This is a genomic window from Balneolaceae bacterium (assembly GCA_034521495.1).
Classification (GTDB): domain Bacteria; phylum Bacteroidota; class Rhodothermia; order Balneolales; family Balneolaceae; genus Rhodohalobacter.
In genome coordinates this window covers 1-57,671 of sequence record JAXHMK010000019.1, presented here as the reverse complement: position 1 = coordinate 57,671, position 57,671 = coordinate 1, and the positions used below count along the sequence as shown (strand labels likewise).

Here is a 57,671-nt window from a genome sequence, read left to right as displayed (position 1 = left end):
CCGAAGGCCTGTTTACCAGTTCTGTAGTGGTTGGCGATTCAAAAGAGGTACTGAAGTTTGCAAAGACAGAGGAGGTATTCAGATCATACATCAGCCCAAAACTCGGGTTAACTGAGAAAAAAGAACGTGAGCCTTCAGCTTCATTATTCAAAGAGTTCGGAGTTTCATAATTCAACCAGTCTGCCCTGGCTCCGGCACTGACTGAAAATCGTTCGGTAACCGGCACAGAAATTCTTGAAAAAATTGCCTGGTTGGTTACCCGCTCTTCTTGCTCCAGGCTAATGTCATTACCAGGTTCGCCATTAACATTATTGGTTTCGAGTCGGTCATCATCCTGGATTTTTAACTCTCCGCCAACTTGCAGATCAAAGGAAAGCTCATTGAACTGGTAGGTTGAGCGAACTCCGCCTGCATATCGTTCAAGGTTTATCACTCCAAATGTCAAAGGATTTTGGACATCTCTGTATGTACCATGTGCAGAAATATCCAGTATTCCCGAACTAAATTGATGAATGTAAGATGAACCGATCATCGCCTGATCTATAGTTTTTCCCGCCTGGTTTTCTACAAAACTTGGAGTTGCGTTCTGGGGTGTATCTTGCGAATCTTCTTTGGTTAATGAACCCGGATGTTGCGCTTTAGGCATTCCTGTGTACGCCACTCTGACGCTAAAATTTCCATTGTCGGAAACAGGCCGTTCCAAACCAAGGCTTCCGCGGTATAATCTTGCAGCACTGTGGTTTCGATATCCATTTGTCTCAAAATAGGTTCCATATCCGTAGAGGCGGGTTTTACCAATGGTTGAGTTTAATTCCAGTTCTTGTTTAACAGTACTGAATGATCCGCCATATCCTCGATATTTTAGTGCAGGTGCATCAGGTTGAGGTTCAGTTGAAAGAAACAGTACACCTCCACTGGAGTTTCCCCAAAAGGTACCTGCCGGGCCTCGTAAAAGTTCAATTCGTTTCACAGCAGCAGGATCTATCATGTTCATAATGGTTTGACCATCAGCAACAGTAAGGGGCATGTTATCAAGAATAACCTGTGTGCCTCTCACTCCAAACTGTGTTCTCCACCCTAATCCCCGGATGGTAAGGCGTTCGCCCAATGCATAATTTTCCCGATTACTTATAAAAATACCCGGCATGGTATAGGTCAGTTCATCCATTGTAGCTGATGGTTTTGATGCCAAATCAGCGGAGTTTCGCAACATATAGGTTAAAGACATCGGTGCTTCTCCTACGGTAATAGAAGAGTGCGTTGCTTTAACTTGAATTTCATCGAGTTCTACGGAAAGTGTATCATCAGAAATAACCTGGGCATGAGTATAGGGAACTGTAACCAAAACCAGCAGGAACAAAATTAAATAAACTTTTTGAAGCTCTTTTCGTATTGTTGAGTGCATTAAATCTGTGTTATTTTATTAAATATGGATTACTATAAGATATAATTATGTCTGACAGAGAACCATTCAGATATTACTTTTTTTTGCATTTTGAGTGGATAGCCCTGCTTTCAGGTCTTCTACTGATGGCACTTTTGGATCCGTTCAGCCAGGCACCATCTTTTTGCCTGATTGATCGCCTGGGATTCGAATTCTGTCCCGGTTGTGGATTAGGCAAATCTGTAGCATTTGCAGCGCGCGGAAATCTGACAGCATCCGTGCAGACCCATCCTTTGGGTATCATTTCAATCTTAGTAATCATTGCGAGAATAGGTTCTATATTTCAGCGTAATAATAACCTTAAAAAAGAAAAGAACTATGAAAAAGATATTTGAATACTTGCCTGAACTTGAAGGAGATGAGTCTGAATATATCGGCCATATTATTGAGGACATGCCGGATGAGAAGGCAAAAATGTTCTCAAATATTTATCGATCCCGGCGGAAAGATCCGATATTATTTATGGCATTAGCCGTATTGGGCCTGGTTCCGGGTGTTGCCGGAATCCATCGGTTTTTTGTAGGACATATAGGAATGGGAATTCTCTACTTACTAACTGTAGGGCTTTGTTTTATCGGTACAATTGTTGATATGATTAATTACAAGAATTTTGCATTTGAGTATAACCGGAAAGTTGCAAAAGATCTGTTGAGAGAGTTTGACTGATGAATACAATAGATAGAACACGAGAGCAATCTGAAGAATTGCTGGAAACGTATATAGAATCCGATAGTTTAATTCTCCATTCCCATATGGTAGCGGATGCTATGGAAGGTTATGCAGATAAACTGGGATTACCGGATCAGGAAAAAGAAAATTGGTGGACAGCAGGTTTATTACACGATCTGGATTGGGAAAAATATCCGGATGAACATCCTCAAAAAGCTTTAAATGAAATTTTACCTCCCTTTAAATATCCGTCAGAAATATTATCAGCTATCGAAGCACATGCGCCCGGGCGAACCGGAAAACAGCCGGAAACGGAGATAGAACGATACCTTTTTGCCTGTGATGAACTTTCGGGATTTATGAATGCTGTTGCATTGATGAGGCCAAATGGATTCTCAGATATGAAAGTAAAATCCGTTACAAAAAAGCTGAAGGATAAACGATTTGCGGCAAATGTATCGCGGGATGATATCCGAAAAGGAGCGGAACTCATTGAAAAACAGTTAAATGATCATATCCTTTTTTTGATTGGAGTTTTTAAAACAAAATCTTATTAGAGTCTGCAACACACTATGGAAAGATGGCGTAATGAAGATAGATGGCGGAACTGTTCCGTTATGCTGATGTCGATATTTTTTGGATGATACATCACTACCATTTGCTGCATATGACGTTTTTGAAATCAATCTTTCTCCATATTGCTCTGATCTTGTTCTCAGTTATTCCTGATAGCTCATCTGCTCAACAGGTTGCTTACCATAACTATAGCGAGAACTTTACAGAAACCACTTCTTTCGGTGATTTACAGGAAAAGCCCTATAAATCCGAATTTTTCAGGGTACGCGGAATCCCAAAAGTAACGGTTCATACAACCACCGGGAATATTGAAGTTTTTCAAAACCCGGATATTAACGGCGTTAAAGTTGATCTGTTTCTGGAGAGAAGTTTTTCGCTGTGGTCGGGGCGAAGAAGTCTCGATAATTTCCGGATAATTCTACAGCAGCAGGGTGATCGTATAATTGCATCTGTGGAGGATAAAAAATCGGGTCAAGTTCCAAGAGACAGCGATATTAAATTTCATTTTTTAGTACAAACCCCGAAAAACGTAACTACAAATCTGCGTGCTTTTAATGGAAATATTTTTCTTGATGATGTGGAAGGAGATCACTTTATACAGAATCAGACAGGAGATATTAGTATAAGTCATACAAAGGGAGAGATTCGGGTTGTTTCCACCACGGGAAATATTGATTTGGCAAACGTAAAAGGCAATGTGTACGCTAAGACCGTGAACGGGAGTGTGAACATTGTTTCGAACTCCGGTGAGGCACGAGTCCGTTCGGTTTCGGGAGATATTCATGCATCAAAGATGAGAGGTACGCTGGTTTCCGCAACAACAAGCGGGAATATTTATGCTGATTTTACGGATGTATCAAAAGGAATTTATTTAGAAACAATTAGCGGAGATATTGAACTGTTTCTGCCGGAAACGAGTGGTTTTGACATTGAAGGTAGTGCAATGAGTTATGATTTAAGAGGATTGAGAGAATCAAGTATCACCGAAAGTGATCAAAACCAACGAGACCTCAATGTCGTCATTAGAGAGGGTGGTTTACCGGTTCGCGTGTCAACAATGTCGGGAAGAATTCAAGTATCTGAATCTCAAAAGTGAATTCAAAGGTGTATAAACTGGGTATATTTAATATTGTTTTTTGGGGCATCATTCTCCTCTGGGGTGATTCTTTATCTGCCCAGGATGAAGATATTTTCCAATTTCCCGAAGCGGAAATCGAAGAGATTTCTGCGGATATGATGCAGAATGAGAACAAAATTATCTACATTCAGGATCTGTGGAAATTCAGAGTGGGAGACAGCCTGGCATGGGCCGATCCCAATTATGATGACTCGGGGTGGGATTATTTAAGTACGAACTTGTCTCAGGCCGATCTGTCATTTATGGATTGGTCGGGAATCGGATGGTTCCGAAAACAGTTTCGGGTTGATGAAAGTTTAAGGGGAAAACCGGTTGCACTGATTGTTGAACGCCATCTTGGTGCATCAGAAATCTATCTGAATGGTGAGAAAGTAAAAGAACTGGGAGAATTTTCGACCGATCCGGAATCAGTTGCTTCGTACAACAGCAACAATCCTCTTGCCATAGTATTTTCTGACCAGGAATTTCAAACCTTAGCTGTCCGCTTTATCAATCCAAATTATTCTGAAACGGAGTTGATGATGGGCTATAACGGGTTTCGGTTTCTGTTGGGAGATTGGGAACATCACCAGGAGGAGACATTTTCATTCATATCTCAATGGACGGGCAGAAATCTATTTTACATTGGCGCCTTGCTGGCTTTTGGGGTTATCCACTTTCTGCTTTTTGTGTTTTATCCGTCGGAAAAGAGGAATCTCTATTTTTCGATTTTTGTCGGTTTTTTAGCCATTCTATCCTACCTGATCTACAAAGTAGAACTACTTGAAAACACAACAGGCACACTTCAATTCATTAAATTTATATTTGTTATAGAAGTGCTGGTACTCACCTTTGCAACCCGTTTTACACACAGTATCGACAAGAAGATTACACCATTCTATTCCAATTTCCTGGTGGCGGCGGGTATAATAGTGAGTTTGTTGATATGGTATTATCCCATGCAAACGGTTTGGCTCAGAGAGTTAGCCATTTTAGTTTTTGTAGCAGAGATACTCCGAACCGTTATCGTAATGTTCTATAGAAATCGGGGTGGTGTATGGTTGTTGGGAGTTGGCGTTTTAGTTTATGTTTTTTCTCTTATCTACAATGTGATGGTAAATTTTGAGATTCTATCAGGAAGCGTACAACTTGGAAATATGGTTGGTTCGGGAGTCCTGGTTATGTCGATGTCGGTATTTTTGTCTCGCGATTTTGCAATTACGCAAAGAAGGCTCGAACAGAAACTAATTGAAGTGAGACATCTGTCGAAGCGTTCATTAGAACAGGAGCGCATTAATAAGGAGCGGGAAATTGAGAAACGACTGCTGGAGGCAGAAAACAAACGCAAAACGACTGAACTTGAAGAAGCACGGGCTCTGCAACTTTCCATGTTACCGAAAAAAATGCCATCTCTGCCCGGATATGATTTGGCCGTGTTTATGGAGACAGCAACAGAAGTAGGAGGCGATTACTACGATTATAGCGTAGCCCCGGACGGTACATTAGTGCTTGCATTAGGCGATGCAACGGGACACGGAATGAAAGCCGGAATTATGGTGGCGGCTGCAAAGAGCTATTTTCATACACTCGTCCATGAGATGAATAATCTAACCATGTTAGGGAGAATATCTTCAGGCTTGCGTAATATGAATATGAAAATGATGTATATGGGGCTGATGTTGGCCCGGTGCAAAGGAAATGAGATTGAGATTGCAACAGCGGGTATGCCGCCTGCATTACATTTTAAGAGAAATACAAACTGTGTGGATAGAATTACACTCAAAGGATTACCTCTGGGAGGAACTGTAAAGTACCCATACGAAAATGAGAAGTTTACTATGGATACCGGGGATATCCTGTTGATGATGAGTGACGGCCTGACGGAGTTGTTTGACCCCAAACGGGAAATGCTTGGTTTGAATAAGATAGAAAATCTTCTTTGTAATTCTGATGGAATGAGCGCAAACGATATCGTAAATCAACTCACACAATTGATAAACACCTGGTCTGGCGGCAGAGAACCTCATGATGATATCACGATCATGGTTTTAAAGATGCAGAATTAATTTTTAATGGATCTGAATGTAACACAATCATTTTCTTATCGTAGGGAATAAAAATTGAATGGAATGAGTAGATATCTGGTAATACTTATCGTTTTTTTGGTTGCTCAAACGGGCTTGTTTGCTCAAAGCCAAAATCAGGATAATCCTTTTGAGAGGGATCCTATCTTTAATAAATCTCTCGATGAACTTTTTGGGCGGAAGGATACCACCAGTGAACAGAAGGGGCAACAGAAAGATAGAGATGAGGTTGACTCAGCAGTACAGCAATTATCAAGAACCGGTGTAGATCTTGGAGGCAGTATTGAAGCGGGGCCCTATTACAGCAGTGATCTTTACAGCTTGTATCCCAATCTTCCTACAATTCATTTCAATCGGGTAAATGGTTTGTTTATTGGCTATCGAAAAGAACGAATGCAATGGCACCGTTACGGCTCATTTCTTGATATTCCGCAAATTCAACCTCATGGACTTATTGGGTGGGGAACGGCTTCCAAAGAATGGGAATATGCTATTGGCCTTGAGAAAGTGATTGGCGAAAACAGGAGAGTGTTGATTGGGGGCGAATTCCATGATGCTACATACACAGAAGACTATAAACGAGTTGGACTTGTTGAATCATCCCTGACATCTTTTTTTGCAGGGTATGATTATCCTGATTACTACAACATGGAGGGTTTTGGGTTTTATGGAATTTTCCGAACACAACGTTGGCTGGAAGCGGGTTTTTCTTATAACCGCGATACATTTTCAAGCCTTGAGCGAAACACCAAATTTTCGTTATTCGGCAAATCCAGTACATACCGAATAAATCGCCCTGTTGATGCAAATGCCGATCAGTTAGATCTGGATATCTATGGTTTATCCCTCTCTATAAATCCGCGAAATATTTTAATTGCCAACAAATTTACGATGGCAGCATCTGTTAAAGCGGAACTGGCTGATAATCATGCAAGTGACGAAAATTACCGATTCAATAAATATTTATCGGAATTCAGATTGTATTACAATTTTGAGCCCGGTTCAATTTTCCGGTGGAGAGTTCAGGCCGGTGGGATCACAGGAAATGCTCCCGATTTTAAGGATTTTTACCTGGGGGGTATTGGTACACTCAGGGGATCGCCCTATAAGATTTTCCAGGGGAACCAGATGATTTTGAGTAATCTGGAAGTTCAGTTTGGAAGACCATCAGGGTATTCCGGAGAATGGATAGAAGATTATAACCTGCACCTCCTGTTATTTCTCGATTCAGGCTGGACGCAGCAATCACCCGAACTACTGAACTCAAATACACCTTTTACCGGATTTGATTCATTCTCTGTTTCTGATATGCAACATGATGCCGGATTTGGAATTGGTTCAGGGGCATTCCGTCTTGAGATGGCCTGGCCGCTCAAAACATTCGACAAATCGCCTACATTGTGGATTCGGTTTAATCCTACCTTTTAGTCTGTATTGCCTGCAATCCAATGACCGGGTAAAAAATTCACGTTAGGAGAGATCAACACAATTGCGAGCAAAAAAAAGAGCCTCAGACCGGTCAAAGCCTGAGACTGTTTTTTAGGGCATTTGGCACCTTTCGGTTGCCAAAAATTGTGTCTTGAAAATATACGTCGGTTTCTCAGAATTGTTTCGATAACCCATTTTTTTAACTGGGATTATGCACCAGGAAATTTGGTTGTGCACAAGGCCCAACTTCGCTAAAGCTACGTAGGGCATGCGAAGAGTAAAGCATTTTTCCCTTGATTCACCGCTCTGCTGTGAAACAGAATGCAGGCGTTGCTCTGCTCCGCCGTATATTGGCTAAATACATGTAACAGAGCAGTCCTGACTACCATCCCGGAGCAGAACACTGAGATGAGAATATATCGCAGATCGTTTTGCAATAGAAAATGGGGTAACTCCTCTTACTGTATGCTTACAATTTTCTTACTTGATGGGGTGCTAAAGATTTATAGTAAATGTTATATTGTGCACGTTTCATTTGTGTAAAAAGTTTTATTCCATGAACCATTTTTCAAAGAAAGAGATAACCACACTATTACTGCTGTTTGTGGGTATTCTTTTTAGCACACTGCTTTCCAGGAATACAAGATTATTTACTAAAAGCATCACAACAACGCCGGGTACCTTCGAGATATATTTGGAGGAGTCATCTCGTGTAGATGGACTTGTTGAAAGCCTTAAAACACTTGAAATTGATTTTAATCAAGATGAGTTGGTCTGGGCTGCAAATACATTGGGCTGGAGAAATTACCAAGCCGGGCGGTATCTGTTATCAAATGAAGATTCATACTCAGAGTTTCTGTCGAAACTTGGAAGAGGTATCCAGGATCCGGGACCGGTTACAATAGTGCCCGGTATTGATGCAGACCGATTGTCTAAAAATCTGTCAACCCAATTAAGAGCAGACAGTCTCTCTTTTCGTCAAATTTTTCAAGACAGTTCAGAGATTGCCCTCGAGTTCGGTTTAACAGGCGAACAGCTAATGGCCAGAATGCTTCCTGAAACGTATGAAATGTATTGGACTTCACCCCCAAAAAGTGTTGTTCGCCGAATTTATTCTGAATTTAAAAGATTAGTGATTGATCAGTATGAGAATGAGATCGAACAAAACCCATTAAGCCTCAATGAAATAATTACCCTGGCATCAATTGTGGAATGGGAAGCTCGTTTGAATGAAGAAAAGCCAACGATCAGTGGTTTGTATTTAAACCGGCTGGAGAGAAATATGCGGCTTCAGGCTGATCCCACAGTGTTATATGCACTTGGAGAGCGGCGGAGGTTATTATACAGGGATTACGAATATGATCATCCCTACAATACATATCGTATTAGAGGATTACCGCCCGGACCGATCACAAATCCCGATTTGAACTCTATTCGTGCAGTTCTTTTTCCCGAAGAGCATGACTATTTATACATGGTTGCCACACCGGAGGGAACGCACCGCTTTTCGGAAACATATAGCGAGCATCAACAAGCCAGTGAGGAGTGGAGACAGTGGCTTCGGGAGCAGTACAGAATTCAAAGAGAAAGGGAACAAGAATCTTCCTCAGATTCCTAATGTTCATAATCTTGAATTTTCCTCAGACAGAGACCGGATAAATATATGCTGATTTATCCTTCGGCCATCAAAGAAAATTTGAAATGCCAATCCGTTGAAAATCGACCCATTTCGAATGGCTCGTCCGAGATAATCAGGATTTCCGGCTGTTTCGAGACTTCGGAAAAGGTAATTGGCTGTATCGTAGCCTATACGAGAGAAGCGATCTGGTTCAGTTCCAAATCTCGTTTCGTAATCGTCTGTAAAGAAACGCATGGATGAAGTATCAGGATTCTGAACAAATGACTGTGTGTAATAGATATCAAAGAATTGTCTTTGGTAATCAGTCAACGGAGCAAACTCCCATTGTTCTGTTCCCAGAACAATCAGATCACTGTCCATTGCCTCCAGGTTATTCATCAACAAGTTCATCATGGTGGTGGATGCCTCACCGGTAAAAGGAGCGAAGATAGCATCAGATGGGCGGATATTCAGCGAATCGATCAATGCTGCATCCGACGTAAACACATCCGTGATCTCTCCAAAATCGTAACCGGTGGATGCAAAATCTTCCTCAATGTAGTAAGAGATGTTTGCCCCCAGTCGTTCTGCTTCGTGTCGAAAAGCGAGTGCAGAATTTCGGCCTAACGAGTTCTCTTCTGTAATAATAGCCAGTGTATCCAGCCGTAATTCCTGTACGGCAAACTGAGCCATTCTCTTGCCATGCATCTCAAATGTGGGATTCATCTGGTATGTGTAATTGTAATCCAGGTTCAGGCTGTCGGAGTTGGCAAGTGGTGCCAGCATCGGTATTTGATACTCTTCAGACAGGCGAGCCATTCTCGAGGCCGGTTCCGAAAACAGCGGGCCAATAACAGCATCTATCTTTTTTGTCAATGCCAATTCTGAAAAAACGGCTGCGGTTGTATCCGCATTCTCTGCAGAGTTTTTGAAAATGAGATTTACCTTCTGATTCCTGTTTCGTTCGTTGAAATCATCGGCAGCCAGCACCATGCCATAGTATAGATTTCTTGGAATGGTGAAATCAGGATCCTCTTCACCAAACAGAGGAAGAATTACCCCGATATTATATACCATCCCTTCAGGAGCGGCAGGGTATTCAATTTGCCCGGTTTGAGATCTCAAATCAGCCAGAAGTTCTCGTTCAATTTCTTGCCGGCTGAAGGCATCTCCCGTTGTTTTAACCAGTTCGCTGACCATTATTCTAAAAGCATCTGCATTCAGAAAGGGTTTTGAACTTCGTACAAGATCGAACTGTATACCCGGCGATTGTAACTTGTACAATATTTCATAGCGATCCTGGACGCTCAGGTAGTTTAAAATCTGATTATAGAAGCGTTGAGCATCCGATCTCAAGCCTGTTTGGTTATTGCTGGAAGCTAATTCATAAAGATGCTCAAGGCTTACATCGTAATTTTTAAGGATGAATTGAGCCATAGCAAGTGAGTAGAGTGCTTCCTGACGAATATTCTGCTGAGAACTTTGAGATGCTGTCTGCAAATGGTTTATGGCGGTTGAATACTCAGTAAGGGCAAGGAAACTTTTGCCGGCAAAAAGTAGAGAACGATCATCATCAGAGTTCAGAAAAAGTTCAGCTGCCTGCTGATAATTTTCATCCCTGTACATCTCCATTGCTTCTGAAAATGATTGCGCAGATACCTGAGAATGAAGACAAGTTACTAAAAGAATTAATGTCAGAAATGCTTTCATAAATAGATGGTGTCCATTATGCATGTTCATATATCTATTTTAAACAGCTTTGTTCCTCTTATTCCCACTCAATAGTGGCCGGTGGTTTAGAGCTTACATCATAGACCACACGATTGACTCCCCGTACTTCGTTTATAATTCGATTGCTTACTTCAGACAGGAATTCGTATGGTAACCGGGCCCAGTCGGCCGTCATGCCATCTACGCTGGTAACGGCTCGCAGTGCAATAGTATATTCGTAGGTGCGTTCATCGCCCATCACACCAACGGATTGAACAGGTAAGAGTACTGCTAACGCCTGCCAGACATTATCATACAATCCATATTCTCTGAGTGAGTGGATAAAGATTGAATCGGCTTCTCTGAGAAGATCGAGTTTCTGTTTTGATAGTTCTCCCAAAACCCGAATTCCAAGTCCAGGCCCCGGAAATGGATGCCGGCCGATAAAAGATTCCGGAATTCCGAGCTCACGTCCAACGCCCCGAACTTCATCTTTAAAAAGTTCCCGAACCGGTTCTATGAGATCGAGATTCATCTTTTCAGGCAAACCACCCACATTATGGTGTGATTTGATTGTAGCCGAAGGACCTTTGAAAGAGACGCTTTCAATTACATCCGGGTAAAGTGTGCCCTGGGCCAGAAATTTATATTCTTCTTCGTGAGCTATAGCTTCATCAAATACTTCAATAAATGTATTCCCGATTATAACTCTTTTCTGTTCGGGATCTGCAACACCTTCAAGATTTTTCAAAAATTTATCGGATGCATCAATTCCTTTTACAGGTAAATGAAGGTGTTCCTTATAGGTATCCAATACCTCATTAAATTCATTCTTTCTGAGAAGGCCGTTATCCACAAAAATACAGAGTAGCTGATCGCCAATTGCTTTATGAACAAGTGTGGCAACTACGGTTGAATCCACACCACCGGAAAGGCCGCAAATAACTTTACTGTTACCCACCTGTTCCCGGATGCTTTTAATCTCCGTTTCGATAAAAGAGGATGCAGTCCAATCGCCTTCACACTCAGAAATGTTAATTACAAAGTTTTGAAGAATCTCTTTTCCTTTTTCCGTGTGTGCAACTTCGGGATGAAACTGGACGCCGTAGATCTGTTTTTCCTTATGCCGAACTGCAGCAACGGGTGCATTAGAGGTATGAGCGATCACTTTATACTGTTCCGGTAATTGATGAATGTGATCACCATGGCTCATCCAAACAACAGAGTTATTTTGCACATTTTTAAGAAGTCCGGAGTCATCATCTACAATTAGTTTTGCTCGCCCAAACTCACGCTTCTCGGCTTTTTCGACACTTCCCGGAACCAACCTGTGGGCGAGGGACTGCAAACCATAGCAAATGCCTAAAACAGGTATGTTAAAATTAAAATAATCAAGGTTAAGTATAGGTGCCTCTTCATCGTAAACGCTTTTTGGTCCTCCGGAGAGAATAATTCCTTTTGGTGGATTCTGACTAAAGTCTTCAGGCGGGGTGTTAAAAGGATGGATTTCGCAGTATACATTCAGTTCGCGAATCCGCCGGGCAATTAACTGAGTGTATTGAGATCCAAAATCAAGTATGAGTATCCACTCATCATGATATGTATGCATGTTGGTTTCGTTATGAAAAAGCTCTTGGGAATTTAATGAAGGGAGAATATAAAAAGATTTGGACTTCCAATCTTATGTAAATCGGGCAGCTTGCCCGAAATCTCAAAACCCTGTTTCAGTATAATCTCCTATACTTTGGCTGAGAAAACCTTCTGCAATATTCAGGCAGTTTTACGGATTGGTGAGCCGGACAGGCTGTCCGGCGTACTACTTACTATTCAACAATTTCTTTGTACTCATCCACAGACAGGAGGGAGTCCAATTCAGAAGAATCACTTACCTTCATTTTTACCATCCAGCCTTTTCCGTATGGATCTGCATTCACCAATTCCGGTTCATCTTCCAGTGCCTCATTGATCTCTGTGATTTCTCCTGAAACAGGGCTAAAGAGTTCTGAAACAGTTTTAACAGCTTCCACAGTACCAAGAACTTCATCCTGATCAAACTCAGATCCCTCCGGTTCCAGCTCCACAAAAACAATATCACCCAATTCGCCCTGGGCAAAATCTGTAATTCCGATGGTTGCTGTACCGTCACCGTTATCTCGCACCCATTCGTGCTCTTTGGTGTATTTCAGATCTTCAGGAAATTTCATAGTTATTAGTTTGATTTTTCTGGATTAAATGTAAAAGATTTTTCGAGATATTGTGTGTTAAAATCACCGCTGATAAAGTTTGGATCATCCATCAGCTGCAAATGATAAGGAATAGTCGTTTTTATTCCTTCAATAACAAACTCTTCCAGGGCACGTTTCATTCTGCTTATTGCTTCTTTACGGTTTGCAGCACTCACAATCAATTTGGCAATCATAGAGTCGTAATGAGGCGGCACTTTGTAACCTGCATAAGCATGTGTATCAACCCTGACGCTGCGTCCCCCGGGGATGTTAAAGGAGGTAATAGTACCGGCAGTGGGGCGAAAATTATGCTCCGGATCTTCCGCATTGATTCTGCACTCAATGGCATGTCCGCGAAATTTAAATGGTTTTGAACTCAATTTCTCACCGGCTGCTGCAAGAATCTGTTGCTGCACCAAATCCGTAAATGTAATCTCTTCTGTAATGGGATGCTCCACCTGTATTCGGGTGTTCATCTCCATGAAATAGAAATTGAGATCTTTGTCGGCTATAAACTCAACCGTTCCGGCGCCTTCATAATTGATGGCTTTGCCTGCATTTACAGCTGCATTGCCCATCTTCTCGCGTACTTCCGGGGTCATAACAGGGGAGGGGGCTTCCTCCATTATTTTTTGATGTCGCCTTTGGAGCGAACATTCACGTTCACCGAGATGAACAACATTTCCATGCTGATCTCCCAAAATCTGAATCTCAATGTGGCGTGGATCCTGAATAAATTTCTCTATGTAAACTTCCGGATTTCCAAAAGCAGCTTCAGCCTCATTTCGGCAGGTATTAAAAGCATTTTTGAAATTGTCGGGGTTATTCACAACCCGCATTCCGCGTCCGCCGCCGCCTGCTGTTGCCTTCACAATTAGGGGGAATCCGATCTCTTCGGCATATTTTTCTGCTTTCTCCAGGGTTTCCACAATACCTTCGGAACCGGGAACAACCGGTACATTATTTTTTATCATTGTGGCTTTAGCAGTGGCTTTATCGCCCATCGTGCTTATCATCTCTGGAGAGGGGCCGATAAACTTAATATCATGTTCGCTGCAAATCCGGCTGAATTCAGCATTTTCCGAGAGAAAACCATAACCCGGATGGATCGCTTCGGCATTGGTAATTTCGGCTGCAGCAAGAATGGAGGGTATTTTCAGATAACTTTCTTTACTGGCAGGAGGACCTATGCATACAGCTTCATCAGCAAACTTTACATGCAAGCTGTGTTCATCAGCTGTGGAGTAAACCGCAACCGATTTAATTCCCATCTCCTTACAAGTACGAATGACTCTGAGAGCAATCTCACCCCGGTTCGCAATCAGTATCTTGTTAAACATACAGAGGTTTAATCTTTTTTAATGATAAATAATGGCTGATCAAATTCTACAGGAGAGCCATTTTCAACCAGAATTTTCTGTACAGTACCTGAAAATTCTGCTTCAATTTCATTCATAATTTTCATCGCTTCCACAATGCAGAGAGTTTCTCCGGCTGCAATATGATCTCCAACTTTTGCAAACGGATCAGAGTCAGGCGATGCAGCTTCATAAAATGTACCAACAATTGGAGATTTTACTACTTCTCCATCCGGTTGCTCCGGTTTAGATTCTTCAGTGTTTTTTTCTGCTGATTCAGCCGGTGCCGGTTGTTGTGTCTGAGCCGGTTGCTGGGGTGCTTGCGGCTGTTGTGGTATTTGATAGTGCATGGCTGGCTGAGAAGCTTCGGAGGTTTTCTTGACCTTTATTTTAAATTCTCCTTCTTCAATGGAGACTTCATCGACTTCACTTTCAGAGATCAGATCCAGTAGTTTTTTAACAAGTTTTAAATCCATTACTCTATGTTAAATTTTCATTTATTTTTGTTGATGTAGGCGCAACCGGCTTTTTAATTTACAAGTTGATTAAAGCGAATACGTAAATCGAAATTAATCAGATTTTACTCGTTCAACATACTCGCTTGTACGGGTATCTACACGAATAACATCTCCTTCATTTATAAAGAGTGGAACCTGAACAACGGCTCCTCCCGCTATGGTCGCGGGTTTATTTCCTCCCTGAGCAGTATCGCCCTTTAGGCCGGGGTCGGTTTCAACCACTTCCGAGTCGATATGATCCGGGGGTTGTGCATACAGAATATTCTCATTGTCTACATCGACCACCAGTGTGCATATCATACCATCGGAAACAAATTCAGATTTTTCAACCCGAGAGCGTTCGAGAGGAATTTGTTCGTATGTTTCCTGGTGCATAAAGAAATAGAGGTCACCATCAGCATACAAAAACTGGTAAGGTTGTCGTTCTACGCGAATTTCTTCTACACTTTCACCAGAACGGAATGTTTTTTCAATATTTTTTTCATTGACAACTCCTTTTAGCTTCGTGCGGACAAAAGCTCCGCCTTTTCCCGGTTTTACATGCTGGAAATCAACAATCGAATAGATTTCGCTATCTATAAGAATATTCATTCCTGTGCGAAAATCTGAAGTAGATACTTTAGACATAAATTTTTATTCGTTCTTTTTAACGGTAGAAAAATACTACCTGCTTACTTTGATAACAAAAAGATTACACGAAATTGGAAATAAGATTGTACAGAATAGCTGCAGGGCAAATAAATTTAATAAATATGGGCCATGCTTTTGAAAACAGGCTTTCGTGAACTCCCGCATAACCACTTTCCATCTCGGTAAGGGCTTTGTCGGTTGTCCAAAAGTAGCCAACAAAAATACAAATTAAGAAACCACCCAATGGTAACCCAATGCTGCTGAACAGATAATCAAACCATCCAATAAGTACAGGAAAGTAGGCTACCGTTATTGAAACGGCCAATATACCTAATCCAACTGACCAGGCTGCTTTTTTTCGTTTAACCTCAAATTCGTCTATCACATAGGAAACGGGAACCTCTAAAAGAGATATGGTAGATGTGAGGGCTGCTATACTAAGTAACAGAAAGAATGTAACCCCGAGAAGCATCCCAACGCCGCCGCCAATGGTATGAAACAGTGCGGGTAAGATCTGAAATACAAGATCTGTACTTGATGCGAGAGAGCCACCCGCATCAATGCTTATTCCCTGACTTTGTGCAAGAAACATGGCCGGTACAATTAAGAGCCCGGCAAGAAAGGCGATGCCCACATCGGCTAAAGTTACAAATGCAGCGGCCTGAGGTATATTTTCGCGCTTGCTAAGGTATGAACCATACGTAATTAAGGCTCCCATACCCAATGAAAGTGAGAAAAAAGCCTGCCCCATGGCAGAAAAGATTAACTCTGCATCAATTCTGCTGAAATCCGGCAGAAGATACGCTTCGATTCCCGCGTTGCTTCCGGGCTGCCACAGAACATAAATTATCATAACAACCATTATACCAATCAGCAGGGGCATCATTGCTTTGGTAGCACGTTCAATTCCGTCGCTTACTCCACCGGTTATAATTTTAATAGTACCAAACATAAATACAGAGGCAATCAATGCATTCTTGAATCCATTTCCGGTGTCAGTGAGCCAATCTGCTGCCCCGGCCCATCCAAAGAAGTAGAATATTTCTTCAAAGGCGAAACCAAATGCCCAGCCGGCAATAACTGTATAGAAGGAGAGAATCATTACACCGCAAATAACACCCCAGATGCCAACAAGAGGAAAGAATTTATTTGTACTTATAGCTTTAAATGCTCCCACAGGGTTTTTCCCTGCTCTTCGGCCGATGGTAATCTCAGCAGCCATTACGGGAAACCCAATTGCAAATGTACATAACAGGTAGATGAGCAGGTAAGCTGCACCACCCTCGGTGGCTACTTTGGTGGGAAATGCCCATATATTACCAAGCCCAACAGCGGACCCGGCGGCGGCAAGAATAAAGCCAAGTTTTGAGTTCCAGGTGCCTCGGGTTGTAGTGGAAGATGTTGCCAAGTCGAAAAAAGTTTTAAGTTAGTTATTGTCCCTTAAAATATTTTGGAACCTCTAAAAATCCAATTTTGGTATTCAATGTACAACGGGCAGCCTGCCCGTTACTTCCGTTTTGGTTCAACTACACTCATTAAGATTCGATTCAAAATAAAATTCAGCAAATAAACATCTTATTTCCATACTGATTTTAAAATTGTGAGTGCCGGACAAGCTGTCCGGCGTACATAGGTATAACGGGCAGTTTGCCCGTTTCCTCAAACCATCTATCTACTGCTGATTTGGAAATTTGGTTTCGAGATTTCAAGCCGAGTATTCATTTTAAAATTTATTTAAAGTATGGTGGTGCCGGACAAGCCCCGCACGGGATGCCTTCGGCGCTGTCCGTACAAATCTAATGACGCAACTTTCGAAGCAATATACCGCTTTGAGAAGGTATCTTCACACTTTCACTCACAACGTTCAAAATATGGGAGGATGCAATTTCATGATCTGCCAGAATTTCCCACACTCCCGGGGGTAATTCTTGATTTTCGATTGGGTATGAATTGCCATTTAATAAAACATAATAATCATACATATCACCGGTGGAATTTCCACTGATATAAAAACTCAACAGAAGTGGATTTCCATAATAATCGAAATCAATTTCTTCCGCCTGGCACTTTCGCAGTGCCGGTGATTTTTTCCTGATGTCAATCAATCCACGATAATAATCAAAGAGCTCACGATTGAGTTTTAGATGATTAAAATTCAGCCAGTTTGTCTCATTATCTTTTTGGTAGCTGTTGTGATCTATTTTCCCTTCATCAGGATCTTTCACCGGAGTTCTTGCAATCACTTTTGAACGTGCAAACTCCTGCCCGGCATGAATCATGGTGATGCCTTGAGTTACAAAAAGGCTTAAAGCCGCCAGCTTTGAAATCGTCAGTTGCTGTTCGTTGAGCTTTGTATGGTCTTCAAGATTTTCAATAGTTTGATCGTGAATTTCGGGGTTCAGCCCAATCCTGATGAAATCACCAAGCGTATATCCGTCGTGGCTTTCCAGGTAATTTACACTGTGAGCAGAGGTTTGATAAAGGCCACCCTCATCGTGGTTCAAAGTTCCCTGAAGGATGTTTTCCAATCGTTCACGTTTGGTTTCGTGCTGCCAGTCAGAAAAAATAAATCCACGGTCGTGCTGCGGATCTGAGCCTTTAAAACTGTTTCTGATTCTATCATTCCACGATGCCCAGCCGTAATCCGAAAATTTATGTGGCGAGTAATGTCCTCCCCAGGGTTCAGCAATCAATACTGCGTTCGGGTATTTTTCGTGAACGGCTTTTTTGATAACATCCCAGGTTTTATTGTCAAGGAGTGCAGCCAGGTCAAACCGGAAACCGTCAATTTTATACTCTTCCATCCAGTACAAAAGTGAGTCGATGATCAGTTGTCGTGCAGCCGGTTCTTCTGATTTAAATTCATTTCCCGTTCCGCTTCGGTTCATCAAATTTCCATTATGGTCTTTGCGCAGGTAAACATCTGGTACCAAATGTGTATGCGGATTTTTATCAAAAAGGGAGGTATGATTGTATACCACATCCATCAACACGGTAATTCCTTCGGAGTGGAGTGATTTTATTGCTTCTTTAAATTCAGTGACTGCTGCTGTTGTACGCCCGGAATGCCGGTTACTCCAGTCCGATGCAAAAGTTGATTCCGGTGCAAAAAAGAAGGAGGTCATATATCCCCAGTAGTTGGCCTCATAGGGATTCCAGCTATTGTGAAATCCCTCTTTGGTCTTTGTGCCATAAGGGGGTTCTACAGGGGCAAATTTTTGGAGAGGCAGAAACTCCACACAGTTCACACCTAACTTTTTCAGGTGTTGAATTCCCCCGGTTTGGTTTGGATCGATCAATTTTTTGAATGATCCCATACCTTTAGCCCCACTGCTTGGGTGGGCTGTAAGATCTTTTATATGAGTTTCGTAAATAATCAGGTCTCTGATATCATCCGGGAAACAGTGCCCGGTATCTTCCCAGTTAAAATCCCCATCAAAAATATAAGTTTTTGCATCCTGCTGATAGGTATTCCGAACCGTCACATGCTTGCTGTAAGGATCGGCAAAGAGTTCATTCGTGTAGGGTGTTTTAGGTTGATCAGATTTCTTAAAGTCAGCTTTGTAGCCATACCACTTACCTTCGAGATTTTGTTCGATGGTAAGCATCCAAATGCCGGTTTTACTTTTTTGCATTTGATATTCTTTACCCTTTTCATCATCAGAATGGTCAAAAATAATGCATCTGACCGATTGAGCACGCGGACAATAAAAGGCAAAACTTGTTGAGTCGTCTGAAAGGGTACATCCAATCGACGTTCGGGTACCAGGTAATTTTGTTGAGATCATTAGGTGACAGGACTTCCGGGTTCGGCTTCAGTTTCAACGAAGTGTAGCGTCCCTTCGCTGTCTTCACCCATTAATATCATACCGTTACTTTCAATTCCCATCATTTTCTTTGGGGCAAGGTTGGCAACTACACAAACAGATTGGCCAACAATCTCCTCTGCATCAAAAAATTCTGCGATACCAGAGAGTATTGTTCGCTCTTCAAATCCCATATCTACTGTAATTCGAATCAGTTTATTCGATTTTTCTACCTTTTGAGCTTCGATAATTTTACCGGCCCGTAAATCAAGTGAGGCAAAATTACCGAAATCAATTTCATCTTTTAAAGGAGGATAATCTTTTTCTGGTGGTTCATTTTTGGAAGCTCGTTCTTTGAGTTTGTTGATCTGTTCTTCAACTTCTTCATCCTCAATTTTTTCAAAAAGAATATCACCCTCTTGAATAAGCTGTCCTGATGGAAGAATATGATCATCCACCCGGTCCCACTCAATTGTTTCTGGAACTCCCAGTTGTTCCTTAAGAAGATGCATCTTGTTTGGCAGAATCGGCTCAAACAGAACAGAAAGGGCCGCACTGATCTGCAGGCATACATACAGAGTATTTCCACATGCCTCCGGATTTTCTTTGCGGGTTTTCCAGGGTTCTGTTTCCGTGAAATAACGATTTCCAATTCGCGCTAACTGCATGGTTTCATAAATCGCCTCGCGGAAGCGGAATGATTCATAAGATTCTTCGATCTTATTCTTTTGGTTTGAAATTTCTTTCAACGTCTCAATATCCAGGTCTGTTGGATTGGACAGCTCGGGAATCGCTCCATCAAAAAACCGGTGAGTGAAACTGTGCGTGCGAAAAACAAAATTCCCGAGAATATCCGCCAGTTCACTGTTTACACGATTTTGAAAATCTTTCCAGGAAAAATCGGAATCTTTGGTTTCCGGCAGGGTGGTTCCGAGAACATACCGTAACAGATCACCCTCAAAATCTTCCAGGTATTCATGCAGCCATACTGCCCATCCTTTGGAGGTCGAGAGTTTTTGTCCCTCAAGATTTAAAAATTCATTGGCCGGTACATTTTCCGGGAGTACAAAATCTCCGTGTTGTTTGAGCATGGCCGGGAACATAATGCAATGAAAAACGATATTGTCTTTTCCAATAAAATGGATGAGTGTTGTATCCTCATCCTGCCAGTACGTTTTCCAAAGATCGGGATCTCCCTGAATCTCGGCCCACTCTTTAGTAGCTGATATATAACCGATGGGCGCATCAAACCAAACATAGAGAACTTTTCTCTCGCCATCGGGCAGCGGAACCGGAACGCCCCAGGACAGATCACGGGTTACGGCGCGGTCTCCCAGGCCGGTATCCAGCCAGCTTTTACATTGACCCACAACATTAGGTTTCCAGTTTTTACGCGAGCCTATCCACTCCTCCAGCCAATCCTGGTAATTGCCAAGTGGTATGAACCAATGTTCGGTTTCTTTTATAATCGGCTTGTTTCCGGTAATAGCACTGACCGGATCAATTAAATCGGTTGGGGAGAGCGATGAACCGCATTTTTCACACTGATCTCCAAATGCCTCGGGGTGGTTACAAACCGGGCATGTTCCTTTAACATATCGGTCGGGCAGAAACATATCTGCGTCTTCATCATAAAACTGCTTCTGCTTCTTTTTCGTGAAAATATCTTGTTCATGCAGGTTCAGAAAGAAATCCTGCGATGTTTTCTTGTGCGTTTCCGAACTGGTACGTCCGTAATAATCGAAATCGATACCGAATTTTCTGAAAACATCTTTATTCATGGTATGATATCGATCCACAATTTCCTGTGGATCCACGCCCTCTTTTTCAGCTGCGATGGTGATGGGAACTCCATTTTCATCCGAGCCACAAATATGGATAATATCTTTTCCTTTCAGGCGCTTGTAACGGGTGTAAAGATCCGCGGGAAGATACGCACCTGCGAGATGTCCAAGATGAATCGGGCCATTCGCATAGGGCAGAGCTGACGTAACTAAAATTCGTTTAGACATAAATTATTTTTTGATCAGTTTAATCGAGCGGCTGAAGTTATGGTTGTGGCATCAAAATTACCAATTCAACAGACAAGTTGCAGTGGATTGTTTAAGGTTCATGCATTCGGCGTTTCAGACCCACCCTCCGGCTCCCTCCCTATGGCGAAATGCACGCCACAAGGAGGGAGGGCTTCATGCATTATCAGATTATAAAATCTTAAATTAAAGTTCCTCCTTGTTACGCTCTTTTGCTTGATAGGGAGGGATTTGTGGTGGGTCACAAATACTTCTCATAAAACGCATATAACGCAATACCGGAGGCCACGGATACATTCAGCGAATGCTTCATCCCGAATTGGGGTATTTCCACGGCAGCATCAATTTCGGGGAGTAGTTGTTCGTCCACACCGGTGACTTCATTCCCCAGAATCAAACAAACAGGATCACCGGAAATTTTATAGTCATGAATAGGAATACTGTTGGTGGTTTGCTCCAGTGCCAGAATTTTATATCCTTCTTTTTTGAGTTGATGAATCTGTTCAATTTCATTCTCAATTTTTTTCCACTTTACATGTTCTTCAGCTCCAATGGCAGTTTTTGTGATTTCCGGGCGGGGCGGAGTCGGGGTAAACCCTGAAAGCCAGAGTTCCTGAATTCCGAATGCATCTGCATTTCGAAAAGCGGCTCCAACGTTATGAAGACTTCTGATATCGTGAAGCCAGAGCAGAAACCGGTCACGCAGAGGAGCTGTTCGCTGTTGGTTGTTTTTTAAAATTTGCCGGGTTGAAAGTTTTTTCAATTTTTTAGGAGTTAAGAATTGATTAAGCTTTAAAATTTTACCACAATGTCACATCGTAAATGTTACATTAAACAATCATCAAATCAACATAAATCGTAGAACGCAAAAGGAATGCATACCATTAGAAATCTACTGCTCAGTTTTTTTTCATTAATATTCATCCTGTCATCTGTTTCCTGTCAAACTTCGCAAAGTCAAAATCAATCCGCTCAGGAATCCACTCCAAAAAATATCATATTCCTGCTCGGAGATGGGATGGGGTATCCCCAAATCACGGCTGCAAAATATGCACATGGAAATTTAAATATGACCTCCATGCCCTACAGCGGAACCGTTTATACTCATTCACATGACAGTAAAGTGACGGACTCAGCCTCCAGTGCAACGGCTTTTGCAGCCGGGTATAAAACCATAAACGGTATGTTGGGTGTTCTGCCGGACGGAACTACAGCAGTTCAAAGTATTGCACACTATGCCAATGAACTTGGTAAAGCAACGGCACTGATGGCAACGTCCCAGATTACACATGCCACTCCTGCGGCATATGCCATTCATCATGATGATCGTGGAGAAGAATATATCATAGCTGAGAAATTTGTGGATTCTGGTATTGATATGCTCCTGGGTGCTGGATGGGAATACTTTTTGCCAGAAAGTGCCGGAGGTACACGACCGGACGATCGCAATTTGATTTCAGAAATGGAAGAAAAGGGGTACCTGTACATAGATGCTGAGGAAGAGATTTCACATATAGCCGGACAAAATCGTGTCGTTGCTTTTCTTGAAAGTGGTGCCATGGCACAGGCAGCAGAAAGGGGAGACCAGGCCAGCCAGTTGGTGAATGCAGCCATTGAACAGCTTTCACAAAATGAAGAAGGTTTTTTCCTGATGATCGAAGGTTCACAGATCGATTGGATGGGCCATGACAATGAAGCCGAGTTGATGATTGAAGAGCTGATGGATTTTGATACGGTAGTTGGCCATGCATTAGATTTTGCTGAGCAAGATGGAAATACCCTCGTGATTGTGACTGCAGATCACGAAACAGGGGGCTTGACGATGCCAAGTGCCGAAGAGGGGGAATTAAGGTATCACTATTCTACAGGTGGACATACTGCCGAACATGTACCACTCTTTAGCTATGGTCCGTCTGCTGAAATCTTCAGGGGAGCGTATGACAATACAGAAATTGCCCGAAAACTGTTCTCAATCTGGGGTAAAGAGATTCAGGATTAATCCCTCAACCAATTGATAAAATGAGAAAGGCCGCACTTTATAGTTTATTTTGGATTGCAATTCAGGCCTTTCTCATCACCTGTTCTTCTGATCAAACAGTCAAAAACTCTGTTATTGATCGTGAAGAGGTTCGGTCAGAAATTGCGGGGGATATTCAAAATGAGTTAGAAGATCTGATTGATGTTTGGTATCCGCGTGCTATTGATAAAGAGCATGGTGGTTACCTAAGCAGGTTTTCATATGATTGGAAGCAAATGGGTTCACAGCAGAAGATGATTGTAACACAATCCCGGCACCTGTGGACGCTCTCAAAACTGAGCGGCAACTTTCCCGATGATCAGGCTTTCAGAGAATATGCTTCACACGGGTTTGATTTTTTGAAGGAGCATATGTGGGATGATGAGTACGGGGGATTTTATCAACTTGTAAATCGCCGGGGGGAAGTAATTCAAAACAACGGAGATGAGATCAGCAAAACACTTTATGGCAATGCTTTTGCCCTCTATGGTCTTTCAGCTTTTTATGAATTCTCTGAAGACAGATCCGCTTTGAATCTTGCTAAAAAAACATTCAACTGGCTTGAAAAGCATTCTCACGATCCGGTTCACGGAGGATATTTCCAACCGCTGAGCAGAGAGGGAATTCCCGATACAACCGGAACCCCGAAAGATTACAACAGCGGGATCCATATATTAGAAGCTCTTACCGAACTCTACTCCGTTTGGCCGGATGATCTGGTGAGAGAGCGTTTGGAAGAGATGTTTTACATCGTCAGAGATACAATGGTGACCGAAAAGGGGTATCTGAATCTCTATTTTGAATCTGATTGGACCCATCGATCCTATCAGGATTCAAGCCGTTCTGTGATACTGGAAAATCTAAACACAGATCATGTAACTCCCGGGCATGATATTGAAACAGCCTATCTGTTGCTGGAGGCGGCTCATATTTTGGGAATGGAAGAGGATGAAACCACCCATCAAATCGCAAAAAAATTAACGGATCATACACTCAATACCGGTTGGGATGATGAAGCAGGCGGATTCTATGATATTGGTTATTATTTCCGGGGAGATGATGATCTTACCATCATTGAAGACACCAAAAACTGGTGGGCACAGGCAGAGGGATTGAATACTCTGTTGATTATGGCGAATCTATACCCGGGTGATCCGCAGAATTACTTCAATAAATTTGCAAAACAGTGGGAGTACATTCAGAAAAACCTGATCGACTCTGAACACGGCGGGTGGTACAACAGCGGACTGGACAAAGAACCTGGTAACAGAACCGATCCGAAAGCACACATCTGGAAGGGAAATTATCATACGGTCAGATCTTTGATGAATTGTGTTGAGTATTTAAACAAATGACACGAAATCCGGAACGAGGACTTACCCCATTTTTGTAAGTGTAAACATATTTCATGTTGTATGTCCTTTTGTCTTGATACAAAAGAACGAAAAAATCAAGACTGTGAATACTTGGCGGCGGACACGAGTTCACCGTGGAATCCTTTCAATGGTCCATCACGCTTCCAGCTCTTAAATTTCGCTTCTCACCGGTATGAAAGGATTCTTCTCACGGTTCTCTCGTTGTCCTTTTTCCCGCCAACTATTCAAGGTCGGTTATTTTCCTAAAATCACCATTTCCACTTGTTAAATGTATTAAACTACTGTTATTTAATATTTTAGCATACTTAAACTTAAAATTTCGGGGTAACTTTTCATCCGGAACCGGTTTCTAAATTCAAAAAAATTCAGTATTAAGAGTGTTGTTCTTAGAAAAATGCACACTATATCTGCTTAAACTATGGCCGTTGTCTACCTGATTCTCAGTATCGCGTTGATCATTTTACTGACAGCACGATATAAAATGCATCCCTTCATTGTGCTGTTTTTGGTGGCACTGTTTTACGGAGTTTGTGTGGGAATGCCCTTCGATGAAATCATCACTTCTGTCAATGAAGGATTTGGAAATACACTTGGCGGAATTGGATTGCTGATCGTTTTTGGTGTGATTATTGGCGCATTTCTGGAGCACTCAGGCGGCGCTTATAAAATTGCTGAGAAAGTGTTGCAGATGACAGGCCGAAAGCGAGTTCCTTCCGCAATGGGAATCATCGGGTGGTTTGTCTCCATTCCCGTTTTTGCCGACAGCGGGTTCATACTTCTCTCACCGTTAAACAAAAGCCTCTCGAAAAAAGCAAAGATTACATTGTCAGCATCGGCGGTTGCTCTTGCTCTGGGATTGACTGCATCCCATACACTTGTTCCCCCAACACCCGGACCGATTGCAGCGGCTGGAATCTTAGACGCAGATATTGGCCTGGTGATGCTGTTAGGAGTTCCCATTAGTGCGATTGCGTTATTTGCCGGACTAATTTTTGCCAATAAATATGTATCGAGAACCTACATCGATCCCATTCCCGAAGTTGATGACGAGGATATGAAACAGCGAATGCAAAAAGCCCCGACCGCATTTAAATCATCACTTCCGGTGTTTGTACCGATTCTTTTGATTGTAGTGCAATCCATTATCAACATGTATGAGATTGCACCGGGTAATTTGTTCGTAAATATTCTGTTGTTTTTGGGTGAGCCGATGATCGCCCTGTTGATTGGAATGTTTCTCTCCTTTTTATTGCCGAAAAAATTTGAGTGGAATATGATCTCAACCGAGGGTTGGGTGGGAGATGCCCTGAAAAATGCCGCATCTATTATTTTGATTACCGGTGCGGGCGGAATTTTTGGGAAAGTTCTCCAGAATTCGGGAATTGCAGCAATTCTTGGATCGGCACTTGCAGATATTAATTTAAGTATCTGGCTGCCATTTTTAATTGCCGCAGCTATTAAAACGGCACAGGGTTCATCTACCGTGGCCCTTATTACAGCAGCGTCTATCATTATGCCGATGATGGGAACTCTCGGTTTTGAAACCGAACTTGAAAAAGCGATGGTGGTGATAGCGATTGGAGCAGGATCATCCGTTTTTGCCCATGCCAACGACAGCTTTTTCTGGGTGGTAACTCAGTTATCTGGAATGGACACTAAAATGGGATATCGGTTGTTCAGTTTGGGGACTATGGTTTTGGGAGTGACTGCAGCGAGTACGTTGTTTTTATTGTATTTGATAATAGGATAGTTTTAGTAGACGGTAGACGGTAGACAATGAACTTTGGAGCTTCGATCGGCACATTCCCAAAGGAGATCATTGGCACGAGTAGAAAACAGTAAGCAGTTAACAATGATAAGAGATTGATTATAAAGTCAACTCCGAAGGAGTTAAAAATCAATAGCCCCGGGTGAAAAGAGTAAAGCGATTGAAACCCGGGGTAGAATAAATAAGCATAATGAATCCCCGAGGCGAGATTATTGGAAAGGCTGAAGTTGGAGTCGAGGGGTAGTGGGAATGAATTTTTGAAAAGTTATACGTTCAAGAATGTCGTAGCGGAGCTTCGGGTTTGGCGTTCCGAAGGAGTTCTTTGGAACGAGTTTGTGAGCGTCGACCGGTTGTTTCGCAGCAGACCTACGGAACGAGTAATTGTCTTTGGACAATCGCACCCCAAAGGGGTGAAAAGTAAATAGCCCACGGTAAGAACAGAAGCAATGCGAACTGTTTGCAGCCGTGGGTTGTAGAACCATAAAATCAGATGCCCCGAGCTGATAAACATTTTTTGATAATGACTCACGACCCCGAGGGGCTGTGTTACAAACGCTTTCAAGGCTGTTGCCCCAAACCACTGTGTGGAGGCTTACCGAGTTCTGTTCAGAAGGGGGCTTCTGTCCGATTCGAAGTAGTTGACAATGAAATGATAAGAGCAGTAAAAACCAATTCGAAGGGAATCTGGGAAGAATTTTAAAGGAGTTTACGCATTAAAATGTAGAAGCAGAGCTTCAGTTGTGGCATTCCTAAGGAGACCTTTGGTATCTGTTTAGCGTCCTGGCAGAGTGCGATAGCTCCTGCCAGAGTCGCGTGGATCGGTTTTCGAGGGGAATACCTTATCCCACAACTCTCATATGTTACATCTCCCATATGATTTGGAAATGTAACCATTTGAAACGTTTTTATGAACATTGCTGAACAAGGAATGGGTCTGGTACTTCCTTCCCAACTCTAAACACCAGTTCGAGCACCGCTTGTGCTGGATGTACTCTGTCAGGTATATCCGGGCCCATTTTTCTGTCGTTGACCTCCAACAGTACCTATTGTAATTGCTTTCGAGTCGGCTCGTAGCAATATCACCAATTTATGAGACATGCTGGGTGCGTCAGGATCCTGTTTAGCGTTTAAATGTGAACCAAAACTTCATAATACCCATGATTTACAGCCTTGGTACCGATATGTCCAAAGATGAGTTCAGTGCGTGTCTGCAACGCTACAATCTTTACGAACAAACCTACCATCTACTTGCCCGCAAAACTTTTGCAAACAAACTCTCTGGTTTTAAAGCCTGTATGCGTTGGTTGAGGAGACACACCAACAAACAACCAGCCCCGGTTCGTGTGACGATGGAAGCCACCGGCGTGTATTATGAACCACTGGCCCTGCATATTGGCCAGCATCACCCGGAGATTCATCTGGCCGTGGTCCTGCCCAGTCAATCAAAAAAGTTTATCGAATCTCAGGGATATCGCAGTAAAACCGATAAAATTGATGCTGAGGGACTCTCGCTGATGGGAGCCGAACGCAAGCTGTCTGCGTGGAAGGGAATCGATCCGTTTTGGCGGGAATTGCGGTCCATGACCCGTACGCGTTCGGAATTGTTGGAGCAGCGCACACAGTTGCGTAACCAACTTCACGCCCTTTCCCACAGCGGGCAGCCAGCCCGTTATGTTGACGGAGCTCTACAGGAGTGTATTCAGACACTCAGTGAGCAAATTGACAAGCTGACCCGTCTTATCAAAAAACACCTGAAGTCTCGCAACGATCTGAAGACCTCGGTCGCTTGTCTGAAAAGTATTCCCGGGATCGGCATGCTGACGATTGCCTGCATCCTGGCTGAGACCAACGGATTCGCTGAGTTCCACAGCATTTCTCAGTTAATTTCCTTTAGCGGTTATGATGTGGTGGTCAAACAATCCGGCAAATGGACCGGACAACCGAAAATTTCCAAAAAAGGCTCCAAATATATCCGCAAGACGATGTATATGCCTGCCTCGACCATTGTGCGGTGTGAGCGGGGTCCGGTATATGAATTATACCAGCGACTGCTCTCGGTCCACAATGTGAAGATGAAGGCCCACGTAGCTGTTCAGAAAAAACTACTGACCTACATGTATGTATTGTGGAATAAACAACAAACATTTGATCCGGATGTCATTCAAAACCAACGCAACCAACATCAAACAAAGATAGCCCCTCCATCAGCTGACGGAGAGGCTACAGTAGATACATCACATGCAAAAGCATCATGATGTTCTTTGAACTCAAAAACTATAAAAATATATTGATTTTTAACACAGTACCTGACAGGAACCGAAAAGCACGGTGCTCTGTCAGGTTGTTTGACTTAAACCGCTAAACATGTACGACCTTTGGAACGAGTAAAGTGGCTGAATAATCAACCATCAATAAAAAATTAACGGACTCGTAAAGAAAGCTTTAAGAAAAAACCCTGAAATATTGTTATATCATAGTTTGAACATAAAACCTGCCAAAAATCAAAACATCAAAAAAATGAAATCAAAACAAAACCGGATCAAAAAAAGCCTTTTAGCAACACTGTGTATGGTTATATTTGCCATGCCGGCATTGGCTCAGCATTCACATGAACATACTCACGACTACAGAAAAATCGTATTTCCGGATATACCGGGTTATCACACTCTCAGTGCTGATCTCCACATGCATACCGTATTTTCAGACGGAAGTGTGTGGCCCAATATTCGAACTGAAGAGGCCTTACGAGATGATATCGACGTGATTGCCATAACCGATCACCTGGAATATCAGCCACATGAGGATGATATCCCTCATCCCGATCGAAACCGGTCCTACCAGGTTGCAGAAGAATCACGGCCCGCCAATAGCGATTTGATTGTCATTAACGGTTCTGAAATTACACGAGATATGCCGCCCGGCCATTCCAATGCCATTTTTGTAGAAGATGCCAATGAACTTCTTACGGATGATTTTATGGATGCTTTTCGGGCTGCAAAAAATCAGGATGCATTCATTTTTTGGAATCATCCGAATTGGATAAGCCAGAGAAAAGACGGGGTTGCCAGGCTTTCTGATGTTCATAATGAGCTAATTGAAGGAGGGATGCTTCACGGCATTGAAGTTGTGAACGAGTTTACCTATTCAGAAGAAGCTCTGCAGATTGCATTGGATTACGATTTAACAATCCTGGGAACGTCTGATATTCACGGGTTGATCGATTGGGAGTATGATGTGCATCACGGCGGACATCGTCCGGTTACACTTGTGTTTTCTGAAGAGAGAACGAAAGAAGCTCTGAAAGAGAGCCTGATGAATGGAAATACCGTTGTTTGGTCGAATGATTTTTTGATTGGTCACGAACCGTTTCTCGTTCCGCTTATCGAGGAATCCCTTGAACTTTCTGAAATTGGTTATTTGGGTGATACATCTGTCCTGAATGTGAAGATTACCAATCACTCCAGTTCTAAATATATCCTGCGAAACCAGAGTGAATACACATTGCATCAGCAGCCGGATGTACTGACGATTGAACCAATGTCTGTGAAAGTCCTGAATATTAAAACTCTGGATCGGGTGGATTCCATCGAATTACCTTTTGAAGTCCTCAATGCAGTGACCGCTCCGGATGAACATCCCCAAATATTTTTTGATATTGAAATTGAGTAGAAATGGGAGTTATTTATGGGTGTTTATGAATCTGAGCAATAGTTTTCGTCTTCATTCGGTATACAGCCTCATTGCCCGAAGGAATCCCAATGGGGCTCTCAAACAGACGTCATTTTGAGTGGAGCGAAGACGGAATATAGTCCTCAAAGCTCACTTATGAGTTAAACAGTTAAATGATGAAATAGATAAAAGCCGATGAAAATTTACAAGACCGATAGCGGTATTCTTATCAACAAAAATGATTCATTTTATCTTCTTGAGAATGAAGATTGGGATTCATTTGTCAATGATGATGATCTGCTTGCGAAAGCAGAAAAGGTAATTCGATCCCGAAATCCGATCGAAGATGCAAAGAGTTTCATTGAGAACGAATTGCAACCACCCATTCAGAATCAAGAGATCTGGGCCAGCGGGGTAACCTACTACAACAGCAAGCTGGGCCGGCAGGAGGAATCGAAAGAGGCCGGTGGCGGAGATTTTTATGCGCGGGTGTATGTGGCTGATCGGCCCGAGTTGTTTTTTAAATCAAATCGTCACCGATGTGTGGGTTCAGGAGAAGAAGTTCGAATTCGAAAAGATTCCACCTGGGATGTCCCCGAACCGGAACTCACACTGGTAATTACATCAAACCAGAAGATTGTGGGATACACCATTGGCAATGATATGAGTTCGCGAAGTATCGAGGGAGAAAATCCGCTATACCTGCCGCAGGCCAAATCTTACGATGGTTCAGCCGCTGTTGGCCCCTGTATTTATGTGACGGATGAACCGTTGCCGGAGAGTACAAAAGTTGAAATAGAAATTATTCGGAATGGAGAAGATATATTTTCGGATGAAATTGGAATCGACCAGATAAAACGGGAATTTGAAGAATTGGTAGGATATCTGTACCGGGAGTGCTCATTTCCATTTGGAAGTTTATTAATGACCGGAACCGGAATTGTGCCCGGAAAAGATTTTACACTCCAGGCAGGTGACGAAATTCAAATTACCATTCAACCCATTGGAATCTTAATTAACAAAGTCGCATCGTAATATGGCTCTTACAGGACAAAATTTTATTGGAAACGAAAAATCAGCAGATAACAAAGACACATTCCAGGCGGTAAATCCCGCAACAAAAGATTCATTAGACCCGGCTTTTCATGAGGCTACAGAGGGAGAAGTGAATCATGCAGCGGAGAAGGCCGCAGATGCATTTCCCAAATACAGCAAAAAGAGTGCAGGAGAAAGAGCGGATTTCCTGGATGCCATTGGAGATGAGATCATGGCGCTGGGTGATGAGCTGATCGACCGGTGTATGAAAGAATCGGGCCTTTCGGAAGGGCGATTAACCGGAGAGCGCGGCAGAACCGTGAATCAACTCAAACTTTTTGCTGATGTGGTTCGCGATGGTTCATGGGTGGATGCCCGAATTGATACCGGTGAACCTGACGTTCGCAGCATGCGAAAAGCACTCGGACCTGTTGGTGTATTTGGTGCCAGCAATTTTCCGCTTGCCTTTTCAGTTGCCGGCGGAGATACAGCGTCGGCGCTGGCTGCCGGATGCCCGATTGTGGTGAAAGCTCATCCCTCGCACCCGGGAACGTGTGAGTTGGTGGCTGAAGCTATTTTAAAGGCCGCTGAGAAAACCGGAATGCCGGATGGTGTTTTTTCGATGGTTCACGGGACTTCTCATGAGGCCGGACTGGCCATTGTGCGTCATCCGAAAATTAAGGCTGTTGGATTTACCGGATCATACGGAGGCGGAACGGCTCTGTTTGAGGAAGCCAATAAACGCCCCGAACCCATTCCCGTCTATGCCGAAATGGGGAGTACAAATCCCGTTTTTATTCTGCCCGGTGCATTGAAAGAACGAAAAGAATCTCTTGCTGAAGAACTCACCGGATCGGTTTCGCTGGGAGTTGGGCAGTTTTGTACCAATCCCGGACTCGTGTTTCACCAGGAAACCGAAGATGCTGATTCCTTTCAATCTGAACTTACAGAACGGATGAAACGTGTGTCGGCAGGAGTGATGTTGAATGAAGGAATTCAGAAAAATTATCAATCCGGCCTTGAAAAACTCTCCAAAATTGAAGGGATAGAAGTTCTGGCAAAAGGCGATGACGATGAAAATGGATACAGGGGATCGTCTGCATTACTTCGGGCATCAGCATCCGTTTATTTTAAGAACCAGGAGGTAGAGGAAGAAGTATTTGGCCCGTCCACAGTGCTGGTTTCATCTTCAGGAAAAGAGGAGTTGATCCAGGCAGCCCAGCGGTTGCGGGGACACTTAACGGCCACTATTCATGGAACAGAGGAAGATCTGGCCGAATATTCAGAACTGATTGAAATCCTCGAGCAAAAAGTGGGACGAATTATTTTTAACGGCTACCCAACAGGTGTCCGTGTCTGCCATGCCATGATTCACGGCGGACCGTTTCCCGCCACAACCGACAGCCGAAGTACATCCGTCGGAACTACCGCAATCCGGCGATTTGCCCGCCCGGTCTGTTACCAGGATTTTCCCAATATTACCCTGCCGGATGAACTGAAAGATGAGAATCCAAGAGGCATCTGGCGGCTGGTGGATGGGGAGTTTTCTAAAGATTCGATTGCTTAAGATCCGATTCTATCATGAAGGATAAGTACATTTCAACTGCCTCATTCCTATCTGTTCTATTATTGTTGCTCTTCGTTCACTTCACTCGTTCCGAAGGTCCTCCTTCGGAACGCCAACCCGAAACTCCGCTTCTACTCAACTATCACACCAATAGATAAAAAGGAATTAAACACTATGGATATTTTACCAGAAGCAGAGCTTCCAAGGGCAATGTTCCGAAGGAGACCTTCGGAACAAGGAAATGAGAAAAAGATTTGATACAAAGCGAAGCAGCGCCAAAATTTCAGGGCTATGAATATCCGATATATTGGAACCAGTTCCAAAAAATGACTGAAAGTGAATCAAACTGGAATAATTGAAACAGGCTGTTATTTTTCATCTACGTATTTATAACAAAAATTATTGATCGATGAAAAAACTTGTTTCCCTGTTCATACCGTTACTTCTGTTAATTTCAACCAATCTGTTTGCCCAACAACCCCTGGACAGCCTCCTGACGGTTCGCGGATTTGCCATTGCGGCTCCGCAAGTTGATGAAGTAGATCGGTTTGTAAAATTTATGGACGAGGAATTGGCTCCCAGAAATGTAAATACATTGGTATTACGGGTCGATTATAACTATCAGTATGAAAGCCGTCCGGAGCTTCAAGATTCGATAGCTCTCTCTAAACGGGATGTAAAAAAACTGGTTGCTGCCGGTAATAGAAATGGAATCCGGCTCATTCCACAGGTGAATTTGTTGGGTCATCAATCCTGGGCTGGAGATCTCGAAAACCTGCTTGAGGAATACCCGGAGTTCGACGAAACACCCGACATCGAAATGCCGGAGGAGTACGAATGGCCGAATGAGGATGGATTGTACTGCAAAAGCTACTGCCCGCTGCATCCCGACGTCCACGATGTGGTTTTTGATATTGTGGATGAGATTGTGGAGGTGTTTGAAGCAGATGCCTTTCACGCAGGCATGGACGAGGTTTTTTACATTGGGCATGAGCAGTGTCCGCGTTGCCACGGCAGAGATAAAGCGGAGTTGTACGCCGGTGAGGTGACCAAAATCAGAAATCATCTTGCAGACCAGGGAGTAGAACTTTGGATCTGGGGCGACCGGCTTATCGATGGAAAAACAACGGGTATTGGTATGTGGGAAGCGAGTATGAATAATACATATCGTGCTGTTGATCTGATTCCAAAAGATGTGGTGATTAACGACTGGCACTATGAAACCGCTTATCCCACAGCAGCTTATTTTGCGATGAAGGGATTTCGGGTGATATCATGCCCCTGGAGAACTCCCGATGTAGCTGTGAAGCAGGTGGAGGATATGCTGAGATTTAGAGATCAATCCACAGATGAAATGAAAGATCGATATTACGGTGTTATGCAGACAATTTGGTCGGGAGCGGGTGATTTTATGGATGCATATTACGAAGAACGACTGGATGAGGAGCGCGGTGACAGCACCCAATGGAATACATTTAAAACGATGTATGATGAGATTAATCAATTAGACGTAGAGTAAAATCCTGCTTTGAAGCATGTTGAAATGGACCCTGAAAATAAACTGCTGAAGGTGCTTTAACCTTCCAAGGGTTTGACCCGTACTTGTGTTTAGCGGTTTGAGGAACTGAAGGTCTCCTCGCTATATTTCAGGAAGAGATGTTGCGAGGTTACAAGAAAATCGCAGGTAAGAGAAATAAGTATTTATTACCGTCTGCTTTAGCTGACGGACAGGGAGATTCTTAAACAGGTGTGGCTTTAGCCACATGACTCATGTCATTCAAAAATTAATGTAAACTGGAAGAGGCATTATTAGATTCGGACTAAAAGAAGGGGTAAAAAAACTCCTCAAATAGGACGAACATATATCTACTCCCCGCAAGAGCATCTCAGGAAGGTATCCTTCAAAGAGGAGGTCGATGAGTTTTTAGAAAAAAATGGCTGGAGCAGTATAAAGGGATTAAGTTTACCTCGTAAAAAAGATCGTTTTACAAATCAAATGTGGCTAAAGCCACTGACTTCTAATGTTCCTTTATTCTCCGTCAGCTAAAGCGGACGGTAATAGATATTAAAAAAACGAATTGAAAACTTTTCAGAATTTGAAGTGATTACTTTTTTCCCTGAATACATATGTGAAATCCTTGGATGGCTCTGCTTCGAACCCCATCCCTACACCTCAAAAGAATCAGATTAATTCGAAAACGAGAAAAATGTTTATGCGTGATACGTTTTTAAAAAAGGCCCCTTTGTTTTTTGTTTTGACATTCGGAATTATTGTAATGTCGTGTACAGAAGAAAGCCTCAATACTCCTCCCCAAAAACCAAACGTATTATTCATCATCGCAGACGATTACGGTGCCCACGATATGAGTGCTTTTGGCAGTGATTATTACGAAACGCCCCATCTCGATTCACTGGCTTCCCAAAGTATGATTTTTACACAGGGATATGCCTCAGCCAGGGTTTGCAGTCCGGCCCGGGCCAGCATTATGTCCGGTAAAAATACCACGCGACACGGAATTACAGATTGGATTGGTGCTCCTGTGGGTGAAGAGTGGAGAGAAAGTGGAAGACATACCAAACTCCTACCTCCTGATTATCAGCGATCATTACCTCATACTTATACTGTTCTTCCTGAAGCACTTAAAACCGAAGGATACACCACATTTTATGCCGGAAAATGGCATTTGGGCAGTGAAGGGTCGTATCCCGAAAATCATGGATTTGATTATAATGAGGGAGGTTTTGAGGCAGGCGGGCCCTACACTGGCGGTTATTTTTCCCCCTTCAACAATCCCAAAATGGAGGATTACCCGGATGAAATCGGGATGAGCTATTCCGAAAAACTGGCAAAGGAAACTTCCGATTTTATCAGAAAGAACTCTAAAAGGCCGTTTTTAGCATTTCTCTCGTTTTATGCAGTTCATGCTCCCATTCAAACAACGGAGGCCTATTGGCAGAAATATAGAGATAAAGCGGAGCGCCTGGGCATTGCGGAAAACGGATTTGAGATGGGATATTTTCTGCCGATTCGAACGGTGCAGGATAACCCTGTTTATGCCGGATTGGTTCAGCATATGGACGATGCAGTTGGACAGGTCTTGAAAACACTTGAGGAGGCGGGAGTTGATGATGAAACGATTGTCATTTTTACATCCGACCATGGTGGAGTTGCCGCCGGCGATGATTATGCGACCTCCAATAAACCGCTGAGAGGTGGAAAGGGGACACAGTATGAAGGCGGTCTCAAAGTTCCATACTTCATTAATGTGCCGTGGTTGAATCTTCAGGGGGATGAAAATGATACACCTGTAACCGGTACTGATTTTTATCCAACTATCCTGGATTTAGTGGGTGCCGATCTGCGTCCCAATGAGCACGTTGACGGTGTAAGTCTTAAACCGCTTCTGGATGGCGGAGAAATTGATGATCGGTTGCTCTTTTGGCATTATCCACATTATGGAAACCAGGGAGGCAGGCCCTCATCTGTTGTTCGGGACGGTCGCTGGAAACTGATTCGTTACCACGCAGATAGTACAGAGGTTTTATATGATCTGAATTCAGATGTTTATGAACAGGAGGATGTTTATGCAAATCACCCTGACATTGCCGAGCGACTTGGAAACGAGCTGTCAAATTACCTTGAAATGACCAATGCAACCTTTCCAATGGCAGATCCACTATATGACCCGGAAGCGGAAGCGCGTCACCTGGAATCGGTTGAAAATGAACTATTGCCCCGGCTGGAAGAGCAGCGTCTGGATTATTTATCGCCGGATTACTCACCCGGCAATAATTGGTGGGGAAGCGGGTTTGAGGAATAGTCAAGGATATTACCATTCATTATTATTCAACTTTACCGGCAGTGGAATAGATAAAATCTGAACAGTGATATGAATAAAAAAGAGATTGCGCGTCGTACCCTGCAAATTCTGGAACGGGAAAAATACAGATCGCCGAAGGGACAGACAGTTGATATTTCCGAACAGTTACAGTTCTGCCTGGAGCACACGGAGTGTTATACCCCGGAACAGCTGGAGGCGATGTTCCAGACAGTACTGAAAAATCCGATTTCGGGAAGGACCGAAACACGATTTGAAGTCCGCAATGAAACCACACTGCAGGGCAGTCGACGCCTCGCTCAGGAAGAGAAGTTTGAAAATATCGGCGTGCTCAACTTTGCTTCGGCCCGCAATCCGGGAGGCGGATTTCTGAAAGGAGCTCAGGCACAGGAAGAGAGCCTGGCCCGGAGTTCCGGGTTATATTTCAGTTTGAAGTATTGTCCATCGTTTTATGAATATCACCGGTCGCACCGGAGTACGTTGTATTCCGACCGGATGATCTGGTCGCCCGGCTGTCCTGTCTTTCGAACCGATGACGGCGCGCTGCTGGAAGAATTTTATACGGTTCATTTTATCACCAGTCCGGCGCCAAATGCCGGGGCGGTAGAGCAAAATGAGCCTGAAAACATTTCGAAAATAGAATACGTTCTGCGGGAGCGTAGTTCAAAAATACTGGCTCTTGCCGCTCATCACGGATGCGATGCTCTTGTTCTCGGAGCGTGGGGGTGTGGCGTATTTCAAAATGATCCTGAAACCGTGGCGAAAATCTTTCGGAATCATATCGGCCAAACCGGTGCATTTCACAACTGTTTTCAAAAGGTGTTGTTTTCGGTTCTGGATTCTTCCGAAGACAAAAGTACGATCCGGCCGTTCCATGAAATGTTCGGGAAATAGGGTAGTGTTTGAAAAATCCTCTTTCAATGCTTTGAAAGATTCATGAATGATGTATTTTTAACCCATGATGAAAAATATACTTCTATACACGTTTACGTTATTAGTTCTACTGGCTGGCTGCTCATCAAATGATCGTTCTGAACAGTCGCAAAGCACTACCTCTCAAACAGAACCTCAAAACAGAACAACCTACACTGCTGAAGACTTGCGAAACGCTTCTTTGCAGGGTGATCTGGACCAGGTTCGTCAAATTGTTGATTCGGGTGTGAATATTGAGGAAGGAGATCAGCTCGAGCGGACGGCTTTGATGTTTGCTTCATTCAACGGCCATTCCGAAATTGTTGAATTTCTGATTGAGCAGGGAGCAGTGGTTCAAAATCAAAACAGTGAGGGACGCACTCCGCTGATGTTTGCTGCAAGCGGCCCATTTCCCGAAACGGTTGAGCTTCTGCTTGAAAACGGAGCCGATCCCAATATCAAAGATTCTGTTGAAGGATGGACGCCGCTGATGTATGCAGCAGCCGAGGGAAATGTTGAAGTCATTGAAGTTCTGCTCGATTACAATGCTGATGTCAGCTTACTGGATTCTGATGGTGAATCAGCCGCAGATTTTGCCAGGAATAACGGTCATAGCGAAGTAGTAGCACTCCTCGAAAATTAGTGAATGAACCCGTTTGTCAGTTGAATTCAGAAAGCTATTGTTGGCTCTAATGAATTGAAGCATTTTTTAGGTTACACATCCGCTTGGCCCGACGGCTATTGGGAAAAATGACAAAAGCTAAAAAGGTTCATGACAGTTCCGTATGGTGCTTTATGATTTACAAGATGAACCTGTTTATGCGATTGTAAACATTTCAATCATTTCATGCTTTCGTTTTTTTGTGACTGCCCGATTGACTATGCTTATTTTTAAGAAAGAGGAATTTGTGTTTCCGGACAAATGTTGACTTCCCCGATGGTTCTTATCGTGTGGACACATCTTAAAAACTTAACATACCATCTTTGACGAAGTTTTTTACAATTGATTGGAGATTCTTCGAACCAGACACAAAAACACTGTCAGGGTCTACCGATGACAGATTGATAAAATACGTTTTTATATATCTTAAAAGCCTCATACCATTTTTCCCTCTTACTTTTGAACCGCCAAAAGTAAGCAAAACCTCCCGGCTGTGATGGCTTCCGGGTATGGTTTGCACGCACGTGTACACTCTGCGAATGCTCACAGGGTGAGCGCGCAGAGCGATTTCTCCCGTGCTCTTTTGCAACCCATACAATTCCTCCACCCATCAAGGCCGAAGGACGAGAGCCCTAACTTGTAATTAAAAGTTGGATCTACAGGTAAATTTTCTGTCATCTCTGAAATGGTGTTGCTTCACTCAACTACGTTATCCACTACGCCAAGGCTACTTTGATCAAGAAAACTTCGTAAAATAGGCTTTTGGGCAAAATTAGTGGCTCAGGCCAGAAAGCATTTTAGCAAGAAAACAAGGCGGGATGAGGAAGGATCTCCTTTTCTATTCCAATCTTGTGTCCATACGATAGGATGGTTCGGGACAGGCTGCTCCGCTGCGTTTATCTTGAGCTTGACGAAAGGCTCAAAATAACGTCTGTTTGAACGCCTCTTGAGATCTCTTTTGGGGCAATGAGGAGTTAACATCCCGAGTGTTCGGGAAAAATAGCTCTGTGATTATGCAAACCCTCTGAAAAACCTTTCCAATACCTCTATCTAAAAACAAAATTTTAATCATAAGTGGTTCAAGCTTCCCTTCGAAGGGGAAGCAAATACTGGGGATGACGATCGTTTGATACAAAGTCTTGTTCTGAAGTTTACACCCTCCCGGCAAAGCCTACTCCCTGAGGGGAGATTGATCATCCATTGCCCCTCAAGGGGACACTTCACAATAAGTGCATAGATTTTAAAAAAATTGGATTATAAGTTGATACCTCGTGGGCACTTCGACGTATTCGGCAACTGATCGCTCTACCTGCGTTAGAGCACGTCCCTCTTCCGTTTCATTGGTAGCTTCTGGGGCAAGAAAACCTACGCCATGAGAAGTCAGCCTGGTTTCTGAAATATTATGTTCAGATGTCAGATATTCCACAACTGCCGAAGCCCGGCGTTCCGAAAGATTCATATTGAATTCCAAACCACCTACCGTATCCGTATGGCCAACAACTCCAAGATTTAGATCAGGTTGATTATTCATCAGTTCTGCAATTTCTGCAAGCGTGGATTCGGATTCCGGTTTGATGTTTGCTTCTCCCTGTATCAAAATGAATTCCGTAAAGCATCACACGGCCTGCATCATCAATATCTCTTGCCATCGCTTCGGCATCTATATCAACCTGCACTTTGCCAGATTCCATCGACTTTTCCTCCACAATTAGTAGCACGCTGCGGGTTTCATCATGCCTCCGTGCGGTGTGAACCGCTGCATAGATATCCCCCGCCGAACCGGTAAGTCTTGCAAGCGAGTAGTTAAGATCACTCCCCCTGTTAAAGGCATTTGTTTCAATGATTTCTTGGCATATAGAATCATCTCCAATGCATTCATAGACCATTTCAAAACCGGCATCCTGAAGCGCTAATGTATAGTTTTGATGAACCTCAAGGGCTGACCGTCCTTCAGGAGCTGTGTAATGGATGCGGGTAACCTCACCTTCAAATGAGGTTCTTTCAAAATCCTCATTCTCCATTCCTGTAACCAACTGCTGCCGGTCATATGAAAATTGTTCATAATCGGTTATGTAGGAACCCTCATACCGCGAAATCATCGGATGATCTTCGCTACCTTCCACATCTTCCGGGGTGTCTTCCATCTCTTTTTCATCAATATCTCTTGCCATCGCTTCGGCATCTATATCAACCTGGACCTTGCCGGTCTCCATCGGCTGTTCCTCCAAGACGATGAGCAAGGTACGGTTACCATGCCTCCGTGCTGTAAACACCGCTGCATAGATATCGCCCGACGAATTAGTAAGCCTGGCTAACGAGTAGTGATGATGACTACTATAACGGTTCGTAAAAAACCCGGCAAGCGGAATATCTCTACCTATTTTCTTACATTCGTTATCATTGTCGATGCATTCATAGGCAATTTCGAAACCGGCATTCTGAAGCGCCAATGTATAGTTTCGATGAACTTCAAAGGCTGACCGTCCTTCTAGGAGCTGTAGTAATGGATGCGTGGTCAACCGTTCACCTTCAAATGAGTAGTTCTTTCAAATATCTTCATCCTCTATTCCTGTAACCAACTCCTGCCGGTCATAAGCAAACTGTTGGTAGTCGGTTATGTGCGAGCCCTCATACCGCGTAATCATCGGATGATCTTCACTTCCTTCAACGTCTTCCTGGGCAATTACATGCGTAAGTCCCGGGAATACAAAACTCAGAACTGTTATAAACAGTATTACTTTCTGTACCATGGGATTCACTCCGTTTTTTACCTTCTTTACTTCGTTAAATAGTTCCGGAAATTTCAATTTCCGTTACAACTGCTTTTTTGATTTTCAAAAAATTGAACCATTATTATGGGATGATTAATACACACATTAGATATTGTCTTGCCCTTCTGTACTTGTAATTAAACCAAAATATACCTTGATATAATTAGTTTAATCTTTCGAATCGTTGTAGGGACAAGGTGATTCTATTGATGGTAGTTTTCCCCACTTTATACGTTGGCAGTTTTGATGCAGGTAAGATGACTATATCATCCAAAAACTTTAGAAAGAGAAAAAGTGATCGAATATCTAATACTTTTATGCATTCTGTGTGTAATCATTGTAGAAGCGATGGTTATCATTTCCATTCCTTCAAATAGTAGTTACAAACTGTCACATCGTAACCCATGTTTGACAGACACCTATCTCCCGGGTAGTGATATTATCCGGGATTTTTTTGATATGGTTGAAAAAATCCCATCAACCCAACAGCTAAAAATTTGAGCAGTTATACAATGAATTTCAGTTTGCTGAACAGTGTAGATGAGTCTTCATGCAAACACCAGGTAAGAGTATTACTATAAGTAAAAATAATTATGCAAAAAATGGGTTCAGGAACGATTTTAAATTAGGAATTAAAAAATGGATAGCAGATCTATTAATTATTTACAATTTATAACAATGGCTGTAAATATATGTTATTAGTTAAGTAAGAGCGTAGATCTGATAAGTTTTATCCACTCTAAAATTCCATTTGCTATTTAAAAGAAAAGCGTATTACTTAAAATACGTTAGTGACAATAGCTCAAAGTCTACCGCTGGGAAAATCAATAATGCATGATCTGAACGATACAGAATTAGCAAAAAAAATCAGGGCTGGTAACCAAACGCAAAGTCTGTTGTTCCTGCAACAAAAACACAAAATTAATAAGCATGAAAAAGAGATGATCAATCAAGACGCTCGTTTTTAAAGAAAGTGGGAGCAACTGCAGCCGGAATCGACATGGTTCCCATGATAATCAAGGCGGGCAATAAGTCAGAGCCCCTCAAGTTCGTTGACCTTGGACAGAAGAATATTCGGCCAATGACCATATCCGTCTCGGCCTGATTGGAACCGGGGGAATGGGAATTGGGAGATGCGCGAACCGCTCTTCAAGTGAGTGGAGTGGAGCTTGTGGCGGCTTGCGATCTTTACGAAGGAAGGCGACGCCGTGCCAAAGAGCTTTGGGGAAATGATATTCAGACCACTGCAGGTTACCGGGAGATCTTGGACCGTACTGATGTGGATGTGGTTATTAATGCAGACAACCGATCACTGGCACGAGAAAGATTAATGTGGACGCAATGAGAGCGGGAAAACATGTCTACTGTGAGAAGCCGATGGTCCAAAAAGTGGATGAGGGACATCGTGTTATCCAAGCAGAACAAGAGACCGGAATGGTGTTTCAGGGTGGGGAGTCAATACACCAGTTCACTGCTGAGTGCCAAAGCAAAAGTACTAATTCAGGAAGGAAAAATTGGAAAAATCAACTTTGTGGAAGCGATCATTGACCGGCACAGTGCGCATGGGAGCCTGGCAATATTCGATACCTCCAGATGCCTCACCGGAAACGGTCGATTGGGAAACCTATCAACGAGGTATAACGGATCTGCCCTGGGATCCCAAACGGTTCTTCCGCTGGAGAAACTATCGCGATTACGGAACAGGTCAGGCGGGTGATCTTTATGTTCACATGCTCTCTATGCTCCACTTTATCGCAGGATCAGATGGTCCAACTCGTGCAATTTCTACGGGCGGTTTACGCTACTGGAAGGATGGGCGGGATGTGCCGGATATCCACCTCGGCCTTTATGACTATCCGGAAACAGAAAACCATCCGCCATTCAATTTAGCACTTCGCACCAACTTTATCAGTGGTGACGGAGGACAGTTTCTCTTCCGGATCGTGGGATCTGAAGGTGATATTACGATCAGCTGGTCGTCTCTTGTTCTGAGACGCAACCCGTTACCCGAAGCTCCTGGAATGTCCATTAACACGTTTCCTGAGGATGTTCGTGAGCAGTTCATCGCCGAGTACAACAAAATGTACCCACAAAAACCGAAAATTCAAGAGCCGAATGAATTTGTCTATCGAGATCCGGACGATTACAGAAGGAATGCGATATGACCACTTTGTCAACTTCTTCAACTCGATTCGTAATGGCACACCGGTTTTACAAGATGCAACCTTCGGGTTACGGGCAGCCGGCCCCACATTTGCGGCAAATCAGAGTTACTATGATGGAACCATTGTGAAGTGGGATCCAAATCGGATGCACATTGTTTCTTGATTCAAAATCAGTACTGTCCGAACAAAAAAAAGACTCATGGCGTGATTTTTGTTAGTTTGTGATCGATTCAAATCAGCCTCTCTTCCTGTATGTTGCGTTTCCGGCTCCTCATACTCCCTGGCTGCCTACCGAAGACTTTGAAGGAATCAGCGGTGCCGGGATGTACGGCGATTTTATGGCGATGGTGGATTCCAAAGTCGGTGATATCCTTTCAACTCTCGAACGGGAAAATATGGCAGATGAGACCATGGTGATTTTTGCCAGTGATAACGGTCCCGTCTGGTATGACAAAGACAAAGAACATTTCGGACACGATTCCCAGGGAGGGTTGCGTGGCATGAAAGGGGATGTACATGAAGCAGGTCACCGGGTGCCTTTTATCGTTCGATGGCCGGGTGTGACAGAAGCGGGGACCTCAACAGATCAGACGATCTCGTTTACCGATGTCATGGCTACATTTGCTGATATCCTAAACACGGAACTACCGGAGAATGCCGGTGAAGATAGTTTCAGTCTGTATCCAATCCTTGCAGGGGAACAGTCTGAAGATGAAGCGATCCGGCCCCCGGTAGTCAGTATATCAAGCCGTGGAGTGCGAACGATTCAGGACGGCCAGTGGAAACTCATTGAAGCACTTGGCTCTGGTGGTTTCACGGATCCTGTTTCTGTGGAACCGGAAGCCGGAGGACCGGATGGCCAGCTTTACAATTTGGAGGATGATTTGGAAGAAACCAATAATCTTTGGAATGAGCGCCCGGATATTGTTGATCGGTTAAAGCAAAAACTTGCAGAGTTTGACAGGAACGGAAGAAGCCGGTAATAACTAAAAACACAACATTTTATAATCTCTAACACTATGATGAAGTCATTTACAAAATTCATAACTGTACTGCTTGTCTTCTTTTTTATAAGTGAAATCACATCTGTCCGAACATTTTATAGCTGGTATTCAAAATGTTCGGACAGATGTGATCCAAAATGAAAATGAAAATTTGAAGTATACAAATATTGTTTTACCCTGAAAAAAATCCTCGCAAAATAAAATGTACTCATCTTAAAAACACGTAGTCCGACAGACTCCTAGTGTAGCTACCGTTAAATAAGTTAAGTAAAATATGTACTGATTCCGTATCTTGAGAAGAAAAACCGATGGCTAAACGTACGACAATCACGGTCTCAGATACAGGTTAAAGGCCAACTCATTACCTACGCACGATCTCATAAGATAGAACGGCGCCTGAGCCTGCGCGCTCAGATTATTTTAGACTGGCTCGGTGGATTGACCTATAAAGAATCCAGCAAAAAGAATCGGATCAGTGAACCTTCCATTGCCAAATGGCGCAAGCGGTTTGAACGGGATGGACTCGCAGGGTTGGTCGATGCCCAGCGCCCCGGCACACCATCGATCTTTACGGAGGCAGACCGCAACCGGGTGATCCATCTTGCCTGCCAGCGCACCGAAAGCCGAACGCCGCGCTACAGCCAACACCAGATTGCCGAAATGTGCCAGATGAGCCAGAGCTGGGTTTCACAGATCCTGCGAGAGGCTGACCTCAAGCCACACAAAACCGACTATTGGTGCGGGAAAAGCCCGGATCCGGAATTTGAATCCAAGATGATTGATATTGTTGGTCTGTATCTGAATCCCCCTGAACACGCATTGGTGCTATCGGTAGATGAGAAAACCCAGATTCAGGCCCTGGATCGTACCCAGCCGGAGCTGCCTTTACGGACAGGGAACCCTCGCAGGCTTACCACTACGTACAAACGCAATGGTACCGTAAACCTGATGGCCGCTCTTGCCGTGCACACAGGAGAAATCACCGCACGGCAGATCGACCGCAACAACTCCGAAAATTTTCTGAAATTTCTCAAACACCTGGACCGCAAATACCGCAATGTTCAGATCCATATTATTTTGGATAATTTGTCAATCCACAAAAACAAGGCTGTCAAGGAGTGGCTGGCTAAAAAAAGAAAATTTCACCTTCATTTTACCCCCACCTACTCCTCGTGGCTCAATCAGATTGAAATCTGGTTTAGCATTATGAGCCGGAAAATACTCAAAGATGGAGTTTGGCATTCCAAAAAAGATCTGGTCGATCAGTTGATGAGCTACATTAGGGAGTATAACGAAACCGGCGCCAAACCGTTCAACTGGACCTATGGTGAAGAATACTTAACGAATTAAGTGGTAGTTACACTAGGGAGGGATCCCTATGGTACAATCACAGCCGGAAGCTTTTGATTATCCCGAAGCCTCGGGAGCGGTCCAAAAGTAATACGGAGCAACAGATTGGCTGGATCATCCGATATAGTCGTCCTCGTAGTTTGAAGATCTATTGGGAAATGTCAGGGATTTAGGGTGGGTCCCAAAAAACTTTCAAAATCACTTAATACTTTCGCCCATCCCTTGTGTAGTAATAGTAGACGTCATGACTAAGCCCTCTTGGAGTAGGACTTTCAGTCGAAAGGCAAACACCTGCACTTTCAGTGCAGGGTGGTTTAGTGGGTTTCTTACTTACAAACATGCCCCCAAATACCGCCAAAAAAAGATCGGGACACCCAAACATTTTTTTATACCCGTAAGTCATTAAAAAACAATGTTAATATTTTTCACATCAAAAAAGTGCGGAAGTCAGGATCGGTAGCTTTTTTGTGATCTACTGATTACTCATTTCGAAAAAATAATCAGTATACTTTCTTTTATGACTAAAGGAAGTTGAATTGATCGCGAACATTGTGCTACCTTTTTTTGTAAGCTGTTTCAATCTGATTATCCCTTTTTTTCATTTCTGAATGCTGTCGGAGAAACCCCCATGACTTTTTGAAACAACCTGGAAAAATAATGTGGATCGGTATATCCTAACGTTTCCGCAATTTCGTAGATGTTCAGAGATGTCAGATCTAAATACTGACAGGCTTTTTGAATTTTCAGGTGAATAAAATATTCAATCGGAGCAAATCCTGTTTTCTTTTTGAATAGATTTGAATAGTGCGAAACCGAAAAGGAAGCGTGTTTAGCTAACTCTTCCAATTTTAGATGTTGATCTACATTCTTTTTCATCAGTTGAATTGAATGTTCAATAGGGTCATTTTCAGTTTCCGATTTTTTGCTTTTACAGGCTGATGGGTAGCAAAAGGACCCTAACAGATGCCACAAGCATGTACCGGCATATCCCATGTTATCCGTGCTATATCCCCGCTCAAGGGTGTCGTAAATATCCTCAAATAAAGTTATTCGCTCATGAACAGGAGAAACCTGTTCATGAATTGCAGAGCGATTATTTTTGAATGAGTTGATAAATGCAGAGGCCTGAGTTCCGGCAAAATGTATCCAATAAATACTCCCAGGGGGCCTCATTATCAGCACTGTACCGATGGGGAAATCCGGCAGGTAGAATGAAAAAATCATTAGGTCGAACCTCAAATTGTTCTTCCTCAACTTCGTACCAGCCCTCGCCTTCTATGCAGTAGATTAAGACAAATTCATCGATTCCCTGATTCCGTTCTCGATAGTGAAATTTGGCCTTTGGGAAATAACCGATATGGGTAGCAAATAATGTTTTAAGCAGAGGATGTTGAAGGAGATTGCTAATTATTTTTTGAGGTAAAACAATCATTTTTTGACCTGCAAATCCCTCGCTTTTTCTTTGTTTAGAGGTAAGATTCGTATCGGTATCTGATGATGTTATCATATATATACTTTTTTACCTGATGTTTATCGTAACTACTATTTATATAAAAATCAAAACCCTAATAATAAAATAATCCACAATTTTCCAAAAAAAGTCCATTGATATGTACTTATCAACTAATTACTCTACTATTAATAGAAAAAAAGTATATGCTGCTGATTTTAATACCGGGTTAACGGATTAATAGTGAATAGGTCTGATTATGAAAAAGATTTCCTTGTTAGGTACAGGTTTGATTGGAACATTTTATGCACAGTCAATTCTTGGTCACCGAAGTAAAGATAAAATTGTGAATGTCTACTCCCGGACTGAAGAACGGGCAAAAGAATTTGGGGATGAGTGGAATATCTCAAAATGGACTACGGAATTGAACGAGGCGATCGAGGATCCGGAAGCAGATGTTGTCCTCATCGCTCTTCCCAACTTCCTGCATAAAGAAGCGGCTATAAAAGCGGCAGAAGCCGGCAAAGCTGTCCTCTGTACCAAACCTCTTGCTCTGAATGGCAAGGAAGCGAAGGAGATCTTGGAAGCCGTTGAAAAAGCGGACGTATTTCACGGATATCTCGAAGATCTGGTGTATACCCCGAAAACCCTGAAAGCATTAAAATCAGCCCGTGATGGTTCGTTGGGGAAAATATTATGGGCTCGCTCGCGGGAAGCACACCCGGGTCCTCACAGTGATTGGTTTTGGGAGCCGGAAAAATCGGGTGGCGGGGCCATCATCGATATCGGCTGCCACTGCATAGAGATTGCCCGGAGCTTTATCGGGAAGGATATTCGCCCGGTAGAGGTGATGTGCTGGGCCGAAACCCAGGTAAAACCGATAGAGGCGGAAGATAATGCTCTCGGATGGGTGCGGTATGCCAACGGCGCCATCGGTCAGTTTGAGGTGAGCTGGTCGTTCCGGGGCGGAATGGATCTGCGTGATGAAGTGTCCGGTACGGAAGGTTCACTGCGGCTCGATCACTTTCTGCGAACCGGTTTCGAAATGTATCTGTCGGGCGGGCAGGAAGGGTATGTAGCCGAAAAGGCAGAAAGCGACAGCGGATGGCTGTTCCCGGTCGGTGATGAAGTGCACAGCCTGGGTTACAATGATATGTTCACCGACATGTTTAATGCAATGGAGAACGGGGAATCACCCCAGGAAACCTTTTACGACGGATATGTGGTCAACGCAATCATGGATGCCTGTTACCGCTCGGCAGAAACCCGGCAGTGGGAATCGGTGGAGCTTGATATTTGGCGCGGCCGGGAAAATGAGGAAGAGGAATCGGCTCTGACCGATTATAACGAGCAGTTTTACCTGATCAAGGAAGAAAAACTGCCAGACGGACGGAAAAAGGTTATTCTGAAAGATAAATCAACCGGAGAGATATCCCAGCAAGACGTGAAACAAACAGAAAAAAGAAGAAACTGATCACCCTAATAACATGCTCTTAGATTCTAAAAATATTGTAATCATTGGAGGTACCAGCGGAATGGGGCTCTCCGCTGCTAAGGCATTTACAAACAATGGGGCCAAAATTGTGGTAGTGGGATTGGATGAAGAATCGTGTAAGAATGCCCGTGAAGAACTGCCCGAAGATACAATCGTACTTGCAGGAGATGCCACCCGGCAGGAAACCGGCCAAGAAGCAATTGAAAAGTGTATCAAAAATTTCGGCAGTTTGGACGGTTTGTATCACGTGGCTGGCGGGAGCGGCCGGAGGATGGGAGACGGTCCCTTGCATGAAATGACATTGGAGGGTTGGAATAAAACATTTGAACTCAATCTCACATCCCTGATGCTCTCCAACCGGGCGGCCGTACGGGCTTTTCGGAAGCAGGGAACCGGTGGTACGATTCTCAACATGGGATCGGTTTTGGGCTTTTCACCTTCCCCGGAATATTTTGTGACTCATGCCTACGCAGCAGCGAAAGCAGCTATCATTGGGTACAGCCGATCCATTGCATCGTATTATTCCGGGGATAATATCCGGGTAAATGTAATTGCCCCCGGTCTGGTACATACCCCGATGGCAGAGCGGGCTGCGCAGGATGATCAGATTATGGAGTTCATCAAAACCAAACAGCCGCTGGATGGCGGACGCATCGCCCGGGCGACAGACCTTGATGGTGCCACATGCTATTTTATGTCTGACCAATCCCGATTCACGACAGGCCAGGTACTGGCTGTTGACGGGGGATGGAGTATAAGCGAAGGCCAGTTCAAAGGATAAATGTATGTCCGATAAAAGATATGCCATAGGGATAGATCTGGGTGCGACCAACATCAAAGGGGTACTGGTGGATGAAGATGGACTCATTGTGCAAAAAGAGGAGCGGGAAACTCACGATCAAACAGATCCAAATCATGAGCCGGGAAGGATATGGAAAAAAGCCATTCTTGAGACGGTTCGATCATTTATGGAAGAAAGTGAACAGAAAGTTACGTCTATTGGACTGGCGGCACCGGGGATTCCCGACTCCCAAAATAATAGTATTGTCTATATGCCGGGGCGGTTGCAGGGACTCGAAAACTTCAGTTGGTCTCAGCTCTTCAGCGAACAACAAGTATCTGTAAAAGTGCTCAACGATGCCCATTCAGCCCTCATGGCGGAAGCCAAATTTGGTTCAGCAGCAGGGGCTGAAAATGTCGTTATGCTGACCCTCGGAACCGGGGTGGGCGGAGGCGTTATGATCAATGGCAAGTTGTATCAGGGAAATTTTCAGCGAGCCGGACATTTGGGGCATATCACAGTTGATTCGCAAGGGTCGCCCGATATTACCGGTATTCCGGGCAGCCTGGAAGATGCCATTGGGAATGCCACCATTTATAAAAGGTCACTGGGGCGATTCGAGTCTACTCGGCAACTGGTCGATGCTTATAAAGAGGGAGATTATTTAGCCAGCTACCTGTGGCTGAAATCGGTACGCGATCTGTCGGTGGGCATATCATCACTGATTAATGCGTTTTCCCCGGACCTGGTTGTCTTGGGAGGTGGAGTTACCCGGGCGGGAGAGTATCTTTTCGATCCATTGAGGCAATTTCTGGACCTGTATGAATGGAAACCAGGCGGACGAAAAACCCCTGTTAAAAAAGCAACGTTAGGACCTTTTGCCGGTGCCATCGGTGCAGCAGCTTTTTCTATTTACAAAGTATAATCACATTTTTTTAATCATAAAACGTATAAATGGATCCGATTAGCCAATATATCGAAAAGAGTAAACAGATTGTTGAAACGGTTCAAAAACAAAAAGAAGAGATTCAGAAAGCCGCACGGTGGTTTTCAGACACTATTTTAAAGGGTCGGATGGTGCACGTATTCGGATCCGGACACAGCCGTATTATGGTAGAGGAGATGTGGCCCCGGTACGGTTCATTTCCCGGTTTTAATCCTATCGTTGAGCTGTCACTTTCATTCCATAATCTTGTGGTGGGCGCTAATGGTCAGCGCCAGGCGATGTTTCTTGAAAATGTATCAGGACTGGCTGCCCGAATTTTGCGAAATTTTGATCTCAGTGTGCATGATTCCGCAATCGTAATCTCCTCGAGCGGTACCAGTGTCGTCTCCGTGGAGATGGCTGAACTCTTTCAAAAACAGGGCATAAAAGTAGTGGCATTAACCACAAAATCAAGCGCGGCGGTCAGTGCCAGCAAGCGTGAGGATGGGAAGAAGCTGCACGACTTTGCTGATCTTGTGCTTGATACGGGGGCTCCGAAAGGCGATGCGATGGTTAAAATTCCAAACCTGGAGACACCTGTTGCTCCGGGTTCTACTGTGGGAGGGGCGTTGCTTGTCAATTGTATTAAGGCGGAGGTAGCTCAACATTTAACGGATGCGGGGCAGCCACCAAAAGTTCTGACCGGCGGAAGCGTTGTTGGGGAGGAATGTTCGCGAGAGTTATTTGAAAGTGCCTACGACGAACACGCCCACCGCCTGGCTAAGCTTTATGAAAATGTGGGATCTAAGCAAAGTCATCAAACATAAATTAATATGTAAAAAATAAGTCCCTAATGAGATAGTCATTTTCTTTAGGCTGTATCTAAGTGTTATGTCAATCATAGAATAACGAGGTATCAAAGACTTCCGAAGTCTTTACATTTGATATCGAAGTTTTGTACTTCTATCCAAAATGTAAATTTTTAAAAACACTCGGACAGACTTCGGAAGTCTTTCTTGTCCGTAGTTTTAAACCTGATACAACATTAGTAGACGCATAATTAATAAACGGTATCACTTCAAATCAAAAACATCCGATGGACATATTAAACTACAGCAACATCCCGGTTATGGCGGAGGTCGATATATTGGTAATTGGCGGAGGTTCTGCGGGAAGCCTGGCCGCCCTGGCTGCGGTTGAAAATGGAAATCACAATGTAATGCTCATTGAGCGTTACGGTTATCTCGGGGGTACTTCCACACAAATGCTGGATACCTTTTACGGTTTCTTTACGCCAGGTGATGCCCCGAAAAAAATCGTTTCAGGAATTCCGGATCGAATTGTAAATTTACTTGACGAGACAGATGATGTTTTCTTGCGTCCCAATACCTACGGAGCCGGAACCGGCGTCACCTATAATCCCGAACGGTTAAAGTGGATATGGGATCACCAGATGCTGCAGGCCGGGGTGAATGTACATCTGCACACCATGTTGGTAGATGTGGAAAAATCAACCGGTGATGAAACGATCTGTGTGGTTTGGCACAAAAGCGGGTTTCACAAAATCAGGGCCAGGCGGATCATCGATTGCTCCGGGGATGCCGATTTTTGTCACATGGCCGATTTCCCATACGAAATTGCCGGCGAAAAGGAACCTGCCCAGAGTATGACGACCACTTTCCGGATGGCAAATGTGGATCTTGAAAAGTTCAGGAAAGCCGGTGGCAAACAGATGATGAAACAGAAAATGGAAGAAGCTGTCGTGCAGGGGATACACCCATTGCCCCGCAAGAAGGGATCGGCCCACGAGATGGTGCAGACCGGATGCATCTCCACAGTGGCAGTCAAGGTATCGGATATGATGCCCCTGCAGCTCGGTGAACTCACTGATGCAGAAATTGAAGGGCGTAAACAGGCCTTTATCTACGAAAAATTCTTTAGGGATGAAGTACCGGGTTATGAAGACGCCAAAATTATTGGTCTCTCTCATCATATTGGTGTGCGTGAAACGCGGCGGGTATACGGGGAATATCGGCTTACGCGGGAGGACTGTATGGCACGAAAAATGACTGATGACACTGTGCTGCTCTGTGGAGCCCCGCTCGAAGACCACCGGAAAGAAGCTGAAGGCGAGGAGGAGACCCGCTGGGAGTATATTCCGGATGGCGGGGTGTATGGCGTTCCGTATCGTACACTGGTGCCACGAGGAAGTAAAAATTCATGGGTAGCCGGTCGTTGCTTTTCCGCCACCCACGATGCCCATGCTTCATGCCGGTCGATGGCACAAACGATGGGAATGGGTCAGGCAGCCGGAACAGCATGTTCACTTTCTTTGGATACCGATACGGGGTCAGGCAGCATTGATGCTCAAAAATTAAGAAAACACCTGAAAGAACTGGGTGCAATTCTGGAGATGCCCGGACGGGAAGCTGATATCAGCAAACATGGATGGAAAAATAACCGGGTGGAATAATGAGCTTTGTACGAACCATACTTGGAGATATCACCCCCGATGAGATGGGGCTTACGTACTCCCATGAGCATATCATCATTGAAGAAAGTTATCCGACGCTTGAAAACGAACTGCTTTTGCTGAACGATGTAGAGAAGGTAACGGAGGAGCTGACGAGATTCTACCAGCTTGGTGGCCGAACGATGGTTGATACCATGCCGGCAAACGCAGGCCGGAATATCAAAAAACTTGCCGAAGTATCCCGGCGCTCAGGTGTACAGATTATAGCACCCACCGGTATTCACCTTGAAAAATATTATTTGCCCAACCACTGGCGATATCACTACACCGAAGAGCAGCTTACTCAACTGTTTGTAGATGATATCACAAAGGGGATTGATATTCACGACTACGGGGGACCGATTGTGGAACGGAGCAGCCATAAAGCCGGGATGATCAAATTGGCCACCGGTGATGAGCCTATTACTCCTCACCAAGAAAAGATTTTCCGGGCCGTGGTTGAAGCTCACAAACGTACGGGTGCTCCCATACTAACGCATACCAATGACGGCAAGAGGGCACTCGAACAGGTTCATCTATTTGACAAGTTGGGAGCTGATCTCTCTCATGTGGTACTCTCTCATGTAGACAGGTATAAGGATATCGAGTATAACCGGGAGGTTCTGCAAAGCGGAGTTTGCGTGGAGTACGATAGTGCCTTCCGGTGGGCCATAAAAGGCGAGGAGAACTGGACGTATACCCTGTTGGAGGCGTTATTGACGGAATTTCCGGATCAGATCACGATGGGAATGGATGCCGCCAAACACACCTACTGGAAATCATATGGCGGAGATCCAGGCCTTGATTTTCTGCTGACTACATTTAGGGATGATTTGGAACAGATGGGACTCGGTGAGTATTACGATAAAATATTTTATGATAATCCTGCTCGCCTTTATTCATTTAAATCGTAACAAAGATTGACAAATTATGGATTCAATAACAAGAAAAGAATTTCTAAAAACAACAGTTATCGGTAGTTTTGTGTTACTACCAACCTGAGTTCGATTCTAAATCATGCTTAATTGGTTGGTATGGACGGGATCGTACTTGATGGCTGGCTAAAAAACGAAAAATCCATGTTCATTTTACCCCAACCTATTCGTCATGGCTCAATCAGATCGAGATTTGGTTTAGCATCATGAGCCGTAAAATACTCAAAGATGGGGTGTGGCACTCTCAACGAGAGCTCGTTGATCAACTGATGAGCTACATCAAAGACTATAACCAGAACAATGCAAAACCGTTCAACTGGACTTATGGAAAAGAATACATTACGAATTAAGTGGTAGTGACACTAGTGTAGCTACTGTTAAATAAGTTAAGTGAAATATTTACTGATTCCGTATCTTGAGAAGAAAAACCGATGGCTAAACGTACGACAATCACGGTCTCAGATAAAGTTAAAGGCCAACTCATTACCTACGCACGATCTCATAAGATAGAACGGCGCCTGAGCCTGCGCGCTCAGATTATTTTAGACTGGCTCGGTGGATTGACCTATAAAGAATCCAGCAAAAAGAATCGGATCAGTGAACCTTCCATTGCCAAATGGCGCAAGCGGTTTGAACGGGATGGACTCGCAGGGTTGGTCGATGCCCAGCGCCCCGGCACACCATCGATCTTTACGGAGGCAGACCGCAACCGGGTGATCCACCTGGCCTGCCAGCGCACCGAAAGCCGAACGCCGCGCTACAGCCAACACCAGATTGCCGAAATGTGCCAGATGAGCCAGAGCTGGGTTTCACAGATCCTGCGAGAGGCTGACCTCAAGCCACACAAAACCGACTATTGGTGCGGGAAAAGCCCGGATCCGGAATTTGAATCCAAGATGATTGATATTGTTGGTCTGTATCTGAATCCCCCTGAACACGCATTGGTGCTATCGGTAGATGAGAAAACCCAGATTCAGGCCCTGGATCGTACCCAGCCGGAGCTGCCTTTACGGACAGGGAACCCTCGCAGGCTTACCACTACGTACAAACGCAATGGTACCGTAAACCTGATGGCCGCTCTTGCCGTGCACACAGGAGAAATCACCGCACGGCAGATCGACCGCAACAACTCCGAAAATTTTCTGAAATTTCTCAAACACCTGGACCGCAAATACCGCAATGTTCAGATCCATATTATTTTGGATAATTTGTCAATCCACAAAAACAAGGCTGTCAAGGAGTGGCTGGCTAAAAAAAGAAAATTTCACCTTCATTTTACCCCCACCTACTCCTCGTGGCTCAATCAGATTGAAATCTGGTTTAGCATTATGAGCCGGAAAATACTCAAAGATGGAGTTTGGCATTCCAAAAAAGATCTGGTCGATCAGTTGATGAGCTACATTAGGGAGTATAACGAAACCAGCGCCAAACCGTTCAACTGGACCTATGGTGAAGAATACTTAACGAATTAAGTGGTAGTTACACTAGCGTAATGTTTTATAAGCTTATGAATATCCAGAAATGTTGGATGCATTGATAGAGATACGTGTGCCTTTATCAGATAAGCAGACTCATTCAAATGCTTATGATTTTATGATAGATAAGGTGTTTTTTACGAGTTTGCTTTTGGTTATAACGTGGCTGGTGGTCGTCCTATTATGACGCGACTAAATGAGAGTATCTTATAGCAAAAAACGTGTTCCTGTGCTTCCTGATTCACTTCCTACAATTGACCTAAAAGCCGCTGCTCTTATTCACAACCAATTTTACCAAGCAGGCGACCATATTGACGATCTTTTGGATCTTCCTGATGGGTTTGTTGATCCAAAATGTGACGACATTCCGGCAAAAACTCAGTCGAGAGGCTCGTACACTTTGGATGTTAGTGGATTTGTACAACTCCTTTAAAAACACACTGGATAAGCAACAGGGGGCAGGAGGATGTGAGAGTAATTGGGCTACTCGTATCATACAACAACAGTGCCGTATTATTTTTGATCTCTACACCTCTTCATTCCTGAGTAAGGGTCTGTCTGATCTTCAATCGACCAAATGTATTTGTTGTTATTTGCATCCAGTCGAACTTTCCACTCCACTTCTATAATTAAATCAAATAACCTGTACTTTTTCTCGACTTCGATTCGGCCCAATTTGCAGATAGCAAATAAAGAGGCCATTGAAAGTACCGGTTTTATCTGCAATTTACGATGATTTTTAGAGAGGGGGAGCCAAAAGAGTGGAGTGATTTATTTTTAAATGATTAGAGTATTCAACAGATCTTGTTACCTCCGGTCTAGAAGCCTGTCGAGCTTTGAAAATCCACCCATTGTTTTTATTGGACTTAGAGGAAATTTTAAAAATTACCAATTCAACAAAAACTTAGAGGAGAAGTCCGACAGACTCCTAGCTTCATAATAATGGTTTTTGCAAGGATCAGAGTAACCTATGTTCAGAAATCTGTATCCGGTTCTTCCAGATTAAGTTCTTCTATCCAGATGTTTCGGTAATGTACATCGTAGCCTTCCGCCTGAAGTTTTATGCCTCCCGGTCGGTCAGTTATACCTTTGCCACCATCATTTCCACCATCAAGACCTGAATTCGGACCGCCCCAAACCTGATTAATGGGAACATTTACATGCACCTTTTCTCCATTAAAATACATGGAAACCAAGGCTTTTTCCGAGCGTTCTTCATTTTCGAACCGGGCTGCCCTGAATTTAATATCGTAAGCATTCCATTTTCCAACCCCGTCATATGCATGATAAGGTGAGGGAGTTTCGTTGATTACTGCACCCATTCCGTGTTGTGTTGTATCCCCGTCTAACACCTGAATTTCGTAACGATTTTGCAAGTAAACGCCGCTATTGCCTCCTGTTTCATTTATGAGAAACTCAACATGAAGCCGGAAATCACGATATTTTTCTTTGGTGACAATATCGGCTGTTCCGTATAATCCACCTTCTGCAGTAGGGTCATTGCTGCTTACAACTGTTCCGTCATCAACTGGATCTTCAACAATTTCCCATTTAATGGGCATTTCAGAAGAAAATCGTGGGCCTTCCCAGTAGATCCATTTTTCATCAAGCATTTCTCGGCTTCCGTCAAATAGTATTTCAGCATTATTTGATGGTACAGCCTCAACACCAATATGCTTTTCATTCGTACAGGATGTTGAAAATTGGGAAATAATAAAAACTGAAAACAGGAAAATAATATTTCGGGAAAAAGTTGTGGTAAGTTTCATTTTAATCAGAATAAAGGGTTCAAATATACAAGTTTAAAAAAAACATGTGGATTACTAAAAAAATACCGTTGTTTAAAATTTCTTAAAAGAATAGAAAAACCTTTAGCAAAGTATTGCTGTATGACTTTTACCAGCATTAACATCATCCGGTACTTCAAACTGACATCATTGGCATTTTTAAAGCCTGTTTTTTCTTGGTTGTTTACATTCGCGTAAACCTTAGCAATTTTCAGCAAGTATTCAAAATTTGTTTTATCGACATTTACTGCCTTTTTAAGTAAAGAGTAAAGTTTGAAAACCTTAGGTTTCCGATACACTTTGCAAGAGTGTAGTTTTCCTGTATGGAAGATAATCATATATATAAACCTCATAATTAAACTCTTCTGATGTATCATATGGTATTTCCGATCAAGTATCGTAGATCGGTGATTAGTGAGGAAGTTGGGGAGAGTTTGAAACAGATTTGTATTGAACTATCTGAGCGCTACGCAATACACTTTGTGGAGATTGGTTACGAAGGGGATCATGTTCATTTTTTGATTCAGAGTGTGCCAAAAATGAGTGTGTCCAAGATCGTGGGATCGGTGAAAAGTATCAGGGCGAAAGAGATTTTTCGTCGTCATCCGATGGTCAAGGGGCGATTGTGGGGAGGGAATTTTTGGACAAGCGGATTTTATGCAAAAACGGTTGGCCAGTACGGAAACCAGGAAATGATTCAAAGATATATTGAAAACCAAGGTAACAATGGCCCATATATTGAACTGCATAAAGATCAACTATGGCTTTTTGATCGATACCTCGTAGTTTCTGCCCCGAGGTAGTGCATTTAAAGTGGCAAAGGCATACGCCTCACGTCGGATATTTTCCGATTAAAGAAATTCAATTAGAAATAAATCTATACCTATGAAAAAAATAACCATAACCCTGATCGCTCTTCTCGGATTCTATCCGTTTTCAACTATTGATGCTCAAAACAATGACC

At 43.4% G+C, this 57,671-nt stretch carries 49 protein-coding genes (1 of these 49 running past the window's edge); 32 read left to right on the top strand and 17 right to left on the bottom strand.

The annotated features are described in order from the left end of the window. A protein-coding gene (locus U5K72_17440; GenBank protein ID MDZ7720604.1) for a TonB-dependent receptor crosses the window boundary here: on the bottom strand, positions 1-1,405 show its 5' portion. 632 nt of this gene lie to the left of the window's left edge; 1,405 of the gene's 2,037 nt are visible here — the first part of the coding sequence; its start codon is at positions 1,403-1,405; the stop codon falls past the left edge of the window. Between the two features lie 47 nt (positions 1,406-1,452). On the opposite strand from U5K72_17440, the gene U5K72_17435 reads away from it, so the two are divergent. From U5K72_17435 to mltG, 7 genes are all read left to right on the top strand, one after another. Beyond that, entirely contained in the window at positions 1,453-1,779 is a 327-nt protein-coding gene (locus tag U5K72_17435; protein MDZ7720603.1) for a DUF2752 domain-containing protein, read from the top strand. Further along, complete coding sequence (locus U5K72_17430; protein MDZ7720602.1) at positions 1,763-2,110, top strand: TM2 domain-containing protein; 348 nt, start codon at positions 1,763-1,765, stop codon at positions 2,108-2,110. The genes U5K72_17435 and U5K72_17430 overlap by 17 nt, the downstream gene beginning before the upstream one ends. After that, a complete protein-coding gene (locus tag U5K72_17425) occupies positions 2,110-2,670 on the top strand; it encodes an HD domain-containing protein (GenBank protein MDZ7720601.1) in 561 nt (186 codons plus the stop codon). Before U5K72_17430 ends, U5K72_17425 begins: the two co-directional genes overlap by 1 nt. Positions 2,671-2,711: 41 nt before the next feature. Beyond that, positions 2,712-3,785 carry a DUF4097 family beta strand repeat-containing protein gene (locus U5K72_17420; protein MDZ7720600.1) on the top strand — a complete coding sequence of 358 codons (1,074 nt, stop codon included), beginning with the start codon at positions 2,712-2,714 and terminating at the stop codon, positions 3,783-3,785. Positions 3,786-3,793: 8 nt separating this feature from the next. Further along, positions 3,794-5,872: a SpoIIE family protein phosphatase gene (locus U5K72_17415; GenBank protein MDZ7720599.1), complete on the top strand. Its 2,079-nt coding sequence runs from the start codon at positions 3,794-3,796 to the stop codon at positions 5,870-5,872. Positions 5,873-5,935: 63 nt separating this feature from the next. Further along, positions 5,936-7,318 (top strand): hypothetical protein, encoded by a 1,383-nt coding sequence (locus U5K72_17410; protein MDZ7720598.1) that lies wholly within the window; start codon positions 5,936-5,938, stop codon positions 7,316-7,318. A gap of 556 nt (positions 7,319-7,874) precedes the next feature. Further along, positions 7,875-8,936, top strand: a complete 1,062-nt coding sequence (gene mltG / locus U5K72_17405; protein MDZ7720597.1) for an endolytic transglycosylase MltG — start codon at positions 7,875-7,877, stop codon at positions 8,934-8,936. 3 nt (positions 8,937-8,939) lie between these two features. Here the strand turns inward: mltG and U5K72_17400 are convergent, their stop codons facing one another. The 10 genes from U5K72_17400 to U5K72_17355 all read right to left on the bottom strand — a co-directional run bounded on the left by U5K72_17400 (position 8,940) and on the right by U5K72_17355 (position 21,976). After that, positions 8,940-10,670, bottom strand: coding sequence for an ABC transporter substrate-binding protein (locus U5K72_17400; GenBank protein MDZ7720596.1), 1,731 nt, complete (start codon positions 10,668-10,670; stop codon positions 8,940-8,942). A 34-nt stretch (positions 10,671-10,704) separates the two neighbouring features. Continuing rightward, positions 10,705-12,255, bottom strand: a complete 1,551-nt coding sequence (guaA, locus tag U5K72_17395) for a glutamine-hydrolyzing GMP synthase (protein MDZ7720595.1) — start codon at positions 12,253-12,255, stop codon at positions 10,705-10,707. A 214-nt stretch (positions 12,256-12,469) separates the two neighbouring features. After that, positions 12,470-12,850: a glycine cleavage system protein GcvH gene (gcvH, locus tag U5K72_17390; protein MDZ7720594.1), complete on the bottom strand. Its 381-nt coding sequence runs from the start codon at positions 12,848-12,850 to the stop codon at positions 12,470-12,472. Positions 12,851-12,855: 5 nt separating this feature from the next. Next, positions 12,856-14,211, bottom strand: coding sequence for an acetyl-CoA carboxylase biotin carboxylase subunit (gene accC / locus U5K72_17385; GenBank protein ID MDZ7720593.1), 1,356 nt, complete (start codon positions 14,209-14,211; stop codon positions 12,856-12,858). An 8-nt stretch (positions 14,212-14,219) separates the two neighbouring features. After that, positions 14,220-14,705, bottom strand: a complete 486-nt coding sequence (accB, locus tag U5K72_17380) for an acetyl-CoA carboxylase biotin carboxyl carrier protein (protein MDZ7720592.1) — start codon at positions 14,703-14,705, stop codon at positions 14,220-14,222. A gap of 93 nt (positions 14,706-14,798) precedes the next feature. Then, positions 14,799-15,374: an elongation factor P gene (gene efp / locus U5K72_17375; GenBank protein ID MDZ7720591.1), complete on the bottom strand. Its 576-nt coding sequence runs from the start codon at positions 15,372-15,374 to the stop codon at positions 14,799-14,801. A 64-nt stretch (positions 15,375-15,438) separates the two neighbouring features. After that, positions 15,439-16,785 (bottom strand): sodium-dependent transporter, encoded by a 1,347-nt coding sequence (locus tag U5K72_17370; GenBank protein ID MDZ7720590.1) that lies wholly within the window; start codon positions 16,783-16,785, stop codon positions 15,439-15,441. A 388-nt stretch (positions 16,786-17,173) separates the two neighbouring features. Continuing rightward, entirely contained in the window at positions 17,174-19,165 is a 1,992-nt protein-coding gene (locus tag U5K72_17365; protein ID MDZ7720589.1) for an alpha-amylase family glycosyl hydrolase, read from the bottom strand. Then, positions 19,165-21,195, bottom strand: a complete 2,031-nt coding sequence (metG, locus tag U5K72_17360; protein ID MDZ7720588.1) for a methionine--tRNA ligase — start codon at positions 21,193-21,195, stop codon at positions 19,165-19,167. Before metG ends, U5K72_17365 begins: the two co-directional genes overlap by 1 nt. Before the next feature lie 259 nt (positions 21,196-21,454). Next, positions 21,455-21,976, bottom strand: a complete 522-nt coding sequence (locus U5K72_17355) for an RNA methyltransferase (protein MDZ7720587.1) — start codon at positions 21,974-21,976, stop codon at positions 21,455-21,457. A gap of 111 nt (positions 21,977-22,087) precedes the next feature. Here U5K72_17355 and U5K72_17350 point away from each other — a divergent pair, with 111 nt between their 5' ends. From U5K72_17350 to U5K72_17300, 11 genes are all read left to right on the top strand, one after another. Then, entirely contained in the window at positions 22,088-23,212 is a 1,125-nt protein-coding gene (locus U5K72_17350; protein ID MDZ7720586.1) for an alkaline phosphatase, read from the top strand. A 20-nt stretch (positions 23,213-23,232) separates the two neighbouring features. Next, complete coding sequence (locus tag U5K72_17345; GenBank protein ID MDZ7720585.1) at positions 23,233-24,585, top strand: AGE family epimerase/isomerase; 1,353 nt, start codon at positions 23,233-23,235, stop codon at positions 24,583-24,585. A 439-nt stretch (positions 24,586-25,024) separates the two neighbouring features. Continuing rightward, positions 25,025-26,356: a GntP family permease gene (locus tag U5K72_17340; GenBank protein ID MDZ7720584.1), complete on the top strand. Its 1,332-nt coding sequence runs from the start codon at positions 25,025-25,027 to the stop codon at positions 26,354-26,356. 1,175 nt (positions 26,357-27,531) lie between these two features. Continuing rightward, on the top strand, positions 27,532-28,629 hold the full coding sequence (locus tag U5K72_17335) for an IS110 family transposase (GenBank protein ID MDZ7720583.1): 1,098 nt from the start codon (positions 27,532-27,534) through the stop codon (positions 28,627-28,629). 262 nt (positions 28,630-28,891) lie between these two features. Then, positions 28,892-30,043, top strand: coding sequence for an Sb-PDE family phosphodiesterase (locus U5K72_17330; GenBank protein ID MDZ7720582.1), 1,152 nt, complete (start codon positions 28,892-28,894; stop codon positions 30,041-30,043). A 195-nt stretch (positions 30,044-30,238) separates the two neighbouring features. After that, positions 30,239-31,078 carry a fumarylacetoacetate hydrolase family protein gene (locus U5K72_17325; GenBank protein ID MDZ7720581.1) on the top strand — a complete coding sequence of 280 codons (840 nt, stop codon included), beginning with the start codon at positions 30,239-30,241 and terminating at the stop codon, positions 31,076-31,078. A gap of 1 nt (position 31,079) precedes the next feature. Next, positions 31,080-32,645, top strand: coding sequence for an aldehyde dehydrogenase (NADP(+)) (locus U5K72_17320; protein ID MDZ7720580.1), 1,566 nt, complete (start codon positions 31,080-31,082; stop codon positions 32,643-32,645). 409 nt (positions 32,646-33,054) lie between these two features. Further along, positions 33,055-34,164, top strand: a complete 1,110-nt coding sequence (locus U5K72_17315; protein MDZ7720579.1) for a family 20 glycosylhydrolase — start codon at positions 33,055-33,057, stop codon at positions 34,162-34,164. Positions 34,165-34,858: 694 nt separating this feature from the next. Then, positions 34,859-36,466 carry a sulfatase gene (locus U5K72_17310; GenBank protein MDZ7720578.1) on the top strand — a complete coding sequence of 536 codons (1,608 nt, stop codon included), beginning with the start codon at positions 34,859-34,861 and terminating at the stop codon, positions 36,464-36,466. Positions 36,467-36,535: 69 nt separating this feature from the next. After that, complete coding sequence (locus U5K72_17305; GenBank protein ID MDZ7720577.1) at positions 36,536-37,378, top strand: TIGR02452 family protein; 843 nt, start codon at positions 36,536-36,538, stop codon at positions 37,376-37,378. A 64-nt stretch (positions 37,379-37,442) separates the two neighbouring features. Continuing rightward, positions 37,443-38,039: an ankyrin repeat domain-containing protein gene (locus U5K72_17300; protein MDZ7720576.1), complete on the top strand. Its 597-nt coding sequence runs from the start codon at positions 37,443-37,445 to the stop codon at positions 38,037-38,039. A gap of 1,258 nt (positions 38,040-39,297) precedes the next feature. Here the strand turns inward: U5K72_17300 and U5K72_17295 are convergent. The 3 genes from U5K72_17295 to U5K72_17285 form a co-directional block, all read right to left on the bottom strand. Further along, positions 39,298-39,588 carry an OmpA family protein gene (locus tag U5K72_17295; GenBank protein MDZ7720575.1) on the bottom strand — a complete coding sequence of 97 codons (291 nt, stop codon included), beginning with the start codon at positions 39,586-39,588 and terminating at the stop codon, positions 39,298-39,300. Beyond that, complete coding sequence (locus U5K72_17290) at positions 39,581-40,507, bottom strand: hypothetical protein (protein ID MDZ7720574.1); 927 nt, start codon at positions 40,505-40,507, stop codon at positions 39,581-39,583. Before U5K72_17290 ends, U5K72_17295 begins: the two co-directional genes overlap by 8 nt. Positions 40,508-40,603: 96 nt before the next feature. Beyond that, positions 40,604-40,807, bottom strand: coding sequence for a hypothetical protein (locus U5K72_17285; protein MDZ7720573.1), 204 nt, complete (start codon positions 40,805-40,807; stop codon positions 40,604-40,606). A 1,126-nt stretch (positions 40,808-41,933) separates the two neighbouring features. Here U5K72_17285 and U5K72_17280 point away from each other — a divergent pair. From U5K72_17280 to U5K72_17265, 4 genes are all read left to right on the top strand, one after another. Next, on the top strand, positions 41,934-42,173 hold the full coding sequence (locus U5K72_17280; protein MDZ7720572.1) for a hypothetical protein: 240 nt from the start codon (positions 41,934-41,936) through the stop codon (positions 42,171-42,173). A 169-nt stretch (positions 42,174-42,342) separates the two neighbouring features. After that, positions 42,343-42,993 (top strand): hypothetical protein, encoded by a 651-nt coding sequence (locus tag U5K72_17275; GenBank protein ID MDZ7720571.1) that lies wholly within the window; start codon positions 42,343-42,345, stop codon positions 42,991-42,993. Positions 42,994-43,214: 221 nt separating this feature from the next. Next, on the top strand, positions 43,215-43,976 hold the full coding sequence (locus tag U5K72_17270) for a sulfatase-like hydrolase/transferase (protein ID MDZ7720570.1): 762 nt from the start codon (positions 43,215-43,217) through the stop codon (positions 43,974-43,976). Between the two features lie 300 nt (positions 43,977-44,276). Further along, entirely contained in the window at positions 44,277-45,347 is a 1,071-nt protein-coding gene (locus tag U5K72_17265) for an IS630 family transposase (GenBank protein MDZ7720569.1), read from the top strand. A gap of 585 nt (positions 45,348-45,932) precedes the next feature. Here the strand turns inward: U5K72_17265 and U5K72_17260 are convergent. Next, positions 45,933-46,223, bottom strand: coding sequence for a helix-turn-helix transcriptional regulator (locus U5K72_17260; GenBank protein MDZ7720568.1), 291 nt, complete (start codon positions 46,221-46,223; stop codon positions 45,933-45,935). 217 nt (positions 46,224-46,440) lie between these two features. After that, positions 46,441-46,854: an AraC family ligand binding domain-containing protein gene (locus U5K72_17255; protein MDZ7720567.1), complete on the bottom strand. Its 414-nt coding sequence runs from the start codon at positions 46,852-46,854 to the stop codon at positions 46,441-46,443. Positions 46,855-47,056: 202 nt separating this feature from the next. On the opposite strand from U5K72_17255, the gene U5K72_17250 reads away from it, so the two are divergent. The 9 genes from U5K72_17250 (at position 47,057) to U5K72_17210 (ending at position 55,353) form a co-directional block, all read left to right on the top strand. After that, positions 47,057-48,271: a Gfo/Idh/MocA family oxidoreductase gene (locus U5K72_17250; protein ID MDZ7720566.1), complete on the top strand. Its 1,215-nt coding sequence runs from the start codon at positions 47,057-47,059 to the stop codon at positions 48,269-48,271. Positions 48,272-48,284: 13 nt separating this feature from the next. After that, positions 48,285-49,073, top strand: a complete 789-nt coding sequence (locus U5K72_17245; GenBank protein ID MDZ7720565.1) for an SDR family oxidoreductase — start codon at positions 48,285-48,287, stop codon at positions 49,071-49,073. 4 nt (positions 49,074-49,077) lie between these two features. Further along, complete coding sequence (locus U5K72_17240; protein MDZ7720564.1) at positions 49,078-49,998, top strand: ROK family protein; 921 nt, start codon at positions 49,078-49,080, stop codon at positions 49,996-49,998. 29 nt (positions 49,999-50,027) lie between these two features. Further along, positions 50,028-50,825, top strand: a complete 798-nt coding sequence (locus tag U5K72_17235; GenBank protein ID MDZ7720563.1) for an SIS domain-containing protein — start codon at positions 50,028-50,030, stop codon at positions 50,823-50,825. Positions 50,826-51,094: 269 nt separating this feature from the next. Further along, positions 51,095-52,471 carry an FAD-dependent oxidoreductase gene (locus tag U5K72_17230; protein MDZ7720562.1) on the top strand — a complete coding sequence of 459 codons (1,377 nt, stop codon included), beginning with the start codon at positions 51,095-51,097 and terminating at the stop codon, positions 52,469-52,471. Beyond that, positions 52,471-53,424 (top strand): hypothetical protein, encoded by a 954-nt coding sequence (locus U5K72_17225; GenBank protein ID MDZ7720561.1) that lies wholly within the window; start codon positions 52,471-52,473, stop codon positions 53,422-53,424. The genes U5K72_17230 and U5K72_17225 overlap by 1 nt, the downstream gene beginning before the upstream one ends. 143 nt (positions 53,425-53,567) lie before the next feature. After that, complete coding sequence (locus U5K72_17220) at positions 53,568-53,795, top strand: transposase (protein MDZ7720560.1); 228 nt, start codon at positions 53,568-53,570, stop codon at positions 53,793-53,795. A gap of 81 nt (positions 53,796-53,876) precedes the next feature. After that, complete coding sequence (locus U5K72_17215) at positions 53,877-54,917, top strand: IS630 family transposase (GenBank protein MDZ7720559.1); 1,041 nt, start codon at positions 53,877-53,879, stop codon at positions 54,915-54,917. Between the two features lie 199 nt (positions 54,918-55,116). Further along, a complete protein-coding gene (locus tag U5K72_17210; protein ID MDZ7720558.1) occupies positions 55,117-55,353 on the top strand; it encodes a hypothetical protein in 237 nt (78 codons plus the stop codon). A gap of 541 nt (positions 55,354-55,894) precedes the next feature. Here U5K72_17210 and U5K72_17205 read toward each other — a convergent pair. Further along, positions 55,895-56,689 (bottom strand): DUF1080 domain-containing protein, encoded by a 795-nt coding sequence (locus tag U5K72_17205; protein MDZ7720557.1) that lies wholly within the window; start codon positions 56,687-56,689, stop codon positions 55,895-55,897. 386 nt (positions 56,690-57,075) lie between these two features. On the opposite strand from U5K72_17205, the gene tnpA reads away from it, so the two are divergent. Further along, positions 57,076-57,510 (top strand): IS200/IS605 family transposase, encoded by a 435-nt coding sequence (tnpA, locus tag U5K72_17200; protein MDZ7720556.1) that lies wholly within the window; start codon positions 57,076-57,078, stop codon positions 57,508-57,510. Positions 57,511-57,671 lie beyond the last annotated feature (161 nt).

Coding starts and splice junctions, on each gene's coding strand:
- accC (MDZ7720593.1), bottom strand. CDS start 14,211: ATGTTTAACAAGATACTGATTGCGAACCGGGGTGAGATTGCTCTCAGA.
- U5K72_17365 (MDZ7720589.1), bottom strand. CDS start 19,165: ATGATCTCAACAAAATTACCTGGTACCCGAACGTCGATTGGATGTACC.
- U5K72_17210 (MDZ7720558.1), top strand. CDS start 55,117: ATGAGAGTATCTTATAGCAAAAAACGTGTTCCTGTGCTTCCTGATTCA.
- accB (MDZ7720592.1), bottom strand. CDS start 14,705: ATGGATTTAAAACTTGTTAAAAAACTACTGGATCTGATCTCTGAAAGT.
- U5K72_17335 (MDZ7720583.1), top strand. CDS start 27,532: ATGATTTACAGCCTTGGTACCGATATGTCCAAAGATGAGTTCAGTGCG.
- U5K72_17410 (MDZ7720598.1), top strand. CDS start 5,936: ATGAGTAGATATCTGGTAATACTTATCGTTTTTTTGGTTGCTCAAACG.
- U5K72_17235 (MDZ7720563.1), top strand. CDS start 50,028: ATGGATCCGATTAGCCAATATATCGAAAAGAGTAAACAGATTGTTGAA.
- U5K72_17425 (MDZ7720601.1), top strand. CDS start 2,110: ATGAATACAATAGATAGAACACGAGAGCAATCTGAAGAATTGCTGGAA.
- U5K72_17350 (MDZ7720586.1), top strand. CDS start 22,088: ATGCATACCATTAGAAATCTACTGCTCAGTTTTTTTTCATTAATATTC.
- U5K72_17295 (MDZ7720575.1), bottom strand. CDS start 39,588: ATGAATAATCAACCTGATCTAAATCTTGGAGTTGTTGGCCATACGGAT.
- U5K72_17300 (MDZ7720576.1), top strand. CDS start 37,443: ATGATGAAAAATATACTTCTATACACGTTTACGTTATTAGTTCTACTG.
- U5K72_17345 (MDZ7720585.1), top strand. CDS start 23,233: ATGAGAAAGGCCGCACTTTATAGTTTATTTTGGATTGCAATTCAGGCC.
- efp (MDZ7720591.1), bottom strand. CDS start 15,374: ATGTCTAAAGTATCTACTTCAGATTTTCGCACAGGAATGAATATTCTT.
- U5K72_17230 (MDZ7720562.1), top strand. CDS start 51,095: ATGGACATATTAAACTACAGCAACATCCCGGTTATGGCGGAGGTCGAT.
- U5K72_17245 (MDZ7720565.1), top strand. CDS start 48,285: ATGCTCTTAGATTCTAAAAATATTGTAATCATTGGAGGTACCAGCGGA.
- U5K72_17310 (MDZ7720578.1), top strand. CDS start 34,859: ATGCGTGATACGTTTTTAAAAAAGGCCCCTTTGTTTTTTGTTTTGACA.
- U5K72_17330 (MDZ7720582.1), top strand. CDS start 28,892: ATGAAATCAAAACAAAACCGGATCAAAAAAAGCCTTTTAGCAACACTG.
- U5K72_17420 (MDZ7720600.1), top strand. CDS start 2,712: ATGGCGGAACTGTTCCGTTATGCTGATGTCGATATTTTTTGGATGATA.
- U5K72_17260 (MDZ7720568.1), bottom strand. CDS start 46,223: ATGAAAAAGAATGTAGATCAACATCTAAAATTGGAAGAGTTAGCTAAA.
- U5K72_17215 (MDZ7720559.1), top strand. CDS start 53,877: ATGGCTAAACGTACGACAATCACGGTCTCAGATAAAGTTAAAGGCCAA.
- U5K72_17205 (MDZ7720557.1), bottom strand. CDS start 56,689: ATGAAACTTACCACAACTTTTTCCCGAAATATTATTTTCCTGTTTTCA.
- U5K72_17315 (MDZ7720579.1), top strand. CDS start 33,055: ATGAAAAAACTTGTTTCCCTGTTCATACCGTTACTTCTGTTAATTTCA.
- guaA (MDZ7720595.1), bottom strand. CDS start 12,255: ATGCATACATATCATGATGAGTGGATACTCATACTTGATTTTGGATCT.
- U5K72_17240 (MDZ7720564.1), top strand. CDS start 49,078: ATGTCCGATAAAAGATATGCCATAGGGATAGATCTGGGTGCGACCAAC.
- U5K72_17250 (MDZ7720566.1), top strand. CDS start 47,057: ATGAAAAAGATTTCCTTGTTAGGTACAGGTTTGATTGGAACATTTTAT.
- U5K72_17255 (MDZ7720567.1), bottom strand. CDS start 46,854: ATGATAACATCATCAGATACCGATACGAATCTTACCTCTAAACAAAGA.
- U5K72_17285 (MDZ7720573.1), bottom strand. CDS start 40,807: ATGGTACAGAAAGTAATACTGTTTATAACAGTTCTGAGTTTTGTATTC.
- tnpA (MDZ7720556.1), top strand. CDS start 57,076: ATGTATCATATGGTATTTCCGATCAAGTATCGTAGATCGGTGATTAGT.
- mltG (MDZ7720597.1), top strand. CDS start 7,875: ATGAACCATTTTTCAAAGAAAGAGATAACCACACTATTACTGCTGTTT.
- U5K72_17340 (MDZ7720584.1), top strand. CDS start 25,025: ATGGCCGTTGTCTACCTGATTCTCAGTATCGCGTTGATCATTTTACTG.
- gcvH (MDZ7720594.1), bottom strand. CDS start 12,850: ATGAAATTTCCTGAAGATCTGAAATACACCAAAGAGCACGAATGGGTG.
- U5K72_17400 (MDZ7720596.1), bottom strand. CDS start 10,670: ATGCATAATGGACACCATCTATTTATGAAAGCATTTCTGACATTAATT.
- U5K72_17430 (MDZ7720602.1), top strand. CDS start 1,763: ATGAAAAAGATATTTGAATACTTGCCTGAACTTGAAGGAGATGAGTCT.
- U5K72_17225 (MDZ7720561.1), top strand. CDS start 52,471: ATGAGCTTTGTACGAACCATACTTGGAGATATCACCCCCGATGAGATG.
- U5K72_17305 (MDZ7720577.1), top strand. CDS start 36,536: ATGAATAAAAAAGAGATTGCGCGTCGTACCCTGCAAATTCTGGAACGG.
- metG (MDZ7720588.1), bottom strand. CDS start 21,195: ATGTCTAAACGAATTTTAGTTACGTCAGCTCTGCCCTATGCGAATGGC.
- U5K72_17320 (MDZ7720580.1), top strand. CDS start 31,080: ATGGCTCTTACAGGACAAAATTTTATTGGAAACGAAAAATCAGCAGAT.
- U5K72_17325 (MDZ7720581.1), top strand. CDS start 30,239: ATGAAAATTTACAAGACCGATAGCGGTATTCTTATCAACAAAAATGAT.
- U5K72_17435 (MDZ7720603.1), top strand. CDS start 1,453: ATGTCTGACAGAGAACCATTCAGATATTACTTTTTTTTGCATTTTGAG.